Genomic DNA, 57,671 nt, shown 5'->3' with positions numbered 1-57,671 from the left:
ACATTAATCTAAAATAAAAAAGCCAAGTATTTTGCTTGGCTTTTGTTCTTAATATTTAATTAAGCATTAATTTTAGTAACAGTACCTGCACCTACAGTACGTCCACCTTCACGAATTGAGAAACGAGTTCCGTCTTCGATAGCGATTGGGTGAATTAATTCTACTGTCATAGATACGTTGTCACCAGGCATAACCATTTCAGTTCCTTCTGGTAATTCTACAACACCTGTTACGTCAGTTGTACGGAAGTAGAATTGAGGACGATAGTTAGTAAAGAATGGTGTATGACGTCCACCCTCTTCTTTAGAAAGTACATATACTTCCGCTTCGAACTTAGTATGTGGAGTAATAGTTCCTGGAGCTGCTAATACCTGTCCACGCTCAATATCATCACGTGTAACTCCACGTAATAATGCACCAATGTTGTCCCCTGCTTCAGCATAGTCTAACATCTTACGGAACATTTCTACACCAGTTACTGTAGACTTCATAGTATCTTCAGCGATACCTACAATTTCAACTTCGTCACCTACACGAACTTGTCCACGTTCAACACGTCCTGTAGCAACTGTACCACGACCAGTAATAGAGAATACGTCTTCGACTGGCATCATGAATGGCTTGTCAGTGTCACGCTCTGGTTCTGGAATATATGCATCTACTTCTTCCATTAGCTCTAATACTTTAGCTTCATAAGCTTCGTCGCCTTCTAAAGCTTTAAGAGCAGAACCTGCGATTACTGGAATGTCATCTCCTGGATAGTCGTATTCTGATAACATGTCACGAACTTCCATTTCAACTAATTCTAATAATTCTTCATCGTCAACCATGTCTACTTTGTTTAAGAAGACTACGAAGTAAGGAACTCCTACTTGACGCGATAATAAGATGTGCTCACGAGTTTGTGGCATTGGGCCATCAGCTGCAGATACAACCAAGATCGCACCGTCCATTTGAGCAGCACCAGTGATCATGTTCTTAACGTAGTCCGCGTGTCCTGGAGCGTCAATATGTGCATAGTGACGGTTAGCAGTTTCATACTCGATATGAGAAGTGTTGATTGTGATTCCACGTTCTTTTTCTTCTGGAGCGTTATCGATTGAAGCATAGTCCTTAGCTTCACCGAATCCGTTTTTAGCTAATACAGTCGCGATTGCAGCTGATAAAGTTGTTTTTCCGTGGTCAACGTGTCCTAAAGTACCAATGTTAACATGCGGTTTCGTACGTTCGTATTTTTCTTTTGCCATTTGAGTAAATCCCCCTAATTTTAAAGTGTTTATAGATTATGTAATCTATCAAAATTATTATACCAAAGATATTGAAGTGAATTCAACGGATATTTCCCTTAACCTTGGTCTTTCTTCTTAATAAGCCTTTATTGCTTATGATTAATTTTCTGAAGACCCACCGTATTTTTTGATGATTTCTTCAGCGATTGATTTTGGAACATCTTCGTAGTGGTCGAATTGCATTGTAAATGTACCACGACCTTGAGTTGAAGAACGTAAAGTCGTTGCGTAGCCAAACATTTCTGATAAAGGAATGAATGATTTAACAATTTGTGCGTTTCCACGTGTTGAAGTACCTTCAATACGTCCACGGCGAGAGTTCACGTGTCCCATAACATCTCCTAAATATTCTTCAGGAACTGTTACTTCAACAGCCATCATTGGTTCAAGGATTGAAGGTTGTGCTTTCTTAGCAGCAGCCTTAAGTGCCATTGAAGCCGCAACCTTATAAGCTGTTTCAGAAGAGTCAACATCGTGATAAGATCCATCGTAAAGCTTAGCTTTGATATCTACTAATGGGAATCCTGCTAGGACACCATTTTCCATCGCATCTTTCAATCCTGCTTCTACTGCTGGAATGTATTCACGAGGAACAACCCCACCAACAATCGCATTCTCAAACTCAAAGCCAGCGCCTTCTTCATTTGGTTCAAATTCGATCCATACGTGACCATACTGACCTTTACCACCTGATTGACGAACGAATTTACCTTCAGCTTGTGTCGCGGCACGGAAGGTCTCACGGTAAGAAACTTGTGGTGCACCAACCGTAGCTGAAACTTTAAATTCACGTTTTAAGCGGTCAACGATGATATCTAAGTGTAATTCTCCCATTCCGGCAATAATTGTCTGACCAGTCTCATGGTCAGTTGAAGCACGGAAGGTTGGATCTTCTTCAGCTAACTTAGCTAAGGCTAAGCCCATCTTATCTTGGTCAGCTTTTGAATCAGGTTCAATCGCTACCTCAATAACTGGATCAGGGAATTCCATTGATTCAAGAATAACTAAGTTATCTGGGTCACATAAAGTATCTCCAGTTCCTGTATTCTTAAGACCAACAGCTGCAGCAATATCTCCCGAGAATACTTCAGCAATTTCCTCACGAGAGTTAGCGTGCATTTGTAAGATACGACCTACACGCTCACGCGAATCTTTAGTTGCGTTTTGAACATATGAACCAGATGCCAATGTTCCTGAGTAAACGCGGAAGAAAGTTAAACGACCAACGAATGGGTCTGTCATAACTTTGAAGGCTAAAGCTGCAAATGACTCACTGTCATCCGCATGGTGTTCAATTTCCTTTTCACTTCCTGGTTCGAAACCAATAATTGGTGGAACATCTAGTGGACTTGGTAAGTAATCAATAACACCATCTAGTAATAATTGAACCCCTTTGTTTTTGAAGGCTGTACCACAGAAGACTGGGTATAAGTCAACATTAACTGTTGCTTTACGGATAGCTTTTTTCAAAACATCTTCAGGAATTTCTTCCCCTTCAAGATAAGCCATCATAATTTCTTCATCAGTATCAGCTACTGCTTCAACTAAAGTTGTATAATATTCAGCAGCTTTTTCTTGATATTCTTCTGGGATATCTGTTTCTTCTATTTCTGTCCCCAAATCGTTATTATAAATATATGCTTTTTTATGAACAATATCGACGATTCCTTTGAATTCATCTTCAGATCCGATTGGAACTTGCATAGCTACTGCATTTGCGTCTAAGCGCTCATGAAGGGTTCTTAGTGAATATTCAAAGTCAGCTCCCATTTTGTCCATTTTATTAACAAATACAATACGAGGTACTCCATAGGTAGTAGCTTGACGCCAAACTGTTTCAGTTTGAGGTTCTACACCTGATTGAGCATCTAATAAGGCAACCGCTCCATCCAATACACGTAATGAACGTTCAACCTCAACCGTAAAATCCACGTGTCCTGGTGTATCGATGATATTTACACGGTGTTCTTTCCATTGAGCTGTTGTTGCAGCAGAAGTAATGGTAATACCACGTTCTTGCTCTTGCTCCATCCAGTCCATTTGAGCTCCACCATCGTGGGTCTCACCGATCTTATGGATCTTACCGGTATAATACAAGATACGTTCAGTAGTCGTTGTCTTACCAGCATCTATATGGGCCATAATTCCAATGTTACGAGTTTTCTCAAGAGAAAATGCTCTTTTTCCCATGTATATTTACCCCTCTTTCCTTTTTTGAATCATTATCTGTTAACAAAGAATCACTAAGTTAACAATACCATTATAAATCTTACCAGCGATAATGCGCAAAGGCTTTGTTAGCTTCTGCCATTTTATGCATATCTTCACGCTTACGTACAGAAGCACCTGTATTGTTTGCTGCATCCATAATTTCACGTGCTAGACGTTGTTCCATGGTTTTTTCACCACGTAAACGAGAATATGTCACTAACCAACGAATCGCTAAAGTATAACGACGCTCAGGTCTTACTTCAACTGGTACTTGATAGTTAGAACCCCCAACACGACGAGCTTTAACTTCTAATAATGGCATGATGTTTTCAATGGCTTGTTCGAAAACCTCCATTGGATCTTGGCCTGTTTGTTCACGGATTACATCAAATGCACTATATAAAATAGATGATGCTTTACCTCGCTTACCGTCAACCATTAAACGGTTGATTGTGCGAGTTACTACTTTAGAATTATAAATTGGATCTGGTAACACTTCACGTTTAGGAATATTCCCTTTACGAGTCATTTAAACTCCTCCTTTCGAAAAATCGGTGATTGTTATAATTATGATTTAGGTTTCTTAGTACCGTATTTAGAACGGCTTTGCTTACGGTCATTAACACCGGCAGTATCCAGCGCTCCACGAACGATATGGTAACGTACCCCTGGTAAGTCTTTCACACGTCCGCCACGGATTAGTACCACACTGTGCTCTTGCAAGTTATGGCCTTCACCTGGAATATAAGCTGTTACTTCCATAAGGTTAGATAAACGAACACGGGCATACTTACGTAAAGCAGAGTTCGGTTTCTTAGGAGTCATAGTCCCTACACGTGTACATACCCCACGTTTTTGCGGAGACATTGTTTTTGTGTTAGAACGTTTGAAGCTGTTGTAACCTACGTTTAATGCGGGTGAATTTGATTTACTTACTTTTGATTTACGAGGTTTATTAACCAATTGATTAATTGTTGGCATCAAAAGTCCTCCTTCCATTATTTTCTTAGTCCACACATCCAAGTGTGTCATTTATAAATATAAATTTTCCGCAGGCTTGAAATTTTCAAAACTGCGCTTCAGGGTGAATCTATAGCAGTCAGCACGACTGAGTTTCAGGTATCTGTCAATAAAAACACCTTTATTATCTTACCATGTAGTTTTTTCCTCGTCAATTAAATTTCGCATATATTTTAAAAACTTTTCTAGAGTTGTCAAACATATGTTACACAAGGTGCTTCTAAATGGGCATGCTTATGTCTTAGCGTCTAGCCCTCAAATTCTTTACTTTTGTCAAAGAGGAAAGCGGAGCGATCCTTGACAGAAATAAAGCCTAAAATAGGATGCATGCTAGCAACTAATTCTTTAAATCCTAAAAACTTAGAGCAAACCCCGCTAAAGTAACTGCTACATAGTAGGTATAAAACTTGTCGGGTTGCTTACTAGATAGGCGATGCGCACAAGCGAAAGTAAACTGAAGGCGCAGGGCATCACCACTGATAACAACTGCCATGGAAAAACCCGTTATAAAACACATTGAAAAATAGTTTAAGCTAGGCAAAATTATCGAAGGGAAAAGCTGATTGAGTTCTTGACTCATCACTTCAATCTTTTCAAAATCAAACCGATAGTTAAATAAAGTATCGATAAAAACTAGGATAATAAAATAATTAAGACCGGCGTAAAAAACCAATAATTTGTTGGATTTTTCAAAATCAAAGGATGCAATAATCAAAACTAATAGAACACACAAGGCGCTACCCCAAATGCTTTTTAAATTAAATTGCTGCTGCAAACTAGCTCCGGACAATAGCCACCCATTAAGGCATGCATGAGCCCTACCAAGAATAGGCCGAATAGGCCAACAGAACCAAACCTAATAAAACATTGCAGTAGCTCTTGGCCTGAAGTCAGTCTCGTCCCTGTTACTACTCCCACATAGGCAAAAGCTATCGTCAATGTCTTTCGATTCAAATAGAAACACTCCTCTATCTATTTAAGCAATTAAAAAGCGATGCATAACTATGGAATCATGCATCGCTTTCATTCTATTACATGGCCCAAAATGTTTGGTAATCTTTTGCTATAAAGGGATAAATTCATCTCTTTTTTAGTACCTTAAAAGAGCAGAAAACTGTTGTTTAATCCCTTCAACTTTTTCCAAAACGAGAGAAATTTTAACCCCTTGATCCATGGCTTTGATCACCCAATGATTTAAAGCCTCTCCATCTAATAAGTTGTCTGTAAAGTATTGAATCACCCATTCTTCGATACGCCCTTCATGGATCAGCCCTTTAATCTCTTCAAAATCATGAATGACTTTCCCTTGATTACGAGCTTTTTCAATTTGATCAATCTTTTCTTTTGCGAATTCTTGCTGATTTTGACTAAGGGTCTCTTTTAAAAGTTTGGTTTTCGCTTTAGCATCCATGGATTGGAAGGGTTTGTCGATTGTTGAATCATAATAAATAGCGGTGTTTTCATTAACTTTTTTGTAATGGCCTATGTTCTCAACTGTTCCTGCTAATAAAATTGGCCGGTGATAATGTTTAGCTACTTCTTGCATTTTTTTATGCAAGTAATTGAAATATTTTGCGCGATCTAGATCTTTTTCTTCTGGAGTAGCTCGGTGTCCATGATGCATACCAGGCTCTTGACGTCCGCCATAAGAGTGTACATTGACTTGAGAGTCAGCGTCTAAATCATCATAAATCTCTGAAAAGTCTTTCACTTCAATCGCAGGGTCTAGAGTAAGGGCTTCGGCATTAAACTGGTTGGCATCAAAAAAGTCCACCGAATCTTTAGATATATCTGCAATGATTACTTCATGAAGTTCCTCATAATAAGCCAATAAAGGTAAAAGATAAAATTCATTTCCTAGATGAATCGAAGGTTTAAATTCATTACGTAAATAGGCAACTTCAACATCTTTAGGACTGATAAAAAGGGCTAGACCTTCTTTAGTTTGATCCCAAAAATTTTTATCGTTTCGAATTCTTTCAATTTCTTTTAAAATCTTATTTGCTTCATCTTTATCAACTTCTTCCAGCTTAGATTTAACTTGCTGAATTAGATTTTTAAATTAAATCAGGTCTTCTTGCCTATTTAAACCTCCACGATTAGTAGGCATATAAAGGGAAAGGCGCATCAAATCTTTTTGACTTTGTAACTCTCTTAAATTTGCAATAAAACTGTAACTCATCTTGATCCTTCCTTTCTATATTTTGTAAATAAAATCAATACTTAGGTCGTAAGCACTGTATTTTCCAACTTACTATTAAAATATTTGAAATAGACCTACTAATTAAAAGGTTATCACGGAAGCGCTTTATTGTCTAATTAAAGACCTTAAAAAAACCAAAAGTAGATGAAACTACTTTTGGTTATATGATTAGCAACTGTTAAGCTGGGTGTTTACGAGCATCTATATGCCTATATTTTTCTGCTTCCTCATCAAATTTTCTAATGACATATGGACAACTGGGATATATTTTTTTACCTTGCTGTTGCATATCTGCTACTAACTCATCTAAAAGCTTACCAGCAATTCCTTGACCTCTAAGACTATCTGAAGTAAAGGTATGGTTAGCCACCACTAACTTTTCATCATCAGTATCTCGATAAGTTATCTCGGCAATCATCTCGTTTTCTTCATTACGTAAAACAATGGCATGGTCTTCTCTTAAAAATTCCATTACTAGCCCTCCTTAATTGTGTTAATTCTATAATAACCTATTAATCGCAAAAATTAAAAAAATATGATTTGCCATATCAATATTTAAAAATTCGTAGAAATAAATGAAAGACTATTTATAAAAGGTGCTTTCTAGTCGCTTATCTGGAATAATCCATAATAAAGCTATCGCCACATATATTAGATAAGAAATTAGAGGCTGATAAAAAGCGAAAATCAAAGCAAGAATATAAAAAACAATCGAACCTTTCCCTTTGAAATCCTTACCAATCTTTTTAGCTAAATCTGAATCCTTGCCATTCACCCGAATAATTTCTGTTTGTAAAATATTATAAGAAACAGCACACATTAGTAAGATGAATCCATAAAAAAAGGCTGGTAGTTTAACAGAAGGGTTTAAGCCCATCCATTCCGTGAAAGTTGGTATCAAAGACATAAAAAAGAGCCAAAATAAGTTACGCCATAAAATTTTACCATTGACTGTTTTTAAAACGGCTAATAAATGATGATGATTGGCCCAGTATATCCCCACATATGCATAACTTAGTATATAGGCTAATAGAGTCGGATATATTTCTTTCAATCCAGCTAGGTCTAAACTAGCTGGGGGTTGTAATTTTAAAACCATGATAGTAATAACAATTGCTAAAACTCCATCGCTAAACGCTTCTGCTCTACTTGTATTCATAGTATTCTCCTTTATTTAATTTTGAGAGGTTTAGATTTTTAACTATTTCAAAAGAAACACCACAAACAAATCTCTATCCAGTTTGTGGTAATTTCTTAATCAATTCAATTCTTAATTATTTCTTAATGTTGGGAATAAGAGGACATCACGAATGGATTGTGAATCCGTTAATAACATTACTAAACGGTCAATACCAATTCCTAAACCTCCAGTTGGAGGCATTCCGTGCTCTAATGCTTCTAAGAAATCTTCGTCAACTGGATGCGCTTCGTCATTTCCAGCATCTTTTTCTGCCATTTGAGCTTCAAAACGTTCTCTTTGATCAATTGGATCCGTTAACTCTGTAAAGGCATTCGCATATTCTTTACCAACAATAAACAATTCAAAGCGGTCGGTAAAACGTGGATCCTCTTCGTTTTTTCGAGCCAATGGTGAAATTTCAACCGGATGTCCATAAACAAAAGTAGGCTGAACTAATGTATCTTCTACCTTTTCTTCAAAGAAGTTATTAATAATATGTCCTACTGACAAATCGTGGTCTTCAACTGGGACTTGATGTTCTTTAGCTAAAGCTTTAGCTTCTTCTAGAGTCATCTCTTGCCAGAAATCGACACCGGTTTCTTCTTTAATTAAATCAACCATATGGCGACGTGCCCAAGGCGTTTCCAAATCTACCTTTTTACCATCATAATCAATCATAGCAGTCCCTAAGACTTTCTTGGCAACATGGCGAATCAACCCTTCTGTTAAGTCCATAATATCCGTATAAACTGTATAAGCTGTATACACTTCAATCATAGTGAATTCAGGGTTATGGGTAGTATCAATTCCTTCATTACGGAAGACACGACTGATTTCGTATACTTTTTCCATACCGCCTATTACTAAACGCTTCAAATGTAATTCTAAAGCAATCCGTAAGTATAGTTCCATGTCTAATGCATTATGATGTGTAATGAAAGGTCTAGCTGACGCTCCACCTGCTAGATTATGTAAGACAGGAGTTTCAACCTCTAGATAATCTAAATCGTCTAAATAATGTCTCACTTCGCGAATAATCTTTGAACGGTTGACAAAGCGATCAAAACTTTCTTCGTTGGCAATTAGGTCTAAATAACGTTGGCGATATTTCTGTTCAACGTTTGTCAAACCATGGAATTTATCAGGTAGTGGTCTTAAAGCTTTTGTTAAAGGAATAAACTCCTTTGCTTTAACTGAAAGTTCCCCTGTTTTTGTCTTAAACAAGTTGCCGCGAACCCCCACAATATCTCCTAAATCGGCAGCGTTCCACCAAGTAAAGGCAGCTTCACCCACTTGATCCTGGCGAACATAAATCTGCAACTTACCTTTCATGTCTAACAGGTGAGCAAAACCTGCTTTTCCTTTTCCGCGCTTAGAAACGATACGGCCAGCAATAGAAACTTCAATCGCTTCTTTTTCTTGCAAGTCTTCTTTGGATAAGTGATCATACTTTTCAATTAAAGCCTTTGAATAGTCACTGCGTTCAAATCCTGCAGCAAAAGGATTGACTCCTGCTTCAGACATTTCTTGCATCTTTTGTCTTCTGACTACTAACTGGTCATTTAATTCTTCAAATTCTGGATTATCTTTTACATCAGACATTGGCTTTCCTCCCACTATTTCTTTATACTGTCCCTTTCATTTTACATGAAGTCGTTCAGTTTGTCATGGTGATAATAGAGCGATCTTATTGATTAGCTAAGATCGCTTTTAATTCTTCTTCACTAAATTGATAAGTCGCACTACAATATTGGCAAATAACCTCTGCTCCCTTATCCTCGTCAATCATTTGCTGTAACATATTAGAATCCAAAACTGCAAGTGACTTACGAAAGCGCTCTTTACTACATGGACAATAAAATTCAACTGGTTGCTGCGAAATAACTCGGCTATTATTCAATCCAACTAATGAATCCAAAAGATCTGTAATCGCTTCTGATCCGTCGATTAACTCTGACAGCGAACCAAGCGACTTAATCCTTGTTTCCAGTTGATCAATCACTTCGTCAGATGTCCCAGGTAAAACTTGAATCATAAAGCCCCCAGCTGATTGAACTGATTCATCTGGATTGACAAGCACACTCAAGCCAATAGAAGAGGGAGTTTGTTCCGATACTGCCATATAGTAAGTAAAATCTTCGCCCAGTTCACCTGAAATAAGCTCAACTTGGCCAGTAAAAGCTTCTGAATCCGCAAGGTATTTACTGACCTTCAAACTACCAGGAAGCCCAACCGCTCTCGCTACATCCAACTTGCCTTTACTATTTAACTCTAAAGCCACGTTCGGATTTGATACATACCCTCTAATTCGACCTTGGGTATCGCCATCACAAGAGATTAATCCTAAAGGACCATTACCTTTAATCTGAACAAGCAGGCGGTCATCCCCTTTTAGATTGGCTGACAAGAGTGCTGTAGCAACCAAGCTTCGCCCCAATGCAGCTGTAGCCGTATGCCACGTTTGATGTTTTTCTTGTGCTCGCTTAACTAAGTCCGTCGCATCTACTACAAATACGCGTATTTGATCATCAAAAGCTAATGCTTTGATTAACTGCCCTTTCATTTTTTCCCTTCTTTCTATTTCATTCGATGATAAAAGACAGGCGAGGGCCTGTCTTTTAACTTAACTATTTGACTTCGTCCTTTGAATCCAAATCTTCGTTAGAATTTTCTTTAGGGTCATCTTCCAAAGATTTTTGTTTAGACTCTTCAAAGTCAGATGGATCTTCCACAACTTCTGCTGCTTCCGTTTCATCTAATTTAGGCATTTCACCTGTTTCAAAAAGAGCTTTAATTTGGCGAGCATCTAAGGTTTCAACTTCTAAGAGCTTTTCTGCGATCAGATTTAACTGTTCTCGGTGCTCATTAATAATACGATAAGCTTCCATTAAAGCTTCCTTCATAATACGGTGAATTTCCTTATCGATTTCATAAGCCACTTGCTCAGAATAAGAGGTATGGTCTTCTGTACCATAGCGACGTCCTGCAAATGGTTGGCTATCACTCTCATATTGAACGGTTCCAATTGTTTCAGACATCCCGTAACGAGTCACCATACTACGTACTATAGCTGTCGCTTGACGGAAGTCATCACTGGCTCCTGTTGACTGATGGTTAAAGACAATTTCTTCCGCCGCACGACCTCCTAAAAGACCTACAACTTGCTCAAATAATTCTTTATAGGTAACAATGTATTGATCTTCTTTAGGAAGCATAATAGCATAGCCACCTGCACGACCACGTGGAACGATAGTCACCTTATGGACTGTACGGGCTTCACTTAAAACCATACCAATTACAGTATGTCCTGCTTCGTGGTAAGCAACCGTTTTTCTTTGACGCTCCGAAACGACAGCATCTTTTTTAGCAGGTCCTGCAATCACACGATCATGTGCTTCGTCTAAATCAGGCGCTGTAATTTCTTTACGGTCAAAGCGGGCTGCAATTAAAGCTGCTTCGTTTAAAAGATTTTCTAAATCGGCTCCTGAAAAACCGGGTGTTTGTTGAGCAATCACTTTCAAGTCAATATCAGAAGCTAACTTTTTATTACGAGAGTGAACTTTCAACACGGCTTCTCTGCCTTTAACATCTGGATTACCTACTAGTATTTGACGGTCAAAGCGCCCAGGACGTAAAAGAGCCGGGTCCAAGACATCTGAACGGTTAGTCGCAGCCATAACAATGACACCTTCATTTCCTTCAAAGCCGTCCATTTCAACAAGCAGTTGGTTAAGTGTTTGCTCACGTTCATCGTGGCCCCCACCCATACCTGCTCCTCTTTGTCGGCCTACAGCATCGATCTCGTCAATAAAAATAATAGCTGGTGCTTCTTTTTTTGCATTTTCAAATAAATCACGGACACGTGAAGCTCCCACCCCAACAAACATTTCGACGAACTCAGAACCTGAGATTGAGAAGAAAGGCACACCTGCTTCACCAGCAACGGCTTTTGCAAGTAAGGTTTTACCTGTACCTGGAGGTCCTTCTAAAAGCACTCCAGCTGGTATTCTTGCACCTAGAGCTGTAAACTTCTTAGGCTCTTTTAAAAACTCAACAATTTCAACTAGCTCTTGTTTTTCTTCATCGGCACCGGCAACGTCAGAGAATCTAACTTTGACTTTTTGTTTTGAGACATCTTTAGACTTAGACTTACCAAAGTTCATGACACCCTTTCCGCCACCACCACTAGCTTGCATCATGGTATACATCAAGAAAAAGCTAGGAATCAGTAATAGTAGGATAGGTAAAAAATTTAACCAAATACCTGCTGAAGACTCCGGCATTGATTTAAATTTTACATTTTTCTCTTTGGCTAATTCAGTCACTTGGCTAATGGTCGAATCATTTGGTAAGATATCTGTCTCAAACAATTGAGTTTTACTATCACCTTTGATGACTTCAACCGCTTTATCACTCGTTTTGTTTTCAGCTTCTATCGGTTGATACTTACCTTTCACATGATAAACTCCTGCTCCCGGTTGCATCTCAAATTCAGCAATTTTATCGGCTTCAAGTTGTTGAACAAATTCAGATATCGTGATCTTTTTAGTAGAATTTAAAAACGATCCACCATCTGTCATTAAACTAAAGCCGCCTAAAATAGCCAAACCGATTAAAATAAAAACGAGGGTGTTTCGAAAGGGATTTCGAAAGGGATTTCGATTTGGATTAGGTTTTTGCATTCGTTTCTTTCTCCTTAACTTCGATTATTGATTAAAAATATACTTAATCTTTTGATAAAAATAATTAGTCTCACTGACTATTTTAAGAATAGATTTCAGCTTTTAAGACCCCAATATAAGGTAGATTACGATATTTTTGATCATAATCTAGTCCATATCCTACTACAAACTCATTAGGAACTTCAACTCCGACATAGTCTACTTTGACATCTGCTTCTATACGACGCTCTGCCTTATCTAGTAGACTGCATATTTTGATAGAATTGGCTTTACGAAAGTTTAGTAGATCCATGATATACTTTAAAGTTCTTCCAGTATCAATAATATCTTCGACTATTAAGATGTCCTTGCCTTCTACACTGCTATTCAAGTCTTTTATTATTTTGACTTCACCAGAAGACTCTGTAGCTGATCCATAACTTGAAACATCCATAAAGTCAATTTCTACATAGCAATCCATCTGACGGATTAAATCTGCCATAAAAAGAGCGGCTCCACGTAAGATACCTACTACCAGCACTTCTTTCCCTTGGTAATTCGCTGTAATTTCTTTACCTAGTCGTTGGACAGTAGCTCGTAATTCTTCTTCTGTTACAAGTACTTTTAAAACATCTTGTTCTAACATATTGACTCCTTTTCTTTCTCAAAGTGTATTAATGTATTTTAACATAACTCTTTATTTTCTTGCACCTTTTTAGTACATCTTTTGAATCAAAAGGTAATGTGTAATATTTTCTGGTTTTTGTGGTTGGTACTTAGAGGAACTCTGATGACCAATCATCCAAATCACTTCGTTAGTGTCATTAACAATTAACCAAATTTTATCTCTTACGGATGAAGGGATTTTTTCATCAATTAAGATTCTAGAAATTTTCTTGTGATAAGCTCCTTTGCTTGACTTCAACTCAATCAAATCCCCGTCTTGACGATGACGAATATGAAAGGCGGGGGGATTCTCTTCTTCTGATAGGTCAAGTGCCAAGAAATCATCTACTGCCTTACGCATTTGATTATTAACAAAAGAGCGGTTGAAAAGACCAATCCATAACCCATTCCCTAGGCTAAACCACTTATTATTGGTAGATAAGTCCACTCGATAATCAGAAAGAGCTGGTGCTTTTCTTTCTTCCGGCTCGATAAAGATGTAATCATATTCTCGACGCGACACCCATCCTGGAGCTAAATTAAAGCGGTAATTTGGTGTTTCAGTATTTAAAATTTGATCCAGCAAGTGACTGATAGCCTCTTTATCATATTGACCAGCCACTTCTATAAAGCGCTCTTCGAAAAAAATGGTCAAAAAGACTTCTCTAAAATCATCAGACAATTCACGCCATTTTTTAACATCAAAGGCCCAACGCTTGTCTTCAAGTTTAGCTAATAATAATGGTTCTTGACACATATAAGTCTCATAATGTGCTTGGTAGGAAGAGGTCAGCTGTTGTTGCATCGCAAATAAATTATGATAAAATTGCGGATTTTCAAGTTCAATTTTAGGTAAGTACTGCTTGCGAATACGATTTCTTAAATATTCTGTTTCATGATTGCTTTCATCTTCATAGTAAACAATCTGGTGGTTCTCAGCGTATTGATAGAGCTCTGCTTTTCTAAAATTAATTAAAGGACGCATCAAGGCTGTCACAGTAATTTCATTATTACTAGCTTTCATGACTCTTTGATAATTATCACGTATTCCCGTCAATCCTTTTAACGAAGTCCCTCGAATCATTCGCATAAACATAGTTTCAACAGCATCGTCTAGATGATGGGCGGTCATTAAACAGTCCCCTTTACTAGCATCTAAAACATCAGCTAGAAATTGATAACGTGCTTGTCTAGCATTTGCTTCAATATTTGACTTGCTTGGACTCTCCCACTTAGATACAAAGTAAACCAATTGATGACTCTTAGCCGTGTTTACAACTAGGGTCTGTTCTTTATCATGAGTTTCGGGGGATCTTAGTCGATGGTTAAAATGAGCCACTACTAATTGCCGATCCCTATATTCATTTAATTGAACCAACTCTATCATTAAATGGAGGAGAACCATCGAATCAACACCTCCAGAAATAGCTAAAACAATCGTTTTGCATTCTTCCCAACCGGGCCAAGATTCTACTTTATTCTTAAATTGTCGAAAGGTTGCTTCCATAGCTTACCACCTCTGCCTCGTTCAAAATAAAGACTGCAAATAGACTGGCTAAGGTCTATTGCAGTCGGCAATATTTTATCAATTAACTACGGCGTCCACCACGTCCGCCTCGTTTTCCTTCAGTATTACGTTTCAGTGAAATTAAACGATCTTCACTATCTTTCAAGAAATTACTCATTAATTGATCGAAATCATCATTGTTTTTTTGAGCATATTTACCAGAAACATTTTGGTTAGGATAAGAGTTACCCTTGCCTTGCGGAACTTTTGGATATTCTTGATGGAAATTGCGACGAGCAGCTTCTTTTGGTTTACGATACTTGGCAGTAGACCCATCATTATTCTTTTTATCTTGATAAGAGTTGGCTGGTTTATCAACTGCTTGGCGTATTGATAAGCCGATCTTTCCATCATCAGCTACCGAAACCACCTTCACGGTGACTTCATCTCCCAATGATAATACTTCGTTGATGTCATTAACAAACCCATCTGAGATTTCACTTATATGGACTAATCCTGATTGATTATTATCTAAGGCAACAAAGGCTCCAAAATTTTTGATTCCTGTAACCTTACCTGTAACTTTTTGTCCTACTTCTACCGCCATATAATTCTTTTTCCTCCTATTAATACTTTAATTTTTTTACTGTTCACTTGACTCTTCGTTTAGATCGAAGATTATTTCGTTATCTTTTGAAAAAAAGTAATCTTTGCGGGCCAATTTGGCAATATAATCTTTGTCTTTTGATAAAATATACTCTTTTTCTGCCTGCTTGTTTTCCGCTTTAACCTTATTCAATCTCTCTTCCGCTTGAACCAATTGACTGTTGACTTCACTTTGCTTATGAAGCGCTTGAAGAAGCGAGAAAAGCGATAAACAAGTCAAAAAGACCCCTACTGAAAACGCTATATACTTTAATAAAGACTCCTGTTTGCTTTTTGAAGGGCTTATATGACCTGCGCTTTGATCAAAGGGGATGATTTTACGATTGGCTGACTGATTATTTTTTTCATTCAATTTTTTCACCACTCTCTCATTTTTGAGTATAGCAGTAATTTAATAAGAATGCACCCTATAATATTTGGTTTTTAATTAATTTTAGTGAATTCTTCACTAATTAATTCATACATCTTCGCTGCGTCTTCTTTTTTAGTTGACTCTTGTAATTCTTTTACCTTTATTGTCATTACACGGTTACCAAAAGTAATGGTTATTTCATCATCTACTTTGACAGTCGAACTTGATTTAGCAACTTGACTATTAATCTGAACTCTTCCTTGGTCTGCTACTTCTTTAGCTACGGTTCTTCTCTTAATAATTCGCGATATTTTTAAAAATTTATCTAAACGCATACTTTAATACTCCTTTTTACTTTAGTGCATGATTTAAATCTTTTTGACGCTGTTGATAATTTTGCTTAATTTGATAGGCTTGCTCTAATAATTTCTTTAAGAGACTTAAAATTTCATAACTCTCTTTTCCTTGAATGGTCAATTTAACCAGCATTCGATCTTTAGGTTTAGTGACTGTTTCTCTCGCTTGAACATCCTGCAGGGCTTGATAAATATTAGGGCCATAGAAAAATTGTGTGGCTTCTTCGCTGAAAGTCAAAACGACATATTGGTGCTGCCTTTTAATAGTAAGCATGCCCGTTTGACTAGCTAAATACCGGAGTAAAGCGATATCTAATAAGTCAGCTACTTGGTCAGGGTATTCACCGTAGCGATCAATTAATTGATCTTGAACCTCGCGATAAGAATCTAAGGAATCAATTCGTTGGATAGCTTTATAAGCTGCAATTTTTTGGCGTTCATCTTCAATATAACTAGCAGGTAGATAGGCATCAATGGCTAAGTCAATTTCAGTATCACTTTGATTGAATACTGCCTGCTGGTTTTCTTTACCTTGCTTTTTGTCGACCGCTTCTTTCAATAATTGAGAATATAAATCAAACCCGATGGAATCGATAAAGCCAGATTGTTGTGCCCCTAAAAGATTGCCTGCTCCACGAATTGAAAGGTCGCGCATAGCAATTTTAAAACCAGATCCCAATTCGGTGAATTCACGAATGGCATTCAGTCGTTTTTCACTGACTTCACTTAATTGCTTCATAGGATCATACATTAAATAAGCATAAGCGAGTCGATTGGTTCGCCCCACTCTTCCTCTTAATTGGTAAAGAGTGGATAAGCCCATTTTATCTGCATGGTCAATAAATAAAGTGTTGGCATTAGGAATATCGACTCCCGTTTCAATAATAGTAGTCGTCACTAATAAGTCATAGTCTCCTTGAACAAAGTCATATAGAACATTTTCTAATTCAATTTCACTCATTTGACCGTGAGCAACCGCAACACGTGCCTCAGGAACTAATTGAGCGAGTTCTTCTGCACGATGATAGATAGTAGCTACACGATTATAAAGATAAAAGGCCTGTCCTCCGCGAGCAATCTCACGTTCCAAGGCAGATTTAATGGCCCCTTCATTCCGTTCCATTACATAGGTCTGGACAGGATAACGATTACTCGGCGGTGTTTCAATCACAGATAAATCTCTCACTCCAATCATCGACATATGAAGAGTTCGAGGTATTGGAGTAGCTGTTAATGTCAAAACATCCACTTGCGATCTTAATTGCTTCAATCGCTCTTTATGTTTCACACCAAAACGCTGTTCCTCATCGACGACTAATAAGCCTAAATCTAAAAATTCAATATCTTTCGATAAAATCCGGTGAGTTCCCACTACAATTTGACAAGCGCCTACCTTTAAGTCTTTGATTGTCTCTTTTTGATTAGTCTTGGTCACAAAACGACTAAGCATCCTGATATTGAATGGATAATCAGCGAATCGTTCAATCAATGAATTGTAATGTTGTTGAGCTAATATAGTTGTTGGCACCAAGAAGGCTACTTGCTTACCATCCATCACCGCCTTAAAAATGGCTCGCATGGCTACCTCAGTTTTTCCATAACCAACATCCCCAATTAATAAACGATCCATCGGTCTTTCTTTTTCCATATCTTTCTTTATTTCTGAAGCTGATTGTAGCTGGTCAGGCGTTTCTACATAAGGAAAAGCATTTTCGAACTCTTGCTGTTCAGGACTATCTTCACTAAAGGCAAAGCCCTTGTCTTTTTCACGTTTAGCATAGAGTTCAATCAACTCATCCGCAATATCTTCAATTTTACTTGAAACTTTTTGCTTAGTTTTCGTCCATTCTGTACCACCTAAACGATGAATTTTAGGTGTTTTAGCTTCACCAGAGGCAACATATTTTTGAATAAGATGCAATTGGTCAATGGGCACCATCACTTTGGCGTTATTTTGGTATTCAATAACTAGTAAATCACGATGGGAACCAGCAATTTCCATGGTTTCCATTCCAGTATAGCGGCCAATCCCATGATTAATATGGACCACGTAATCGCCAGTTTCCAGTTCATTATAAGATTTTATTCGCTCAGCATTAGAAAGTTTTTGTTGTTTAATCACTTTCTTCTTCATACGATTAAACAATTCTTTTTCAGTCAGTAAAACCCATTTATCATTTGGTAACTCGAAGCCATGGCTTAGGTTTCCAATGAGCAGGTTTACCTGGCCTGGCAGAAAATCATCTTGTTCTTGGATATGTATCGGATCAATTTGATATTCAGCAAATAGTTGCCGCACCTTTTCGGCCCGCTTTTTTGATTCAACAATAATTTGAATATTTTGATTTTGATTCAACCAATGATCTATCTCTGCTTTTATTAATGGCATCTGATGATAAAAGGCATTCATTGTCCGGTAAGAAAAATGATGAATACTAGCTAATGCCTGCTTGCCCATACTCTTTTGAATCAAATCAAAGAAGATGACTGCATGCTTACTTTGATTAATTTGATCGAATGCTGATAACTTTAATGGTTGATTGGGAAATAGATGACCCTTTAAGGTTTCCTGTTCCAACCAAAATTGATCATGCTCAATTAATTGGATTTCTTCTTGATGAATTTTTGAGAACTCATTGACTACTAAACGCCCTGAAACATGCATATAATCCAAAAGGGAATGCCCCTTAGGATCGTAAAAAGATAAAAAAGCTTGGCTCTTATCAAGTGTTTGATTATGGTTTAAACCTTCAAGCTGCTCACCCATAAATCGCTTTAGCTTTTGTTTCATCTCTTCATCTTTGATTTTTTTACTCGCCTTCTTAATTGCTTCATCCAATTGCTCTTTAATACTTTCTTGTTGTTTTTTAGTAAATAGCACATCAGTAGCAGGTTCAATCTTTATCGTTTGAAGGTTTTTCTTTGAAACTTGGCTTTCTGCATCAAAGTAACGGATAGAATCGAGTTCCACATCAAAGAAATCTAAGCGAATAGGAGAGGGAGCGGTTAGAGGATAAAAGTCAATGATACTCCCCCTTACAGAGAACTCCCCGGGGGTCATAACCATTGCTACTTTTTGATAACCTAGTTCAAATAAAATATTTTCTAAGTCTTCTCTTTCAATCTCATAACCAATCGTCAATTCCAATTGGTTGGCTAACCAATCTTCAACTGGCGAAAGTCGCTTACGAATACCAGACACATTGGTTAAAGCAATAACAGGCTCTTTACTCAATAAGGCTTGTAAACATTCTACTCTTTGCGCCCGACCTTCTAGAGAAGCTGTAGAATATTCTAGCGCCAAACTCTCTTCCGCAGGAAAAGAATATATAGCGACATTAGGTAGCAAGCTGGAAAGATCTTCAAACATTTGGATTAAGTGATTCGGATTGCTTTCCAGTATAATCATTTGACTCGGAGCCTCTTGATATAGTTTAGCGATATATATTGCTTTCCCACTACCATCTAGACCCGTCACTAAATGAGGAAGATTAGAATTATTTGCTTTATTTATAGTATTTATACTTTGATCAAAGGCTGCCGTTTGCAACTTATCTAACATCAAATCTCTCCTTATACATCCAACACAAAAACATGAAGCAGGGATATCCTTACTCCATGATTATTTTCTATTATAAAAATTCATTACTTCACTGTAAGGTTTTCCACCAACCCAGTCTGTTAAAGCATTCGCTGCATGATCAATTGCTTGAGTAACAAGTGGTAAGCTGTCCTTATCAAAAGGAGCTAAAACATGATCAATGACCTTCCAACCTGCTTGTGGACGGCCAATCCCAACTCTTATACGCTTAAAGTCATTCGTTCCAAGCATATGAATAATCGATTTCATGCCATTATGCCCACCGGCAGAACCTTTTTCACGAAGGCGAATACGACCTGGTTCGAGATCTAAATCGTCATAGACTACTATTAAATCCTCTACCGCAATACCATAATAAGACATTAAGGGTAAAACAGCTTGTCCCGAATTATTCATATAGGTAAAGGGTTTAACTAATAAAATCTTATCTGATTGATTCCGCCAAATGGTAAAATCTGCATCAAATTTTTGATCAGTAAAGTTTAAGCCTTCTTTATCTACTAAACGATCGATTGCTTCAAAGCCAGCGTTATGTCGCGTATTGGCATAACGTTCACCTGGGTTACCGAGACCAACAATCATTTTCAAGAGCGACACCTCCATAAGATATACAATTAATTATACCATAGCTTGCATCACAAAATAAGAAAGAGCCTTACTCAATAACAAGTAAGCCTCTTTAAAACTTGAAAGTTTAAAATTCGATTTCAACCGCATTAGTTAATATGTCTCGATAAGAAAATGATACACGATCCACATTGTCTTCCTCATCTAAGTCAACAATAAAAATTGACCGATAAGTTTCAGCAAGTGTTCCACGACGCTCTCGTTTCTTCTTACGCCCCATTTGAACAGTTACAACAATCTCTTCTCCAACTCTTCCATCAAGCATTGACTTGATTTCAATCAGGTCTTTTGGCATCTTATCACCTCATACCATATTATATCACAAATTCTTAAATTTTACAATATAACATAAGTAAGAATAACTTGCAATGTATTATCGTCTAACATTATCGTCTAACAATTATTCTATCAATTTCTTTCACTTAAAATGTTAAAAAGCTTAATAAACTCATCCAAATTTAATGTTTCAGCGCGACGGCTAGGTAAAATATCCGCCTTAGCAAAGCAACTTTCTAAGTAAGTTGCTTCTTGATTGGGATAATAAACTTTTAAATTATTCCACAGGGTTTTTCTACGTTGTTTAAAGCAAGCTTGAACAAACTGTTGAAATGACCTACTGTTTTTAAAGTTGTGAGATGGATTTTCTAAGCTCGTTAATTTTAACACAGCAGAATCGACATTGGGTCTGGGCATAAAAACAGTGGGAGGGACAATAAATGCTAATTCCGCTTTCATTTGAAGCTGAATAGCCACTGTTAGTGAATTATAAGCTTTGGTTCCTACTTGCGCAGTCATGCGCTCAGCTACTTCCTTTTGCATCATCATGACTAAAGAATCAAAGGACAACTGGCTAGCTAGTAAATGCATAATGATAGGCGTCGTAATATAATAAGGTAAATTAGCGACCACCACTAAGCGTTTACTTTGGTGTAAGTAAGCATAATCTGATTGACTAAAATCAACTTTTAAAATGTCTCGATGAATAACTTCAACGTTTTCATAGGGAGATAGGGTATCTTGAAGAATATTTACAAAACGTTGATCTATTTCAAATGCCAACACTTTCTTAGCAGATAAGGCCAAAAACTCTGTCAGAGCACCTATTCCTGGACCTATTTCGATAACGGTTGTTTCTGAATCAATCTCTGCTACTTCTACTAACCTTTGTAGAATTTGAGGCTCTACTAAAAAGTTTTGCCCTAAACTTTTCTTCATTTTTATATCATACTGCTTCATAATCGAACTTGTACGACTGGGTGTTGCTATTAGTTTATGATCAATATCTTTATTCACTTTCTTCCCTCCTTTTTAAATAAGCTAGTATCTCTTGACGACTTACTTGGTACTTAGCCAATTGCTTTTGTAACTGCTTAGCGTTAACGTGTCCTAAATTAAAATGATTAGCTACTGTCTGCCTTAAAACATTGGCTTGCTCTGTTCCAGCTAGACCCATAGCCACCAGTTCTGCCATGGGTATCGGTTTTAATTCTTTTTGAGGCGACATCTTTGTTACTTTACTTAAGGCTGCTTGAATATCGGCTGCACTGGCATGTTCAATTCCCAAAGAATCTTTTTTACGATGTGAATTTGCAGCTTCTTGACTTAAAAAAGCTTCTTTAACGCTTGGAATTTGAGTACGAATAATTCTGCGAATGCGCTCGCCAGGATAATCAGGATCAGTAAAGACTATTACGCCAAATTGCTTATTAGCTTCTTCAATTCGGCTGAGGATTTCTTGATCAATGGCCGACCCATTGGTTTCAATCACTTTAATACTTGGGCCAAAAATCTGATTAAGACGTTGGGTATCAGATCGACCTTCTACTACCACCACTTCGGTGGGCACTTCTATTTCTTTCATTAAGCTTCCTCTTCTGGTTGCCAATTAAATAGCTTAAAGGCGTTTTCACTTGTTATCCGGGCAACTTCTTCGACGGAAAGGTTTCTAACTTCAGCCAACTTTTCCGCTACATACTTAACGAAAGCTGGTTCATTTTGCTTTCCTCTCATTGGAACAGGGGCTAAGTAAGGAGCATCTGTTTCGATCAATAGTTTATCTAGTGGTGTAATGGCCGCAGCTTGACGGACATCTTCCGTCTTTTTAAAAGTGACCACCCCACTAAAAGATAAGTGCATACCTAAATCTAAAAAGCGCTTCGCCTCCTCAGGTCCTTCTCCAAAAGAGTGCATAATTCCCCCAGCTGCTGGAAGCCCTTCTTCCTTAAGAATTCGGTAGCAATCTTTGGTTGCTTCGCGATTATGAATAGTAATTGGTAGATTATGTTCCTTGGCAATGGCTATTTGCCTTCTAAAGACTTTAGCTTGAATATCTTTGGGAGAGGTATCCCAATGATAATCCAAACCTATTTCACCTAACATTTTGACACGATCTAATTCTAACCACTTATGTAAATCGTCTTCAAAAGCTTGATCATAATAAATGGTTTCGGTGGGATGACAACCTACCACACTAATCAAATGCTTATGCTCTTGGCTAAGCGTTAGACTGCGCTCGATGGTAGGACGATCAAAACCAACAACTGCTAAAAAACCGACGCCTGCTTCTTTAGCTCTTTGTAAATATTCTTCTTCTTTCCCATGAAATTGGGAGACATTTAGATGAGTGTGTGTATCAAATAATTTCATTTTTTCCTCTCCAATCTTTTGTTATTTTAACATAACTCGTTCTTTTCAAACAGATAGGCTCATTAAACATAAAAAGGACAAGTGCGAATACTTGTCCTTTTTATTCTTTTTACCCAATCAGTGAACCATTTTTGGCTTGATCTGGGGCAAAAACTAAATGTAAATCTTTGCCACTTTCAGCAGATAAAATCATACCTTGACTAATATGACCCATCATCTTTCTCGGTTTAAGATTTGCCACAACCAAGACTTTTCTGCCAATTAACTCTTTGAAATCCGGATAGTATTTTTTAATACCCGATAAGATTTGACGATGACCTTGGTCACCTGCATCCAGTCTAAAGCGTAACAACTTATTGGAGCCTTCTACTTCGTCGACATCAATAACTTCTGCTACTTTAATTTCAGTTTGAATAAAATCATCAAATGCTACTTCTGCCGTTTCAGCATAGCTTAACTGAATTGCTTCCGGGTCCCAGTCAGGATCAGATACTGTTAAATTAGCTGAAGAAATATCCTTTTGACTTTCAAGAGACATGGCTTCTTGTAAATAAGTAATCTCTTCTTCCACTTCCAAACGAGGAAAGATAGGAACACCTTTTTTAATTACCTGCGCATTTTCTGCAAATTGACCAAAAACTAGATCGCTTAAATTAGCGTTTATTTCTTCCTCAACACCCAATTGTTTGAAGATTTCCAATGGAGCCTGTGTCATAAAAGGTCTTAATAAATGACCGATGATGCGTAAGCTTTCTGCCAAATGGAACATTACAATGGCTAAACGATCTGTTAATTGTGAGTCTTTTGCTAAATTCCAAGGTTCAGTTTGATCAATATACTTGTTAGATCTAGAAACAATCGCCATTAAGGCGTCAATCGCTTTATCAAAAGCCATTAATTCCATTTTTTCATGGTATGCTTCTAAATGATCTGTTAAATAATTAGTGAACTCTTTATCCAAATCATTTTGTGACTGCAAAACTTGCTTGTTAGGTACGGCACCTTGGAAGTATTTATTAATCATCGCAACAGTACGGTTGAGCAAGTTTCCTAAGTCATTGGCTAATTCAGTATTGATGCTTTTAACGAAGTCTTCTGGTGTAAATACAGAATCACTCCCCAAACTCATCCCTCTTAAAAGATAGTAACGAGTCGCATCAAGACCATATCGTTCAATCAAAATCTCTGGGTAAATCACATTCCCTTTGGATTTAGACATCTTGCCATCTTTCATGACAATCCAACCATGGGCATAAATACGTTTCGGTAAAGGAAGATCTAAAGCCATTAATAAGGCGGGCCAATAAATCATATGGAAGCGCGAAATATCTTTGCCTAAGACGTGAATATCCGCAGGCCAAAACTTTTTAAAAGCTTCATCATTATCGCTACCATAACCTAAAGAGGTGATATAATTAGATAGTGCATCAATCCATACATAAACAACATGTTTAGGATTTGTCTTCACTGGGATTCCCCAACTGAAGGAGGTCCTTGATACTGCTAAGTCTTCTAAACCAGGTTTGATAAAGTTATTAATCATTTCATTTTTTCGAAATTCAGGTAAAATCACTTGATCATCGGATTCGTAATATTCAATTAACCGATCCGTATATTTGGCTAATTTAAAGAAATAAGATTCTTCTTTTACTAGCTCTACTTCATGGCCGGAAGGAGCAATTCCTCCCACGACATTACCCTTTTCATCTTTAAAGACTTCCGCTAGCTGCGTTTCGGTAAAATACTCCTCATCACTGACTGAATACCAACCTGAATATTCACCCAAATAAATATCGCCTTGTTCTAATAATTGGTCAAAAATCTTTTGAACCGCTTGAACATGATAGTCGTCAGTAGTACGAATAAAATGATCATTGGTTATTTCTAGTTTTTGCCAAAGCTTTTGAATTTCTTCAGCCATTTCATCAACATATGCTTTGGGCTCTAAATTTAATTCCTCAGCTTTTTGTTCAATCTTTTGACCATGTTCATCAGTTCCAGTTACAAAGAAAACATCGTAACCCATTAAACGCTTATAGCGTGACATGGTATCAGCAGCAAGAGTGGAATAAGCATTTCCTATATGCAATTTACCACTGGGATAATAAATCGGTGTTGAAATATAAAAAGTTTTTTGTTCGGTCACGGATGAGTGCCCCTTTCAAATAAATTATCTCTCATATTATATCATAGATTAGAAGCAGTCTTTTGCTTAATTAAATGATTGTATAAAAAAAGAGTCAGTTTCCTGACTCTCATTAATTTTTATAAGACTCTTACCGCAAACGATGGGGTAAATGTTGAAATGTTTGAGTAACCTAAAGGTGTGCCTGGTTGAGAAGCATGAATATAATTTCCTCCACCAGTTGCTAAAGCAACGTGGTAAGTTCCTCCAGGACTACCCCAGAAGTATAAGTCACCTGCTTGTGCTTGGTCTATTGAAATTCTAGTGCCCGCATTTTCTTGAGCACCAGTCCATCCACCAATTTCCATACCATAGGTCTCTTTGAAAACATATTGAACAAATCCTGAACAGTCAAATCCTGCTGGAGATTTACCTCCCCATACATAAGGGATACCAATATATTTTTCAGCATTTCCGATTAATGATCCAGTATTATAAGACAAGTCTGGCGCTTGGACTTCTTCGATTACTTCTGCAGTGGTTGCAATCACTTCAACCGCTGTTGTTTCTAATGGCTCAAGACTCGTTTCAACAACTTGTGTTGTTTCAACTGGCGCAACAGTGGTTTCGATAGCTTGTGTTGTCTCAATTGGCTCTAAACTTGTTTCTACTGCTTGAGTTGTAACAACTGCTTCTTCACTTTCAATTGTCTCTAGTGAAGCAACTACTTCATATGAAACTTCTGCTGTTTGTGTAGTCTCTTGAGATGTTTCAATTGTTTCTAATGGTGCTACTTCTGAAGTTACAACATCTTCACCAGATTCAACAACTGCTTCTTCAACTGCTTGTATGTTCTCAATAATTGCTACTTGAGTTGCCGCTTCAAAGGCCGCTGCTTCTGCTTCTAGAGCTAGACGGTTTTCTTCAGCTAATTCTGCTTGTCTAGTTAATTCTGCGTAAGCTAATTCTGCTGAAGCTGTTTCAACTTCTAAATCACCTTTTAATGCTTCTAAGCTGATCATTTTATCAACTTTTGTTGCTTTAGCTTTTTCAGTCGCTACTTTTTTAGCTTCAACACTTGCCATGTCTTCTTTTTGACTATTTAATAAATCCTTATTAGAAGAAACCAGCTTGATAATTACATCCATTCGTCCAACGAAATCAGAAAGTGATTCTGAAGATGCTAAAATATTTAGGTAGTTGGTAGTTCCACCTTTTTCTTGAATAGCAACCGCTTGTTCAGCAATTAACTCTTGACGCTTGTCAATCATTTCTTGTAGTTCTTCAATTTCTTGGTTTAATAATTCAATTGTTTGGTTATCGTCTGAAATCGAATTTTGAAGTTGCTCAGCCTCTTCTTTAATTGTTTCAATTTGATTGTATGAATTTACTAACTGAGCATATAGCTGAGTTTGTTCAGCATTTAAATTATTTACTTGATAATCAATGTTTGCATTAATACCCTCAATATCTTGAGCATAGATTGGTAAACTACTAACTGATGAAAGTATAATTGATGAAGTTAATAATGTCGTTAATAGCTTCTTAGAAAATTTGATTTTCATTCTTATTAGCTCCTCTTTGAACTTTTATTTAAATATATCTATTGATACTTTTCTCTTAACAAGAATGATATTAACACATTAAACATCAAAAAAGGGCGTTTTCGTTGAATCGTATAAGACTTGTAACCTTATTGAAACATTTGAACAGATAAAAACATCCTTAGAAATTTTCTAAGGATGTTTTGAACCAACCGCTATTTTAAAGTGACCAGTGTATAGTGTTTTTTCCCGCGTCTGACAATAATATAAAGTTCTCCAATGGCATCTTTTTGACTGATTTCATAATCCAAATCAGTTACTTTTGTGCCATTAATTAATATAGCACCGTTGCTAACAAATTCTCTGGCTTGTCTTCTGGACTGAACGATCCCTGTCTCCACTAGCCAGATTACAATATTCATTGCTTCTTTATTCGCTAGTGCATGCGGCATATTTTTAAATCCTGCTTCAATTTGTTGAGTAGTTAGATTACCCACATTACCGGTAAACAGAGCGTGAGTAATTTTTTCGGCTTCTTCTAATGCTTCTTGACCATGCACAAACCGTGTGATTTCCTCAGCTAAACGACGTTGTCCCTTTCTTAAATGCGGTTGTTCAGCCACTTCTTTTTCTAAAGCTTCAATTTCTGATTGCTCGAGGAAAGTGAAATATTTTAAATATTTAACAACATCATCATCTGCTTGATTAAGCCAGAATTGATAAAATTCATAAGGAGTCGTCTTTTCTGGATCTAACCAAACAGTTTCTCCTCCTGCTGATTTGCCAAATTTAGTACCGTCTGACTTAAGCATTAAAGGAATAGTTAAACCATAGGCCTCTGCTTCTGTTCCTTCCATACGACGGATAAAATCTAAACCTGCTGTAATATTTCCCCACTGGTCACCACCACCGACTTGTAATTGAACATTTTGTGTTTGGAAGAGGTAATGAAAATCAACGGATTGAAGAATTTGGTAGGAAAATTCAGTAAATGAAATTCCATTCTCAAGTCGACTGGCTACAACATCCTTAGCCAACATCGTATTAACATTAAAGTGTTTACCATAATCTCTCAGAAATTCTAATAAAGAGAGTTTACTTAACCAATCATAATTATTCATTATTTTGAAAGTATTATCATCCGAATCCCCTTTTAAGAACAGTTTTTCCATTTGTTGTGTCAGCTTCTGAGCATTTTTTTGGACTACTTCCATTGTTTGTAAGCTTCTTTCACTGGTTCGACCTGAAGGATCGCCAATCGATCCTGTTGCCCCTCCAATCAAGACAATCGGTTGGTGACCGGCTAATTGAAACCGCTTTAAAACCATAAAAGGAATTAAATGCCCAATATGCATAGAATCCCCCGTTGGATCTACTCCGCAGTATAAGGCAATCGTTTTTTTAGATAATAGCTTCTCTAAACCCTCTGCATCTGTTTGTTGATTGATAGCGCCTCGCCACTTTAAATCTTCAATTATTGACATCACATTCACTCCCACTCGTTCTTTCGTTTTAGTATAAAGTCTATTCTACTATCTTGCAAGCCTATCTAAGACCAAGCTTTGGGACTCCATGCATTAGCATCTAATTGGTCTCTATTTTGTTCAATTCTCTTCTCTTGCTCTTTCAAAACAGCTAAAGCTACCTTTAAAACAGCACGACTTGGATAATCTTTGCAACTTTCTACCCATTTTTCAATAGGAACTTGGAACATCTTTGCTTTTTGCATATTATCTTTACTACTCCTCATCAAAAAGTTCTAATTCTTTTAGCTCGTCTGCTTGGTCAATTAATTTCTGAATAAATTGGTCATATATATGCTGATCAAGCGGGTCTAAATTTAATTTTAGTCGATCAAGTTCTTCTAACAAAACATTCACCTTATCTTCTAGTAAATAAAGTCGACCTGTTTTTAAATAAGTCACGTAATCAATCATTAAATGATATTTTTCTTCTTCTGTTAAATAATGAAATTGTGAAATAATAAAAGGTGGACGATACTTCATAGCAAAATCGTTTGCCCAAGCATAATAAGGTGACATTAAGTCCGCTAAACTAACTCCCGCTCGTTCACCTGGTTGAAAACTTTCGAGTCTAGAACCTACCGTTAATACAATTCCAAATTCTTTATCTTGTAAAATTTTCACTGTCTGTTTAAAGTTTAATTGATCATTAAACACTTGGTCCATCCAAACCTTTAAGATAGCCGGTGCTTGATACCAATACAGAGGAAATTGAAATAAAATACGCTCATAATCAGCCATTCTTAAAAGCTCTTGTTTGGAATCAAAAAAACCTTTGTCTTGCCACTCAGCCGTTAAATCAACGTAGTCTGTTTGGGTGAGCGCTTGGCCACTAGCTAATAAAAATTGCTGGCTAGAAGAATTTGCTAGCTGATCATGGGCGATAAAGCATAAAACATCCATATCTTTCCTCCTTATTTCTTATATCCAATTATTTTAACAAAAGCACTCCAACTTCCAATAAATAACCTTTTAATAAAAGGCATGAATTGAAGGTGAAGTGCTTTTCTTAATTAAAAATCAAAGGCATATTAGTAATAATTATCGTCATTAACTTCAGATGTCTCGATTACTTGTGTCGATTCAACTGGTTCAGATGTTCCTGGTCGAACAGTTGTACTTGGAGGTGTTGGCTCTGGATTAGTCCATGAGTTTTCTGGTTCCTCGTAATAATAATCGTTAGAAGTCTCAACAGTTTCAGCTATCTTTTGAGTTGTTTCAACTACTTCAACCGTTGTTTCCTCTGATCCTTCGAAAAGTTCCTTATTATCTTCAAGAGCTTGACTTAAACGCTCAGATGGTTCCAAAGAGCTAACTAAGAGTTGATAGTATTGTGGCACATCTTTAGCTATTTTTGCCACTTCTTTAATCACTTTATGGGTATAAGTATCCGCTTTTTTATTCATTGTTTTATACAGAGAAGGAAGTGAATCTTTGACTTCTAATAATCGCTGATCGAATTTGCGCATAGCTTGTGCTATTTTACCAATATTACCATCAACGATATCAATTTTTTCTACATCTTTGAAAAGTTCTAAAAGTTCATCACCTTCAACAACACTTTCTTCCACTTGATCAATCAGAAGATTAATCGCCTTTTGAAAAGCATCTAATTCTACTTCTTGATTTGAATCCGAAGTCTGCTCATCAATTCCAATTTCTTCATAGTAATATTCTTCTTTTACCTTGAGCACTTTTTCTTTAGTGAGCCCTTCGCGGATCATTAAATCTTCATTCACTTCATTTCCACGGATAGCATCTTTGGTTCCTGCAAAGAAGTCATTGACCTCATTTTGTGCTTGGAAACGTTTTTCAATTTCTTTCAACTGATCAAGATATTGATTCTTAACAGTCGTTGATTCATTCAACTTATTAATATTCTTTTTAATTGGGTCTATCATTTCCACTTGGAATGATTCTTTTAAGAAATCTTGGTTTTCATCATAATATAGCTCATCAATTTGAGATTGAATATCGTCCAAAATGTTGGTGAATTCTTGGTTAGGCTTTTGAACAAGATTAGCTTTTGAATTTGAATTTACGTAAGCGTTCAAAGTAATGACTCCTACTAAACCTAAAATAAGAGCAATAGATATTATGCCTTTTAAAGTTTTCCCCACTCGATAGTCCTCCTTATCATGTCAGTTTTGTTAGTTATCATTAACAAGGGTACATTATAGCTTATTTGTTTTGATGTGGCAACGTTATTATAAAAACTGACCCTTTATTGAGTTCGCTCTCAACTTCTATTTTCCCATTATGAGCTTCAACCAAGGATTTGACAACAGCCAAACCGATGCCAGATTCCCCAAACTTTGTGTTTTTTCTTGAAACATCAACTTTATAAAACCTTTCCCATATGGAACGAATCTGATCGGTGTCAATCCCAATACCATGATCGATCACTTTTATTTGAGAACCTGCGTCTACCATTTTAGCTTCTAAAACAATCTCACTATCTTGCGAAAATTGAATGGCATTGGTTACTAAATTAATCAAAACTTGAGTAATACGATCATAGTCTGCCCATAAAGTGAAATCTGGTGCAATTTGACTAACTAATTGATCATTCTTTTCTTTAGCTTTTACTTGTAATTGGGTTTTTATATTTTCAAATAAAACTTCGGTATTGATAGAAACTTTATTTAGGCTGATTTGTTTGTTACGTATTCGTTCATAATCTAAATTTTCATTAACTAAACGTGTCAAGCGCTGCGTTTCAGAGTGGATGAGTTCCAAACTGCGATCCACTTGATTTTCAGGAATCATATCGTAACGTAAACCTTCTAATAATCCACTCATGGTTGTTAGAGGGGTTCGCATTTCGTGAGCCACATCCATCATGAATTGTTTCCTTAATGTCTCTTGTCTTTCAACTTCCGACTCATATTGAACAAGAGAATCTGCCATCTTTTGAAAATCTTTAGATAAATCAGCAAATTCATCCTGACCTTTGGTATTCACCTTAATTTCATAATTTCCAGAGGCAATTTCTTGACTGGCTTTTCGCAGCTGTTTTAACTTATTAGTCTGATAGATTGAAAAGAGAACACTCATCCCTAAGCCTCCAATACCTGCTAATAAATAAGCAAATAATACTTTTTCTTGCATGGCCGTCACTTTTTCTTCTAAATCTTCTAGTGGTGCCCCTAAACTAATAAAACCCGGAGGAAAACCTGCTACTTGATTTTCTTTCAAAGGAATGTAGACCGTTGCCATTTGTAACTGCGTGTCTGGGTCTACGTATCTTTGTGAGTAGCGTAACCCAACATTTCCACCCTTAGCAATCTGTTCCAGATCTTCTTTACTCAACTTCGAACCAAAGCGCTGATCATAAGTAGGATAAATTATTCGTCCATCGGACAAATTCACTTGGATAATTATTTTTTCACTTGACAGTAACTGGGATGCACGAACCAAATCTTCTCTCGAAAAATAATTATCAACTATATTTTCACCATAACGCAAGAGCTGCAATTCACGATCCTCATAGATCTTCTTTTCCATATAATCGGAAATACGGTATGCAGAAACCGTTAGGGCAGTCAATAATACTATTAAGAAAACAATTATTTGCTGCCATAAGAACTTCATAATTAATCACCTAGTTCTTCAAATTTATAACCAACTCCCCAAACTGTTTGAATCAACTGGGAACCATAACGCTCTATTTTTTGTCTTAATTTTTTTATGTGTGCATCTACTGTTCTTTCATCACCAAAAAAGGGATCTTCCCAAATACTCTTGAGTAATTGCTCTCTGGTAAACACTCGCTTAGGATGCTGAGCAAACATTACAAATAAATCAAATTCCTTAGGTGTTAAACTCTCTATTTTTTTATCGTGATAGTAAGCTTCACGTGTAGAAGTATTGATTTTGACAGTTTTTGTTTCAATATCAAACTCATTTTCTTCTTTAAAAGCTGCATCAGCTGAAACTACTTGTGCTCTTCGATGCAGAGCTTTCATCCTCGCTAATAACGTCAAGGGACTGAAGGGTTTGGTTACATAATCATCCGCGCCCATTTCTAAACCAATCACTTGGTCGCTTTCAGAATCTTGAGCAGTTAGCATAATAATAGGCGTCTCTTTAGAAATCTGTCTAATTTTGCGACAAATGGTCATTCCATCCATAGAAGGTAGATTTAAATCCAGAATAACAATGTCCCAAATGTTAGGTTGCGTCCGATAGGCTTCAAATCCTTCTTTTCCATCACCATGAAAGCTTGCTTCAAAATTTTCTTTTTCAAAGAACATCCCCATCATTTCACAAACGGATTCATTATCCTCAATCATTAATATTTTCATTTGGCTTCCCCCTTTTTAAGAACCTACTGTTTTTTCTATTATACACAAATCTTATTATAAGAGACACTAGGTCTTCTCCACTCAGTCCAAGGTAGTATATAACATTTATAGTTTTTGGGCTTATTATTTTATAAAAACAAAAAACCGAGCAAGTATTTGCTCGGCAACTTTTTAAAACAGCTAATCAATTTGAAATATCATTTAACACTTGCTGAATCGTTTCTTGGGACACCTGCATATCTTCCGCCTTCATCTCCATCTCTTGATTAGAAACCGCCTTAGATTTCGGCTTATCCAAGAGAGTAATTTCGCTGGCATTACATTCAATAACATAAATTTCTTCTTTTTCAGCGTTGAGATAGCTGCGACTTTGCATCATTCCTGATAAAGCAATGCGTTGCCCCTTGCATGCATACTTGTGAATCAATTTTGCCAAACCGTTCCAAGCGACGAAAGGAATAAAGTCAGTCACTGATTCACCATTACGATCGCGAAAAGGACGTTTGATTGCAATGACATTATTAGTAACAGCCGCTGAATCGCCAACCTCTTTTAACTGTATGTCTCGACATAATCTACCAACAAAAGTTACTTGATTCATATAATTCCTCCTTAATGGTGTTAATATTAAATACCAAAAAAGAAGTTTAAAAGTGCTAAGCAAATATATTATTTAGATTTTTTCGGCCAATTCAACAATTTTTCTCAACCGATGATTAACTCCCGATTTCGAAATAGGTCCGTTAGGAATTTGCTCTCCCAACTCTCTTAAGCTCATATCTGGATTTTCAATACGAAAACGTGCCATTTCTTCTAATTTTTCCGGTAAAGAGGACAATCCTTTTTTGGCTTCAATTCGTTTAATAGCTGCAATTTGTTTTTGCGAAGCATCAATTACTTTATTAAGATTAGCGTTTTCACAATTAACTAAGCGATTAACTGAATTCCTCATATCCCTAACAATCCGCACATCTTCAAATTTTAAGACTGCTCGATTGGCTCCAATAATTACTAAAAAGTCAGCGATTTTCTCTGCCTCTTTTAAGTAGGTGATATATCCGTTTCTACGAGCAATTGTTTTTGCATTTAAATGAAAATCATTCATCATTTTACAAAGATCTTCATTATGATCCTCATAACTCGAGTATATTTCTAAATGATAAGAGTTTGACTCCGGATTATTCACCGAGCCTCCCGCTAAAAAGGCTCCTCGCAAATAAGAGCGCTTCTTTGGGTCGTTTTGCATTATTTCGGGAGCCACTCTTGAGATGAGGCTTAATTGATCAAAAATTTCTAAATCTTCTAAAATTTCTTGTACATGATAACGACAGCGCACAATATAGACATTGTTCTTTTTTAATTTCATTTTGCGCCGAACAATCAGTTCGCTTTCAGCATCAAAGTAGTCCTTGAGTAAGGTATATAACCTTCTTGCGATTGCAGCATTTTCACTTTGTACATTTAAAATTAGCTTTTGTTGATAAATAGAAACCGCACCATTCATGCGGATCAATGCCGCTAATTCTGCTTTGGCATGCTCTTTGTGAACTTCTAATAATGTACATTCTTTTTTTACTTCTGCTGCAAATGTCATCCTACTCTCTCCTTAACCAACATTTAGTCCATTTATAAAACTGAGTGCTTATTTGAATCAGAACTATTTTTATCAAGCAAACGCACACTATTCAATAAGTGCCCTAATTCTTCAACAACCTTATCCGTATCATGATAAGCGCCGCCTTCTTTCATACTTAAAAACTCACTAGATATAACCCGACATCCTAAACGACGCAAACCATTGAAATCGTGTTTTACTTGAAGCAGATACTCTTTGTTTGGTTGATTGATAATATATTCTTTGGGAACTTCTGTAGTATTAACCAAAACGGTATCGACAAATCGAACTCCCAAATGATTATGTAATACTTCAATATGATCTGCATCCGTAAAGTTTTCTGTTTCTCCTAATTGAGTCATAATATTACAAATATAAACTACCTGAGCATTGGTTTTTGATATCGCTTGTCCAATCTCATCAATCATTAAATTGGGCAAAATAGAAGTATACAAACTGCCTGGACCTAATACAATTAAGTCTGCTTCCATGATTGCTTCCACAACCCTTGAAGAAGCCTTAACGGCAGGTTTTCCTTCAATAGTCATTACATTAACTTCTTGAATGCGTTTACGATGGTGGGCTATTTTCGACTCGCCAACAGCAATCGTTCCGTCTTCAAATAAAGCTTGCAAAATTAATGGTTCAGGAGCTGCTGGTAGGATTTGACCATTAATATTCATAAATTGCGATAAGATATCAATGGCTTCCGACAGTGAGCCTTTCATTTCCTTTAAAGCGGCAATCAAAAGATTTCCAATGGCATGGCCTGCTAAAAAATCATCATCCGTGTTAAAGCGATATTGAAAGAGTTCAAGTAAGACTGGGTCTGCTTCGGAAAGAGCTGACATACAGTTACGGATATCTCCCGGTGGAACAACGTTAATATAATCACGAATAACGCCAGATGACCCTCCGTCGTCGGCAACAGTAACGATTGCTGTAATGTTGGCATCTAATTTCTTTAGCCCTCTTAAAATTACAGGCAAGCCGGTTCCCCCACCGATTACCGCAACTTTATAACGAGCTTGATGCATCTGATTCATTTCTAGCAACCTTCTTTAATACTTGGTTTTGGTTTTTTGCCATATCACGGTGATTAACATTTGTACAATAATTCATGCGAGTAAAATGTTCGCCAATTCTTTCAGCTAGGGCCACTGAACGGTGTTGCCCCCCTGTACAACCAATCGCTATCACAGCCCTACTTTTGCCTTCGCGTTTATAGCCAGGAACACAATAATTTAATAAGTCGATTAGCTTATTATAAAAAATTTGACTTTCCGGTTGACTCATAACATAATCATAAACCGCATTATCCACTCCAGTTAATCCTCTTAAATCTTGAATATAATAAGGGTTAGGTAAAAAACGCACATCCATGACAACATCTGCATCTATTGGAAGACCATACTTAAAACCAAAAGAGACTACATCTATTCTAAAGGTAACTTGCTCCTTTTCAGCAAAATGTTCCATAATATAAGCTCTTAGTTGTCTGGGTTTCATTTCAGAAGTGTCTACAATCATTTGAGCACGCGTTCTTAAATCGCGTAATAACTCTTTTTCTTTAGCAATCGCACTCAATGTTGAGACTTCATTTGCTTGTGATAATGGATGATGTCTACGTGACTCCTTATAACGAGAAACCAATTCTTGGTCATTGGCTTCTAAAAAGAGAATTCTTGAAGTAACATCTTGATTATTATCCATCGTACCGATTATATCCGATAACTCATCAAAAAACTCCCGTGTTCTTAAATCAATTACCATAGCGATTTTAGTGATTTTACCTGATTCTCGCATCAATTGCCAAAAGGTTGGCAAAAGACTTGGCGGCATATTATCGATGCAGTAATATCCAAGGTCTTCAAAACTTTGAACAGCAACGGTTTTGCCTGCACCACTCATCCCAGTGATAATGACTAATTCCAAATTTGACATGGTCTCCCTCTTTTCTTGGTGAATATTTATTACTCTCTATTATATCACAAATTAATTTCTACTCTATCTATGAATCTTTTAGCTAAAAAAGCTGCTGAAATCCACTTTCTTAAAAAGAAAAAGATTTCAGCAGAGATTTAACTTACTTAATCAATTGATTCAAAAAGGCCTCTAAACTCACTATTTTGTCATTTGCAGCCTGTTCACTTTCAGCTTTAGCGCCCATATATAATTTTATTTTTGGCTCTGTGCCACTTGGTCTTAAGGCAATCCATGATCCGTCTTTCAATTTATATTTTAAAACATTGGATTTAGGATATGAAAGACTGGATTGTTTACCATCTGCATAAATCAAATTACTATTTAAATAATCGTAGGCTTCGGCAACAGGAATACCAGCTACCTCCGTCAAGCGATTAGCCCGCGTTTCATTCATTAACGCTTCCATTTCTTGCTTTCCATCAAGTGATGTAAAAGAGATGGATAAAGTTTTTTCTTTATAATAACCATATTCTTCATAAATTGACATTAGCGCTTGTGCGAGGGTTTTGTTTTGTTTTTTATAAAAGGCTGTAATTTCAGCCAACATTACTAAGGCTTGAATAGCATCTTTATCACGTGTAAAGCTCTTCAATAAATAGCCAAAACTTTCCTCAAAGCCCATAATGAAGGTGTGCGCTTTTGATTCTTCGTACTGTTTAATTTTTTCTGCAATAAATTTAAAACCTGTTAAAACATCTACCGTCTCAACCTTATAGGCTTTAGCAATTTCTTCTGCTAGATCTGTTGAAACAATCGATTTTATGATTACACCATTTTCAGGTAATTGATCTTTGGCTTGGTATGCTTTTAACATATAATTCAACATTAAGCAGGCGATTTGGTTTCCTGATAGCAATTGATAATTTCCTTCTTGAGTACGAATCATCGCACCTAAACGATCAGCATCCGGATCTGTTGCTAAAAGAATATCAGCTTCAATATTTCGCCCAATTTGTTCAGCCAAGTCAAATGATTCAGGCGATTCAGGATTAGGGGATTTAAGAGTTGGAAAACCTCCATCTGGTTCTGCTTGCTCTTCAACAACATGGATGTTAGAAAACCCTGCTTGTTCTAAAGCCTGCATCCCTAGATACATTCCCGTACCGTGTAGTGGAGTAAAAACAATTTTTACTTCTTCTGCCATCTCAGCAATTAGATTAGAATCAATCGTTACTTTAGCAATCTCAGCTAGATAAGCTTGATCCACACGATCACCAATAATTTCAACTTTACCTGACCCTAACAATTCCGTCTTATTTCCTACTTCAATGACTAGTGGATCTTCAATGGACCGTACAAACCGAGTTAACTTATCCGCATCTTCTGGTGGCATTTGACCGCCATCTTCACCATAGACCTTATAACCATTATATTCTGCCGGATTGTGACTAGCCGTTACCATGATACCCGCATAAGCATGTAAATAACGCACAGCGAAGGACAAGGTAGGTGTTGGACGTAGGCTTTCATATAAATAAACCTTAATTCCGTGCTTACCTAAGACTAAAGCGGCTTCCATTGAAAACTCGGGGGAATAGTGTCTCGAATCATAGGCAATAACAACACCACGCTCTTTTGCTTCTTGACCTGCTTCATTGATTAACATGGCTAAACCTTCTGTTGCTTGTCTAACTGTATAAATATTCATTCGGTTCGGGCCCGCTCCTATAATACCGCGCATCCCTGCCGTACCAAAGCTTAAAACATTATTAAAAGCATCTTTTGTTTCATCGCCAGCTTGTTCTTCTAGAGATTTCTTGACCGCTTGGTCAAGATTTTCTTTGTTTTTCCATTTTTTATATAATTCACGCCAAGGCATATTCTCGCCACCTTTCTCATTGTTATTTATTATATCATGATTGGGATAAAATAGTAGAAATTTGACTAATCTCCCACGTTTTTAGTTATTTCTTAAAAAGACTTACCTTTAAAAATAGCTAAGTCTGATTAATTATAAAAATTAGTCTGCTAAGGTTTGAATATATTGGTAAGCCATATGGCCTGCATGACTCCCGTCGCCAACAGACGTGGCAATTTGACGTAAATGTGTTTGGCGAACATCTCCTACAGCAAAAATGCCCGGAATCCGCGTTTCCATTTTTTCGTTGGTGATAATCCATCCTTCTTCATCCGTAATATCTAGATGGCTAACCAACGAAGAGTTCGGCACTAAGCCAATGTAGATAAAGACTCCCTCACAAGGATATGTGTAGCGTTCGCCGGTTTTTCTATTTCGTAAGAACACGCCTTCTACGGATTGATCACCTATAACTTCTTCAACAGTCGTATCCCAAATGAAGTCAATTTTATCATTTTTGAAAGCACGCTCTTGTAATATCTGTTGAGCTCTAAGACTGTCTCGACGGTGAACAATGGTTACTTTATCAGCAAACTGAGTGAGGTAAATTCCTTCTTCGACAGCCGAATCTCCCCCTCCTACAACCACTAAGTGGCGGTTACGGAAAAAGAAGCCATCACAAACAGCACAATAAGAAACTCCTTTACCACTTAAAAGATTTTCCCCTGGAATATCTAACTTTCTATGCTGAGATCCAGTAGCAATAATGACAACAGGTGCTACATAGATGTTCTTGCTGGTAATGACATGTTTTACTTGGTCATGTAACTCAATTCCAACCACCGTTTCCATTGAATGCTGCGCGCCAAACTCCATAGCAGATTCAAAAAATTTATGAGCTAATTCTGGACCGGCTATTTTAGAAAAACCTGGATAGTTCTCTACATCAGCCGTATTATTAACTTCTCCTCCTGGTAGACCCTTCTCAAGAATAATTGTTTTTAAATTGGCACGTGAAGCGTATAGGGCTGCCGTCATTCCTCCAGGGCCAGCGCCTACTATCACAACATCGACATTAATCATTGTCTTTTCAATCGTATCTTCCATCTTATCTTCCTTTCTCTGAGGTGATCACTTCATTGTGTTGGGCTAAAGAGGCTTCTTGTTTGCCAGAGCGATTCATTAATTGACTAACCACTTCTTTAACATCCGCTCCTTGATAAAGAACTTGATAGAGGCCATTAGTAATTGGCATATCGACTTGATATTCTTGTGCCAACTCATAAGCTGCCAGGCAAGTAAAAATACCCTCAACCACCATCTGGACTTCTTCTGTCACTTCTTCAACGGTTAAGCCTTTAGCCAACAAATTACCAGCTTGCCAATTACGTGAATGAATGCTGGTACAAGTTACAATGAGGTCTCCAACTCCACTTAAACCAAGAAAAGTTAGCGGGTCTGCCCCTAAGCGTATACCCAAACGCGATATTTCAGCCAAGCCCCGTGTAATTAAACCGGCCTTAGCATTGTCCCCGTAGTTTAAACCATTAAGAATTCCTGCGCCTAAAGCAATAATGTTTTTCAAGGCAGCGCCTAATTCAACCCCTATCACATCCGTGTTAGTGTATACACGGAAATAATTATTCATAAAGAGCTCTTGAACAGTTTCAGCAGCTTCTAGCGATTCACTGGCCGCGGTAACGGATGTAAGATCTTCGCGTGCGACCTCTTCCGCATGGCTAGGACCGGATAAGACGACTAAAGCTCTGTAAAGATCTGTGGTCAGCTCTTCTTGAAGCACTTGAGAAATACGCAAGTGACTTTTTTGTTCAAGTCCTTTAGACACATGAATAATTAAAGGAGGTCGCTCCATTTTGACTAAAAGTTTATTTACTTCTTTAGAAACCTTACGAATTGCTTGGGTGGGTACTGCAAAAAGCAAGACTTCTGCTTTCTTTAAGGCTTGTGCTAAATCAAGCGTTGCTTTAACAGTCTCATTCAGCTCAAATTCTTTAAGAAAATGCGAGTTGGTATGTTGTTGATTAATCTCATCAACCACCTGAGGATCAATGCTCCAAATAGTAACACTATGTTGATTGTCTGATAAGACTTTTGCTAGAGCAGACCCCCACGAACCTGATCCTAGAATTGTAATGTTCATTTTTTTCTCCTTATCTTGCAATATCTGATTCCTTATAGAAGGGAAGTGTCAAGTGGACTCTTCGATAAATCATAATTGAAATAGCACTTACAACGATAATTAACGAAAAAACTTGTGAGACTCTAAAAGGTCCCCAATAAAGACTATCTGTTCGTAAACCTTCAATCCAAGCTCTACCTATACCGTACCAAACTGCATAAAAGCTTGCGACTTCTCCTTCTTTTAAGAAACGCTTCCTTCTTATCGTCATAATTAAAACAAGACCGATAAAGTTCCATAAAGACTCAAATAAGAAGGTGGGTTGACGATATTGCCCTTGGACTTCCATTTGATCAATGATAAAAGTAGGTAATCTTAAATTTTCTAAATAGGAGCGACTCACAATCCCTCCGTAAGCCTCCTGGTTAATAAAATTACCCCACCGCCCAACAATTTGTGCCAACATCAAGGCAGGTGCTGCCATGTCCATTTCTAATGCTGCATTTAAATTATCTTTACGAATAAAATATATTAAGGTTAGAAAGCCCGCAATAATTCCGCCATAGATTGCAATACCACCGTTCCAAATAGCAAAAACACTCAACAAATTATCTTGATAGGACTGCCAAGAAAAGGCTACATAATAAATTCTAGCCCCTATAAAACCGATGATAATTGCCCAAAAAAGGCGATCAAAGGCCTTATCTGGATCGGCCCCTTTACGTTTAACTTCCCTTATATATAAGAAATAGGCCAATAACATTCCGAAACCAATGATTAGCCCATACCAATAGACAGGCCAACTTCCAATATGAAAGGCGATGCGATCTATCTTCATAAAAATTGAGCCGAAAGAATTAATCATTAGTCACCTCACGATTAGACATGATCAAAGCATCTAATTTAGCATTAAAGGCATCTGTAGCATCAAAGCCCATACTGTTGGCTCTGAAATTCATAGCGGCTGCTTCAATAATAGCTGCTAAGTTCCGTCCTGTTTTTACCGGTATTCTCGTTCTTGGGATTTGAACATCAAAAATCCGGTCGTATTGTTGACCAGACCCTAAACGATCATATTCAATTTGTCCATCATCTAATACCATCTCGATAATTAATTCTAACTTTTTAGAACGTACAATGGCCGAGACTCCATAAAGACTCATTACATCAACAATTCCCAAGCCACGAATTTCTAATAAGTTTTGTAGAATTTCCGGCGCTTCACCAATTAGGGTTAGCTCATCCACCATAAAAAATTCTACTCGGTCATCGGCTACTAGACGGTGACCCCTTTGAATCAACTCTAAAGCGGTTTCTGATTTGCCGACTCCAGAGGTGCCTGTTAACAAGACTCCCATCCCAAATACTTCAAGAAAGACTCCATGCTTTGAAAAACGCTCTGCTAATTGTCCTTCTAAATAATTGGTTAGATTTGCCAAGACCCGGCTAGTACGAGAACGAGCTGAAAGTAGTGGCACCTGACGTTCTTTAGCTATTAAAATAAGTTCTGAAGGTATAGATATTTTTCGAGCGACTACAATAGCAGGCGTATCTTCACGACAGATAGAGCGGAATTTCTCAATACGTTCTTGGCTAGTCAAGGTATCTAAATAAGCTGTTTCTGTTCGACCGATTAATTGAATCCGATCACTCGGATAGAATTCTTTGAAGTCTGCCAGAATAAGTCCTGGTCTTGAAACTTCACTGGAAACAATTTTCTTATCGACATGTTCATGACCATAGACAATCTCCACATCTAAAGTTTCAGTTAATTTTTGGACTGTCACATATTTTCCCACGGTCCGATCCTCCATTCATTTTTCTCTAAAATGGTATCATAGAAAGAGCCTTCTGACTAGCAAATGGCGCTATCATTAAAAATGAGCCCTCACCTAATAAGATGAGGGCTCGTTTTATTTTTCTAAAAGTCACTCCAGTTATCGTCATCTTGAGGAGTAATATCTTTAATCACCTGATGAGAATTAGTTTCTGAATATTTCTTTCCTTTACGACGTAAAGAGGGTTTGCCAACTTGATAATCATAGGGTATAATAACCGCCATTAAAATGTATGGGAAAAAACCCACTCCTGCTGAAAACATAGCAATCAGAAAAATTAAACGGACTAAAGTCGAATCAATATTAAAGTATTCTGCTATACCACCACAAACACCAAAAATGCGGCGATCGGATGATGAGCGTGTTAATCGTTGCATTATTTACCTTCCTTTCCTGTCTCAGAATCTCCATCTTTTAGGTACAAATCTCCAAAGGTAATACTTGCATCAATCTGAACTTCTTTCTGATCCAGATGACCGGGACGATTGTATATAAATGATTTACCACCATCAAAAATTTCTTGTCGGTCTAAGCCAGACATTCGATGCTTAATTTGTCCTTCAGAGAGATTACCTCTTGCGGTGAAAGCCTGTTCTTTTAGTAAGCTGACTTTAAGGTCGCCATGAACAGCTGAAAGTGAGATGTTAGCTGGTTCGATATCTTTTTTAGTAATGTAACAATCTCCATTAACTGTACTGGCCTTAATATTACCAACTGGTCCAACAATTCGGAAGTCTCCATTAATATTTTTAAGACTAGTTGTTTGGATGGTTGAGTTTTTAATTTTTACATCACCATTGACTAGATTCAAACCTAATATATCAGTTGAGATGTTTTTAAGTTTAACATCTCCTAATTTTGTGTCAATATTCACTTCATCTGCCTTGGTATCAGCAAGACGGATGTCTCCTCGCTTACTAGAAATGATTAGATTGTTTACTTCCATTTGTTTGACTCTTATATCTCCATTAAGGGTATTTAAAACAACTGAATGATATAGCTTATGAGGCAAGCTGATCTTGGCATCCATAGCTAAATTCATAGCATCCACATGAAAAACCAATTTATTTTCAATGGTGGTTATAGTTACTTTTTCTTTGAACAAGTCAACCGTTAGCTTATCTTGTCCACCCATCAGCTTAATAGCAGCCTCTACTAAAATGTCGTCGCCTTCATGGAATTCTACTTGTAAATCACCATTTAATACATTAAAATCCATCGCTGTTAAAGTTGCTCCATCAAAGGAAAAAGTATGGTCTAATACTTGACTCTTAATCCAAGGCACATTGAAAGATACATTAACATCCTTAGTGGTGAAATTATTGAGTGAGGATTTTATCAGATCCTTCACTTGCTTGCCAAGGCGTTTACCTTCTCTGCTTGCTTCTTCTTTAAATTGGTGCGCTTGCTCAGTAAGAACTTGGGTGGAATTAGAAATAAACCGTTTAAATTCAGGGTCAGCTTGTTGATTTTCTTTACATTCTTCATATAGATCCTCTTGCTGATCATAAAGTCCTTCGACTTGCTGTTCTAAATGTTTAATTTCACTGTCAATCGCTCTTTCTTGTAAGGTAAAATCTTTGACCTGATCTTTCATCTCAGTGGTCAGTTCTTCAATTTCAGCCAGAATTTCTAGTTCTCTTAACCGCTGTTGGATAATAATCTTTTCTTCATTAAATTGATGAAGTCGCTCATTAACCTCTTCAATTTCTTGCTGAATGGCCTGCCCTTTTGTTTCAAAAGCTTCAGCCTTTGCTTGATAAGAAGCATGTTCTTCTTGATCACTGGTCTGTTCTTTAAAAGAAGGTCTGTCTTTTGTTTCTTTACGGTTTTCCAGTGAATCATTGACCTCTTTAACGACTTGATTGCTTGCTTGAGCTACTTCTTTCACTACACTTGTCCCTGCATTCACTGCTTGATCTACCATTGAACGAACCAGGCGGTTGAGGTCATCTTTTACCAATGTCTTGCTCTCAATTTTAGTGTCTTTTGTCTTAGCGCTATCCTCAGTAGGTTCTGATGAATCGTTTGCCATACCACCTGCTTCAAGTAATCTTAAGGCTTCATCCATAGATATAATTTTTTGTCTAACTAATTCGATAATTCTTTCTTTCTCGTTCATAATAATCCTCCTAATTTATACTGACCCTCTTCATCTTCTATTATGCTAGTTAATTACTCTTTAATCATAGGTCCCTAGGCTGATATTTGTTTTTAAAGAAATCGTTATCTGATTCCTGTTATTAGGATAGCGGTTATTATTAAAAAAGCATAGGCCGGACGTCTTAATTTCCCAGCCTATGCTCTCTATTATCGAAAACCCTTATCTTTATCGCGCTTCAAAATATCTTTTAAAAATTTGCCAGTATGACTCTTTCGTTTTCTAGCGATTTCTTCCGGAGTACCAACAGCCACTACTTGACCTCCGTGACTACCACCTTCGGGCCCCATATCAATAATATAGTCTGCCGTTTTAATTACATCAAGATTGTGTTCAATAATAACTACCGTGTTGCCAGCCTCTACTAATCGATTAATAACATTCATTAATTTAACAATATCATGAACATGTAATCCAGTAGTCGGTTCATCCAAAATATAAAGCGTTTTGCCATTGGAAACACGATGAAGTTCAGCGGCTAATTTCATTCGCTGTGCTTCTCCACCCGATAAAGTGGTTGCCGATTGTCCTAACTGGATATAGCCTAAACCTACGTCTTGCAGCGTTTTCATTTTGCGCGCTATCTTTGGATGCGCATCAAAAAATTCCACTGCTTCATCGACTGTCATATTTAAGACATCGCTTATCGATTGTCCTTTGAATTTAATTTCGAGTGTCTCTGAATTGTAACGGGCGCCATGACAGACATCGCACGGAACATAAACATCTGGGAGAAAATGCATTTCAATTTTCTTAATACCTGCTCCACCACAAGATTCACAACGTCCTCCCTTGACATTAAATGAAAATCTTCCTTTATTGTAACCGCGAATTTTAGCATCATTAGTATTCGCAAATAATGCACGAATGTCATCAAAAACAGAAGTATAGGTTGCCGGGTTAGACCTTGGAGTTCGACCAATTGGACTTTGATCAATTTCAATCACTTTTTCTAGCTCTTCAAATCCACTGATATCTTTGAATTTACCCGGTCTTTCCTGAGTAGAGGTTAACCGCTTAGCTAAGGCAACTTTTAAGATGCGATTCACTAAGGACGATTTGCCAGAACCGGAAACGCCAGTCACACAAGTTAAGCGACCAATTGGAAAAGAAACATCGATATTTTTTAAATTGTTTTCACGAGCACCCTTGACCTCAATCCAACCTAAGTCTTCCTGTCTACGTTTTTTAGGCACAACAATCCCTTTTTCGCCCCTTAGGTATTTACCAGTAAGAGAGTCAGGGTTCCCCATTACCTCTTGAGGGGTTCCAGCAGCTACAATTTTTCCTCCTTGATCGCCCGCACCAGGCCCAATATCGATTAGGTAGTCAGCTGCTAACATGGTCTCTTCATCGTGCTCAACAACAATTAGGGTGTTCCCTAAATCACGCATCTCCATTAATGAATGAATTAAGCGATCATTGTCTCGTTGATGCAAGCCAATTGAAGGTTCATCCAGTATATAAAGCACGCCGCTTAGTCGCGAGCCAATTTGGGTAGCTAAACGAATCCTTTGAGCTTCTCCTCCTGACAACGAGCCTGCAATTCGATCGAGTGTCAAATACTCCAATCCCACATTATCTAGAAAAGTCAAACGATCATTGATTTCTTTCATAATCGGTTGAGCAATCATCAAGTCATGCTCATCAAATTGTATATTTTCAAAATGTGTTTTTGCCATATCAATAGACAATGCTGTCACTTGAGCAATATTTTTATCAGCCACTCTTACACTTAAAGCTTTTTCGTTCAAGCGTTGACCTCTACAAGTTGGACACTCTAACTCTTGCATATAATTACGCAAAACATCTCGCATATAATCTGAACTTGTTTGATTATAGCGTCTTTCAACATTATTAAAGATCCCTTCAAATGTCTGATCAACCGTTCGCTTCTTACCACCGTGCATGGGTTCAAAGGTAAATTTAAAGTGAAAGTTAGGTTGCCCATATTTGAGCGCTTCTTGTTGGTCCTTGGTTAATTCTTCATAAGGAAGGTCCATTGGGATACCGTAAGCTTTAGCAAATTGTTCTAGCATAGAAGCATAGTAGCCCGAACCTTCTTTGCCCCAAGGTAAAAAGGCTCCCTCACGCAAAGTTAAGGTTGGATCAGGAATAATTAAATCTTCATCAGGAGTTAAACGAGCACCCAAACCATCACAAGCCGGACAAGAACCGAAGGGTGCATTAAAAGAAAAAAGTCTTGGTTCTAACTCTTCAATAGAAAAATCACAGTATGGACAAGTATAATGCTCATTAAAATAAAGTTCCTCTCCATCAATTACATCTACAACTAAATAACCTTTAGAAGCATTCACTGCTGTTTCAACGGAGTCATAAAGTCGAGATCGAATCCCTTCTTTAATCACAATTCGATCGACCACAATTTCAATAGTATGACTGACTTTTTTTGAAAGTTCGGGAACTTCGGTTAAATCAAATATTTCTCCATCTACTCTTACACGAACATAACCTTCTTTAGCTACTTGCTCCAACACTCTTTTATGCTGCCCTTTTTGATTCCTTACAAGTGGTGAAAGAATTTGAATTTTACTGCGATCTGGTAATTCCAATAAGCGATCCACCATCTGTTCAACAGATTGTCTAACAATGGGTAAGTTGTGACGAGGACAGTAGGGAGTCCCTACTCTGGCATAAAGCAAACGTAAAAAATCATTAATTTCAGTAGCTGTTCCTACGGTTGAGCGCGGGTTCTTACTGGTTGTCTTTTGATCAATTGAAATGGCGGGACTCAGACCCTCAATCGAATCGACTTCCGGTTTATCCATTTGCCCTAAAAATTGACGTGCATAGGCTGACAAACTTTCTACATACCTTCTTTGGCCTTCTGCATATAGGGTATCAAAGGCAAGTGATGACTTGCCAGACCCCGATAATCCAGTCACTACAACTAATTGATCACGAGGTATTTCTATGTCTATATTTTTTAAATTGTGGGTTCTTGCACCCTTGATGGTAATTTTATCTTTAGTCAAAATAATCCCTCTCTTCTCTGTCCGTAAAAAAACTCTTCACCTCATTATAACACAGGTCACTTTCTAAACCAGAAAATTTGTTCGTATGTTTTCCCGAACGTTTAACTGGAATTTCGTTTATTCATCTAACTTTTTATACTCCTTAAGATAGGGGTGTGCTAAAATTAACTTATGTTAATAAGAAAGGGTGTTGAAATTGCAATTAGTTTATAAAGGCAAAACAAAAGACGTCTACTCCTTGGAAAATGGAAACTACCTCTTAAAATTTAAAGACGATGTCACTGGAGAAAACGGTGTCTTTGACCCTGGGGCGAACTCTGTTGGTCTATCTATCGAAGGCGTTGGTCGTGCTGGTTTAGAAATGTCTCAATTTTTCTTTGATAAAATCCATCAAGCTGGAATCTCAACACACTTTGTTAATGCAAACATGGATGAACAAACAATGGAGGTTAAGCCTGCTAAAGTGTTTGGTAAAGGTTTAGAAGTGATTTGCCGCCAAAAAGCAGTGGGTTCTTTCTTCCGTCGCTACGGTGATTATATTGAAGAAGGCAGTGATCTTCCTCAATACGTGGAGTTCACAATTAAAGATGATGATCGTCAAGATCCACCAATCACTAAAGACGGATTAGTTGTTCTTGATATTTTATCCGCTGAACAAGTAGACCGCACCGTTGAGCTCACTCGTCAAATTACAACCATTGTATCTGATGAATTAAAAGCTCATGGTCTTGATCTTTATGATATTAAGTTTGAATTTGGTACTTTACAAAACAACGATGAAGTTGTCCTAATTGATGAAATCTCTGGTGGTAATATGCGTGTCTATAAAGACGGCCAATATATTGAACCATTGAAATTACACCAATTACTATTTAAAGCTTAATTCCTATTTTAAATCTAAGCCAAATAATAAAATCAAAGCGTCTCTCGATTAAATAATCGAGAGGCGCTTGTTTTATTCCTATTTTCCTAGGACTATGGTCTGATTTTTTAAAAAACTACTTTATCTGCCGTAGTAATTGTTTTATAATTTAAATACTCCATCAGATACAGTAAAAAGAGTGAGGTGATTCATTGATAAATAGTGATATTTTTAGAGGGTATAACGACCTTTTCATCCTAGCTATTTTAGATAAGAGTGATTCCTATGGTTATGAAATTGGCAAAACAATTTCTCATTTATCCAATGAAAAATACATCATGAAAGAAACAACTCTTTACTCCATTTTTAACCGCTTAAAAAAAGATGGTTTAATCGAAGACTATCCCGGCCAGAAAACAAATGGTCGTCCAAGAACCTACTATCGATTAACGCAAAAAGGGAAAGAAGTCTTACAAGATAAAGTCAAAGAATGGACAATCGTTAAAGCAATCGTGGAAAATATTATTAAAGGAGCTTAATTATGGACGTAATAAAAACCTATCTTGATTCTATGTTTAACAAGATTGAAGTCAATGATGAAATGCTTCAACTGAAGGCAGAAATCTTGGCAAATATGGAAGACAAATACCAAGACTTAATTGATTCAGGTCTGAGTGAGCATGAAGCCGTTGGTAAAGTGATTACTGAATTTGGCAGTATTGAGGAACTGATTGATGCTTATCAATTCAAAACACAAGATAAAAACAAACTGCCACACTATCCCTTACTCACAGAAGAAGAAATCAATGCTTTTATTACCAATAGCACCAAGTCAAATTTATTAACAGCCCTCGGCACCTTTTTAATGATTGCCTCTTCATCAGTCTTCATGACTTTAGAAAGTGTCTTAGGTGAAAACAGCACCTTAGCCGATAGCTTCGGAATTAGTATCATCATAGTGTCAATTGTAATTGCTGTTGGTTTCTATGTAACAGCTAGCCAATTTAATGGCAAACCAAAAAAAGTAGCTAAGGGAGAATATCGTTTATCTAAGAACTTAGAAAGGCAACTAAAAAACGACTTGAAACAACAAGAGAAAGTTAGCTCTTATGGATTCATTGCTGGTATCGCCTTAATTCTTCTACCCATTATACCTATCGTTATAGTTGACAGTCTAAATGTAGCAACTAGTCTAGCAGATTTGACTATTTCCGGACTCTTGATCTGTGTTGCTAGCGCAGTCTTCCTTTTCATCTATTTAGGAGGAAATCAATCAACTTATAAAAAGTTATTGGAATCTGGCCTTTCATCACAGGTTAGCCCTCAAGAAATCAACAGTCGAGAGCGTCTTAAAAAAACAGATAAAATATTTGATGATATATACTGGCCATTGGTCACTGTTATTTATTTTCTCTGGTCGTTTATCAGTAGCGCTTGGGCAATTTCTTGGGTGACCTTTATAATTGCTAGCGTAATAGAGGACCTTTTAAAACATTTGTTAGGATTAAAAACCGATTAAATAAAATCACTTCGATTACTAAATAGCTATATGAAAAAATCTTTACCTTTGAGAGATTTTGGCTTTAATAAAGTATAGCTCCACCTATCTTTGACTGAGAGCAAGATCCCTCCAGCATTCTTTCTAATTGAACAATTAGTGAAGCCCTTTGAAAATGTAACTTCTACATTTTCAAAGGGCTTTATCATTACATCTTAGATAATTTTCCACCAATTTCAAACTCATACTTATGACCTTGAGTCATTGAGTGGTAGAAGCCTTTACCTTCATATATTTGAAACACTTGGGCACCCACTTGATCTGCTTGATCAGGGTAAACTATTTCGACATAAGGGTTGTTACCTAAAATTTCTGTTAATTTTTCTTTACCTAACTCTCGTACTTTCCCTTCAATCCGAATCACCTGAATCAAATAATCTTCTTCCTTCATAGCTGTCATTGCAACAGCTTTATTGTCTTGGAGTTGTTGATAAAGATTTGTTTTAGGATTGGTCATGAAAAAGATTCCTTTATCGTTTGCTAGACCAACATGAACATGTCGAGCATGCGGTTTATTTTCATTGTCAACCGTTGCTAGCACAGCGACTTTCATATCATTTTGAAATATATCCATAATTTTTTCGATGTTCATCTTTTTTCTCCTTAAAAAACAATTGAAATTAATATTCTCTGTTAAAAATATGATTTAGAGTTTGAGCCATATACACTTCAACTAAAGGACCTACCCAAAAAATTAACCCAATTATTGTTAGAAGCCCTAACAACCCTACAGTAACAATCGCTCCAACTCCATCCATCATAACGAAGCCTAGAAGACCTATCAAAATAAAAAAGACAATAAAGATTAAAAGAATAACTATTAGGCTTTTTGCGATTCGGCCAAAATTATTTTTAGCTACCGTTAAACTTTTAGTAAAGGTTGCCCAGAAATTATACTTGCCTTCCACATCATATGCTATTAGATATGAAATAGGTACTAAAAACACGCTTAAGGCCAATGCCAACAGCATAAATATCAAAACAAAAACTAAGCTAGCCGTATTGCCATATTGGCTTAGTTGAAAAAATATCAAGCCAGAAACAAATAATAGTAAGAACCCGGCGATCCAACCCAAGACATTGGCAAAAAATGACTTGATCGGAAGTGTAATGATTTTTACAGGAGAGGTATGAAAGAAAGCTGAATCTGCTATTCGCATTTCAGGAAAATTTAGCTTTTGAAAATAGGATCTTCTTTGCATAATGCGTAGGAATACCGATAATATCATAGTGATTAAGGCTATTAAGCCTCCTACACCTGTATATTGTGCTTTAAAAAAATCTTGACTAAATTGAACTAATTGATCGGGTGTCATCGTTTCATTAACACTGGTAATAAATGTATTCAATTGATCATTAACCGGAGAGAACATATTGAGAATTCTATTGATTACGGAGGATCCTACAGTTGCAATAAGAATAGTCCCCATAAAATAGCCATAATGTCTTTTTAATCTTTGAATCGAATCAGATAACATCTAACCACTCCTATCATTTTTGATATTCTTTATTTTATCAATTATCGCTGCTAGCTTCAACATAGGGCTGGTGAACTTCTCCCATGGAAAGGAAAAACCTTCTTAAAGAAAAAGAAGGTTTAAATAATTATTTATTTAAATTTTTTATGATTCGGTAGGATTAATTGATATAAATCGACGATTTCTTTTGCCATATCGTTAACAGTCATTGCGTTCATCAGGTGGTCTTGGGCATGAATCATTAATAAAGATAATTCCGAGCTATTCCCTTGAGCTTCGCCTACCAATAACTTTGTCTGCAATTGATGAGCAGTTAAGATTGACTCCTGGGCTAATGCGAACTTCTGCTGAGCCAAATCAAAATTGCCTTCTTTAGCAAAGCGGATAGCCTCCATTGATTGACTGCGCGCATCGCCACCATTGGCAATCATTAGCATGGCAATTTCTTGTACTTCTTCTACTTTCATTTTAGTCTAAAAGCGATTCGGCTTGCAACAAGACTTTTCTACCGTTTGCTAAGCCGTAATCATTTTTATCAATACTTTCAACAATGATTTGCTTTGGAGCATAGCGTTTAGACAAACCTTCTGATAAATAAGAAACTTGTGGTCCTAATAATAAGACATCGATATTTTCATTGTTTACATAATCTTCCATTTCATGGATCGAAGATGAAATAATCTCATAATCTAGTTCTTCAGTCTTTACAATATTATTCATCTTATTAACCAACATGGTTGTAGACATTCCAGTACCACACACCAACATAATTGTTTTTTTACTCATTAGTCACCCTCCATATAATAAATCACAAATAATTACTCTTATAGAATCTATATTAGCTGATTATTTAAGCGTTTTCAACGGCTTTATGCTTTTTTTTGATAAACAGTGCCATTATTTACTAACGGTGTCTTTTAATCGCACATTAAAACTGATAAAGCTGATTCGTTGTGATCGGCCTCATTAAAAAACTAAAATCTTTGCTCACACCAATAGTCTAACAAATTACAGCAATTTTTTACACCTTTATTCCTCATTTTTCTCAGTTTCTTTAGGCCTTAACCTAGCAATAGGTTCCATCACTTCGTTAAACATTCTTTGGTCATATTCAGACTCAAAATGGTCGGTTATTTTATTTGATAAGTATGATATAAACCCTTTAATAACCTCTTGATGCTTATGAGAAGAATTAAGGCCAATGAAATATAAGGCTTCATAAAGATCACGAATTAAATAGGCGTCTTGATTAATATACTGAACCAATTGACCAAAATTTTGGAATAGAATCTTCTGAAAAGGGCAGTAGTCATAACAAACGCCTACTTCTAGTGTTTGTGACGAAGGTAATTCTATTTCTTCTAAATAGACTGCATACCTGGCCGGAGCTTGCCCTAATTCACCTAATAAAATGGACTGGTAACGAAAAACATGACTAATGGTGTTGGGGTCATTTATAGAAGGTGAGGCACTCCGCAAAGCGATATCTGTTAACTTCGAAAGAGCAAAATCAGGATTGTACATAGAAGAAGGTTCGTGTTGAAAAATAAAAGACCGATTCAATTTCTCTTCAAACTTTTCCCAATCTTTTTGTTTCTTCAAAGAATAAGCCTCAGCTAAAACAGCTCCTTTACCTACAAAATCACCATTTCTAACCTTCAAAACAATCACACATTTACATTCTTTTGCTAAATCAAATAAACGATCAATATCGACAAAATCTAGATAACCTTGTTTCAAAGACTCCACACTTTGACTGGCTGCCCCTTTAATAGAAGGCAATTGGTCCACAAATGTTGCTGCTTCAAAAAAGGCTTTATTTTCCGAGATAATTTTTGAAGCTCTTTCAAATAGTCCTTTAATGACCTGATTGTGTTGAACAGATTGTGAGATATCAAAAACAAAACGAATAAAGTATAAAACACTTGTAATCCCATACATTAAAGCCACTGTCCCCGACATCACTAAATATTCGCCTTGAGATTCGCGCATGAAAAATAAGGAAACCAGGCAATAAACAAAACCACCTAAATAAATACCCAAAGTTTGAGTAGACGATTTACGAAAAAGAAAATTTTCAATTGTTCGCGGCCCAAAACTAGAAGCATAATAGGACATCACACTCAGCATGGTAGCAAAAGTAAAAGTTGCCACAGCAAAAAGGGAGCCTGCTAAAGAACTTAATATCATTTGCGCAAAGTTTTGACTGGTTAGTAACACACTCGGTAGCGCATCTAGGTCTCCCCAATAGCGCACATCCATTAACATAACAAGTACCGCTAAAAAGAAAGCAAGTATAACATTATAAACAAATACCCACCAAGATTTTTGATCTTCAAAATATAGTTTTAAGCTTTCTATCATATGCACCTTTCCTCATTTCACTCTATCTTCCATTAAGAATAGAACATTCTTACCCATTCCACAAGTAGACATTCACAAAATAAATTCTTACCTCTCTTTATGATGATTAATCAAGACCTAGTTCTTGAATTTTTATCACAATCTTTCGGACTTTTCTTATTACTTTTTTCACGAACTTAAGTGTATTTGGTATAAAAATGCCTGTACGCTAGGTTTTATGAACTTGGGTGGGAAGGCAAGAACTGGATTAAATTTTTGTGAAAAGTATTGAACATTTATAGCGGAATGTCTACAATGGAGCGTAGAGATTTCCTAGGAAATAACTTTAAATTAATTGATTGGAGGAGTCATTTTGAAAAAAGAAATTGTATTTCCAAAATTAAGTTCAAAAGTATTGTCAGGGGTCATTATTGAATGGACCACAGAGGTTGGCCAAAGCATTCAAAAAGGTGAAGTATTATATTCAGTCGAAACCGATAAAGCTGTTCATGAGATTGAGTCGCCTTTTTCTGGAAAGCTAATAGCTATCCATCAAGAGCTAGGTGACAAAGTGACTGCTGGTGATTTAATTGCGACCATTGAAGAAAGTGAGGAAGCTTAAATGAAAATCACTGCCTCTTCATCAACCCAAGTAAAACCACGTATCCGCTTTGACAATGAATCCGTCGATCAAGTTAATAACTTACTTTCTAGCCTACAACTTAATACCGTTTGTGCCGAAGCTACCTGTCCTAACCTAGGTGAGTGCTACAAAAATGGTACAGCCACCTTCATGATCCTTGGTAGCCATTGCTCAAGAGCTTGTCGTTTTTGTGATATTCTGACAGGCAATATGGAAGAAGTGAATGACAAGGAGCCTGAAAACTTAGCCGATGCTTGTAAAACACTGGGGCTTCGCCATGTGGTAGTGACCAGTGTGGCACGTGATGATTTAGAAGATGGTGGAGCTGAACAATTTGCTCGCACAATTCGTGCTGTTAAAGAAAAATGCCCAGACACAACGATCGAGGTGCTTATACCAGATTTCCTAGGTAACAAAGAAAGTCTTGACCTTGTTATTGAAGCAAATCCTGAAATTATTAATCATAATATCGAAACGGTAGAGCGTTTATCTCCAAGAATTCGTCACCGCGCTACCTATGAACGTTCTCTTGACGTTTTAAAATATATTAAAAAACAAGCACCCCATATCTATACAAAGACAGGGATAATGCTAGGCTTAGGTGAAACTGAAGAAGAGGTTGCTCAAGCTATGGATGATAGTTTAGCGGTAGGCGTAGATTTCTTTACAATTGGACAATACCTTCAGCCTTCCCCTAAGCATTACAAACTAGAAGAATATATTTCGCTTGAACAATTTGGTAGATACAATAAAATGGGGATGAAAAAGGGCTTCAAGTTCGTAGCCTCTGGACCTCAAGTAAGAAGCTCCTACAAGGCTCATGAATCCTTGGATGCCGTCGGTGTTGACCATAACTTTGATGCTGAAAATAGCTTAGTGGCTCAATTAGCCAAAGAAGAAGCATAAAGACCCATGTTATATTTACCGACTGATTCACTTGATCCTAACTATTACTTTGCCTTAGAAGAATACTTAATGACCCAAAAAGCTTTAAAAGAAGACCTTTTCATGATCTGGCAAACCGATTTTACAGTCATGCTGGGTAATTACCAGAATGCATATGTTGAACTGAACTTACCAGAACTAGAAAAAGATCAAGTCGCTATTACACGACGTAATACAGGGGGCGGTACTATCTTCACCGACCGAGGTGGCTGGCAATTTAGTTTTATCACACCTCGTCCTCAAGGCGACAAGCGGCATGAAGCAATTAATTTTGAACGCTTCATGCAATCCATCATTCAGGCATTGCAAAGTTTAGGAATCCCTGCTGAAATGAATAGCCGCAATGATTTAATGATTCATGGTAAAAAGATTTCCGGCAATGCACAATGTTTTAAAGGAAATTCCATTCTGCATCATGGATCACTTTTATTTGAGACTGACTTGACAGCCATGGCAAACTATCTCAATCCAGCTAAACATAAATTAATTTCCAAGGGGATCAAATCTGTGAAAGACCGAACCACTAATATTAAGAATTACTGCCCAGACGATTGGGATGCTAAGACCTTTAAAGACGCTTTAGTCAAAGAAATTATAGGCGAGCAGCCAAGTTACTTCCACCTAAGTGAAGAAGATGAAAAAGCCGTACAAAAAATCAAACAGGAAAAGTTTGAATCTTGGGACTGGGTCTTCGGTCGCAACCCCCAATTTTCCTTAGTCAATGAAGCCGTATTAGCTGGCGGTTTGCTCAAAATGCACTGCCAAGTTGAAAAAGGTGTGATTCAATCTTTAGTTTTTGAAGGCGACTTCTTTAGTGCTCATGATTTGAATGAAGTGGAAGAGTCACTAAAAGGCATTAGCTTCAATAAAGAAGCCGTACAAAATCATTTTGAAAAATACTATCCGCAAGATCTCATTCACAATATAAGCAACCCAAAAATTATTGACACCCTTTTCAAAAATTTATAAACTAGCTATACAAAATATAAACATCTGATCCTTGAACCTGATGTTTATATTTTTTAGCTGTTGGCACTTATAGAAAGAAGGTTTATGATGTCAGACATTTATCAAGCTATGCGTCGCCACGATCGTTCCATGCCCAGAGATTTCGCCGAGCACGTTATCGATCACTCCCAATATGGTGTTCTTAGCCTTCCTGATCAACCTTATCCCTATGCCATCCCCCTTTCAATCGTTCGTGACAATCAAACTTTATACTTTCACAGCGCTAAAGCTGGTAAAAAGGTTGAATTGATTGAAGATAGCATGCAAGTCTGTGTTACTTTTGTCGGTAAAGTTCAAGTTCCTAATTTATATAGTGAAAGTGAAATCGCAAGGATAGTTGCTGATCCAAAATCATGGGGAACTCTAGCCCGCACTGTTTTCACCACTGAATTTGAGTCGGCCATTATCTATGGCAAAATTCGCAAAGTTACTAACGAAAAAGAATTGCTCAAGGCCTTACGTCTGATCGCCAAAAAATATGTCCCTAAACATTATTCACTAGTTGATAAAGCCATTGACACAGCTTTCGATTATGTTCAAGTCTATGCTATCGAAATAGAGCACCTTTCGAGCAAAAGAAAGAAATATGATGATCAAGGGCAAGAAATGAAACATGCCCGAGGATGGAAAGTTTAAAAAGAGGCTGTGACTGACGTCCGCCTCTTTTTTATTTTCAAAAATCGCTTTAAATAACTAACTATTTTCGAGTAACTCATTGTCATAGATCGTGTAATCACAACGGTAAATAAAGAGATACTTGCCATCTATTATGAGTCCTGTCGACTTAGGTACATCCGTTTTAAAATAGGAGACCTTATTCCCTGAATAAACGGCTAAAGGTGTTCCGTTTTGGCTTCGCACCATAATCGTCTTCTTTTTACCAAAAAAGGTTTGGCCTAAATTGTCCTGTAAGCGCGAAATGAATGGAAGGTTCGATCTCGTATCATAAAGTTCAACGCGATTATCTACCTCCATCGTCAAGTCATTTAACCCCTTCTCAGCAGCAATCAAAGATGATCCTACATGAGTCATCGTGTGCCCACCAATTTGAATATCTAAAACCTGTGAGTCAGCTTTGGTTGAGCCTTCAGCTGTTTGTGAATCGAACTCTTCATCTCGTTCAATTGAAACTGATTTTCCCGTCATAGAATCAATGATCTGGGCTTGCTCATCATAAGTTTGGACGGTCATAGTCAAACCAATAAAATCTTGTTTAAAGCCAGAAACAAATTCACTTATAGCCTGACAGCCAGTCAAAGCTAAAACCATTATTAATAGGATAGATAATTTAAAAGTGTGTTTGTTTTTCATTTTAGTCTCCTTTTCTTAATAGTATATCTATTCTACCAGAATCAATTACTAAGCGACTTGTACTAGAGGCTGATTTTCACTTATTTACAATCGTGATTCGTTTTTAATGAATCCTTCAATTTGCTTATAATCTTCCGTTAAGAGAAATCCTTCTTCAACCATTTGTTGGTAAACTTTTTGTAGTCCATTGTAATAACCATTAACATTCATGAATATACAGGGATTCGTGTTTTGACCCACCCGACTCCAAGAGACGGCTTCCACTACTTCATCCGATATCCCTGTTCCATTAGGAAGCACCACAATAAACCACTATTTTAATAGTCTACCTCCTCTTTTTCAATTTACTATTATAACTAATTTTTTGTCAATAAATAGTTATTCTTAGCCCATTAAACAAAATTATTCTCAAAAGAAAATTTTTTGCAACAGTCTTAATTGTTTTTTATTGGTTCTATAATTTATAGGGTTGATGGCCGAAGGCCTCAACTCTATTTTTTACTTT

57 protein-coding genes are annotated in these 57,671 nt (G+C 37.0%); 7 read left to right on the top strand and 50 right to left on the bottom strand.

Annotation, left to right across the window (positions count from 1 at the left end):
• Positions 1-59: 59 nt before the first annotated feature.
• From tuf to uvrA, 43 genes are all read right to left on the bottom strand, one after another.
• Positions 60-1,247 (bottom strand): elongation factor Tu, encoded by a 1,188-nt coding sequence (tuf, locus tag ACQV2T_RS00285; RefSeq protein ID WP_428873231.1) that lies wholly within the window; start codon positions 1,245-1,247, stop codon positions 60-62.
• A 141-nt stretch (positions 1,248-1,388) separates the two neighbouring features.
• Entirely contained in the window at positions 1,389-3,479 is a 2,091-nt protein-coding gene (fusA, locus tag ACQV2T_RS00280) for an elongation factor G (RefSeq protein ID WP_428873229.1), read from the bottom strand.
• A gap of 79 nt (positions 3,480-3,558) precedes the next feature.
• Positions 3,559-4,029, bottom strand: a complete 471-nt coding sequence (gene rpsG, locus ACQV2T_RS00275; RefSeq protein WP_090289529.1) for a 30S ribosomal protein S7 — start codon at positions 4,027-4,029, stop codon at positions 3,559-3,561.
• A 38-nt stretch (positions 4,030-4,067) separates the two neighbouring features.
• The gene (gene rpsL, locus ACQV2T_RS00270) at positions 4,068-4,481 is read right to left on the bottom strand and encodes a 30S ribosomal protein S12 (protein ID WP_258436774.1); all 414 of its coding nucleotides are present in this window, start codon (positions 4,479-4,481) and stop codon (positions 4,068-4,070) included.
• Between the two features lie 391 nt (positions 4,482-4,872).
• Positions 4,873-5,253, bottom strand: a complete 381-nt coding sequence (locus ACQV2T_RS00265) for a hypothetical protein (protein ID WP_428893091.1) — start codon at positions 5,251-5,253, stop codon at positions 4,873-4,875.
• 20 nt (positions 5,254-5,273) lie between these two features.
• The gene (locus tag ACQV2T_RS00260; protein ID WP_428891932.1) at positions 5,274-5,474 is read right to left on the bottom strand and encodes a hypothetical protein; all 201 of its coding nucleotides are present in this window, start codon (positions 5,472-5,474) and stop codon (positions 5,274-5,276) included.
• Between the two features lie 136 nt (positions 5,475-5,610).
• On the bottom strand, positions 5,611-6,351 hold the full coding sequence (locus ACQV2T_RS00255) for a hypothetical protein (protein ID WP_428893090.1): 741 nt from the start codon (positions 6,349-6,351) through the stop codon (positions 5,611-5,613).
• A 550-nt stretch (positions 6,352-6,901) separates the two neighbouring features.
• Positions 6,902-7,195, bottom strand: coding sequence for a GNAT family N-acetyltransferase (locus tag ACQV2T_RS00250; protein ID WP_428873224.1), 294 nt, complete (start codon positions 7,193-7,195; stop codon positions 6,902-6,904).
• 111 nt (positions 7,196-7,306) lie between these two features.
• Positions 7,307-7,882 carry a TMEM175 family protein gene (locus ACQV2T_RS00245; RefSeq protein ID WP_428873222.1) on the bottom strand — a complete coding sequence of 192 codons (576 nt, stop codon included), beginning with the start codon at positions 7,880-7,882 and terminating at the stop codon, positions 7,307-7,309.
• Positions 7,883-7,993: 111 nt separating this feature from the next.
• Positions 7,994-9,505 (bottom strand): lysine--tRNA ligase, encoded by a 1,512-nt coding sequence (lysS, locus tag ACQV2T_RS00240; protein WP_428873220.1) that lies wholly within the window; start codon positions 9,503-9,505, stop codon positions 7,994-7,996.
• Positions 9,506-9,590: 85 nt separating this feature from the next.
• Positions 9,591-10,466, bottom strand: coding sequence for an Hsp33 family molecular chaperone HslO (hslO, locus tag ACQV2T_RS00235; protein ID WP_428873219.1), 876 nt, complete (start codon positions 10,464-10,466; stop codon positions 9,591-9,593).
• A gap of 64 nt (positions 10,467-10,530) precedes the next feature.
• The gene (gene ftsH, locus ACQV2T_RS00230; RefSeq protein WP_428893089.1) at positions 10,531-12,585 is read right to left on the bottom strand and encodes an ATP-dependent zinc metalloprotease FtsH; all 2,055 of its coding nucleotides are present in this window, start codon (positions 12,583-12,585) and stop codon (positions 10,531-10,533) included.
• A gap of 82 nt (positions 12,586-12,667) precedes the next feature.
• Complete coding sequence (gene hpt / locus ACQV2T_RS00225; protein WP_428873216.1) at positions 12,668-13,210, bottom strand: hypoxanthine phosphoribosyltransferase; 543 nt, start codon at positions 13,208-13,210, stop codon at positions 12,668-12,670.
• A gap of 69 nt (positions 13,211-13,279) precedes the next feature.
• The gene (gene tilS, locus ACQV2T_RS00220; RefSeq protein ID WP_428873214.1) at positions 13,280-14,737 is read right to left on the bottom strand and encodes a tRNA lysidine(34) synthetase TilS; all 1,458 of its coding nucleotides are present in this window, start codon (positions 14,735-14,737) and stop codon (positions 13,280-13,282) included.
• 82 nt (positions 14,738-14,819) lie between these two features.
• Positions 14,820-15,344, bottom strand: a complete 525-nt coding sequence (locus tag ACQV2T_RS00215; RefSeq protein WP_428873213.1) for a S1 domain-containing RNA-binding protein — start codon at positions 15,342-15,344, stop codon at positions 14,820-14,822.
• Between the two features lie 36 nt (positions 15,345-15,380).
• Complete coding sequence (locus tag ACQV2T_RS00210) at positions 15,381-15,764, bottom strand: FtsB family cell division protein (RefSeq protein ID WP_428873212.1); 384 nt, start codon at positions 15,762-15,764, stop codon at positions 15,381-15,383.
• Positions 15,765-15,826: 62 nt separating this feature from the next.
• Positions 15,827-16,090 (bottom strand): RNA-binding S4 domain-containing protein, encoded by a 264-nt coding sequence (locus ACQV2T_RS00205; protein WP_428873211.1) that lies wholly within the window; start codon positions 16,088-16,090, stop codon positions 15,827-15,829.
• Between the two features lie 16 nt (positions 16,091-16,106).
• Entirely contained in the window at positions 16,107-19,673 is a 3,567-nt protein-coding gene (mfd, locus tag ACQV2T_RS00200; RefSeq protein ID WP_428893088.1) for a transcription-repair coupling factor, read from the bottom strand.
• Positions 19,674-19,733: 60 nt separating this feature from the next.
• Positions 19,734-20,300, bottom strand: a complete 567-nt coding sequence (gene pth, locus ACQV2T_RS00195) for an aminoacyl-tRNA hydrolase (protein ID WP_428873208.1) — start codon at positions 20,298-20,300, stop codon at positions 19,734-19,736.
• A gap of 106 nt (positions 20,301-20,406) precedes the next feature.
• Entirely contained in the window at positions 20,407-20,634 is a 228-nt protein-coding gene (locus ACQV2T_RS00190; RefSeq protein ID WP_428873206.1) for a Veg family protein, read from the bottom strand.
• Between the two features lie 113 nt (positions 20,635-20,747).
• Positions 20,748-21,575, bottom strand: coding sequence for a 16S rRNA (adenine(1518)-N(6)/adenine(1519)-N(6))-dimethyltransferase RsmA (gene rsmA / locus ACQV2T_RS00185; protein ID WP_428873343.1), 828 nt, complete (start codon positions 21,573-21,575; stop codon positions 20,748-20,750).
• Positions 21,576-21,624: 49 nt separating this feature from the next.
• On the bottom strand, positions 21,625-22,200 hold the full coding sequence (gene rnmV, locus ACQV2T_RS00180) for a ribonuclease M5 (RefSeq protein WP_428873205.1): 576 nt from the start codon (positions 22,198-22,200) through the stop codon (positions 21,625-21,627).
• Positions 22,200-22,985, bottom strand: coding sequence for a TatD family hydrolase (locus ACQV2T_RS00175; RefSeq protein ID WP_428873203.1), 786 nt, complete (start codon positions 22,983-22,985; stop codon positions 22,200-22,202). Before ACQV2T_RS00175 ends, rnmV begins: the two co-directional genes overlap by 1 nt.
• 109 nt (positions 22,986-23,094) lie before the next feature.
• Positions 23,095-25,131 carry a methionine--tRNA ligase gene (gene metG, locus ACQV2T_RS00170; protein ID WP_428875184.1) on the bottom strand — a complete coding sequence of 679 codons (2,037 nt, stop codon included), beginning with the start codon at positions 25,129-25,131 and terminating at the stop codon, positions 23,095-23,097.
• Between the two features lie 119 nt (positions 25,132-25,250).
• Positions 25,251-26,675 (bottom strand): NlpC/P60 family protein, encoded by a 1,425-nt coding sequence (locus tag ACQV2T_RS00165; protein WP_428891959.1) that lies wholly within the window; start codon positions 26,673-26,675, stop codon positions 25,251-25,253.
• A gap of 194 nt (positions 26,676-26,869) precedes the next feature.
• Positions 26,870-28,138 carry a tyrosine--tRNA ligase gene (gene tyrS / locus ACQV2T_RS00160; RefSeq protein WP_428893087.1) on the bottom strand — a complete coding sequence of 423 codons (1,269 nt, stop codon included), beginning with the start codon at positions 28,136-28,138 and terminating at the stop codon, positions 26,870-26,872.
• Positions 28,139-28,203: 65 nt separating this feature from the next.
• Complete coding sequence (locus ACQV2T_RS00155; RefSeq protein WP_428875182.1) at positions 28,204-28,383, bottom strand: hypothetical protein; 180 nt, start codon at positions 28,381-28,383, stop codon at positions 28,204-28,206.
• Positions 28,384-28,393: 10 nt separating this feature from the next.
• Positions 28,394-29,080 (bottom strand): NAD(P)H-dependent oxidoreductase, encoded by a 687-nt coding sequence (locus tag ACQV2T_RS00150; RefSeq protein WP_428873197.1) that lies wholly within the window; start codon positions 29,078-29,080, stop codon positions 28,394-28,396.
• Positions 29,081-29,208: 128 nt separating this feature from the next.
• Positions 29,209-30,297: a hypothetical protein gene (locus ACQV2T_RS00145; protein WP_428875181.1), complete on the bottom strand. Its 1,089-nt coding sequence runs from the start codon at positions 30,295-30,297 to the stop codon at positions 29,209-29,211.
• A gap of 61 nt (positions 30,298-30,358) precedes the next feature.
• A complete protein-coding gene (locus tag ACQV2T_RS00140; RefSeq protein ID WP_428893086.1) occupies positions 30,359-31,771 on the bottom strand; it encodes an ATP-binding protein in 1,413 nt (470 codons plus the stop codon).
• Between the two features lie 2 nt (positions 31,772-31,773).
• A complete protein-coding gene (locus ACQV2T_RS00135) occupies positions 31,774-32,484 on the bottom strand; it encodes a response regulator transcription factor (RefSeq protein WP_428893085.1) in 711 nt (236 codons plus the stop codon).
• Between the two features lie 184 nt (positions 32,485-32,668).
• A complete protein-coding gene (locus ACQV2T_RS00130; protein ID WP_428873191.1) occupies positions 32,669-33,085 on the bottom strand; it encodes a single-stranded DNA-binding protein in 417 nt (138 codons plus the stop codon).
• Positions 33,086-33,157: 72 nt separating this feature from the next.
• A complete protein-coding gene (gene whiA, locus ACQV2T_RS00125; RefSeq protein ID WP_428873190.1) occupies positions 33,158-34,078 on the bottom strand; it encodes a DNA-binding protein WhiA in 921 nt (306 codons plus the stop codon).
• Between the two features lie 32 nt (positions 34,079-34,110).
• Positions 34,111-35,145: a gluconeogenesis factor YvcK family protein gene (locus ACQV2T_RS00120; protein WP_428884957.1), complete on the bottom strand. Its 1,035-nt coding sequence runs from the start codon at positions 35,143-35,145 to the stop codon at positions 34,111-34,113.
• On the bottom strand, positions 35,117-36,043 hold the full coding sequence (gene rapZ / locus ACQV2T_RS00115) for an RNase adapter RapZ (RefSeq protein ID WP_428873188.1): 927 nt from the start codon (positions 36,041-36,043) through the stop codon (positions 35,117-35,119). Before rapZ ends, ACQV2T_RS00120 begins: the two co-directional genes overlap by 29 nt.
• 142 nt (positions 36,044-36,185) lie before the next feature.
• Positions 36,186-37,904, bottom strand: a complete 1,719-nt coding sequence (locus ACQV2T_RS00110) for a phospho-sugar mutase (RefSeq protein WP_428875180.1) — start codon at positions 37,902-37,904, stop codon at positions 36,186-36,188.
• A gap of 141 nt (positions 37,905-38,045) precedes the next feature.
• Positions 38,046-38,990 carry a thioredoxin-disulfide reductase gene (gene trxB / locus ACQV2T_RS00105; RefSeq protein ID WP_428875179.1) on the bottom strand — a complete coding sequence of 315 codons (945 nt, stop codon included), beginning with the start codon at positions 38,988-38,990 and terminating at the stop codon, positions 38,046-38,048.
• Position 38,991: 1 nt separating this feature from the next.
• On the bottom strand, positions 38,992-40,044 hold the full coding sequence (locus ACQV2T_RS00100; RefSeq protein WP_428875178.1) for an NAD(P)H-dependent glycerol-3-phosphate dehydrogenase: 1,053 nt from the start codon (positions 40,042-40,044) through the stop codon (positions 38,992-38,994).
• A 10-nt stretch (positions 40,045-40,054) separates the two neighbouring features.
• Positions 40,055-40,861, bottom strand: coding sequence for a prolipoprotein diacylglyceryl transferase (lgt, locus tag ACQV2T_RS00095; RefSeq protein WP_428873184.1), 807 nt, complete (start codon positions 40,859-40,861; stop codon positions 40,055-40,057).
• Positions 40,862-40,880: 19 nt separating this feature from the next.
• Positions 40,881-41,822 (bottom strand): HPr(Ser) kinase/phosphatase, encoded by a 942-nt coding sequence (gene hprK / locus ACQV2T_RS00090; protein WP_428873183.1) that lies wholly within the window; start codon positions 41,820-41,822, stop codon positions 40,881-40,883.
• Between the two features lie 122 nt (positions 41,823-41,944).
• A complete protein-coding gene (locus ACQV2T_RS00085; RefSeq protein ID WP_428873182.1) occupies positions 41,945-42,238 on the bottom strand; it encodes a PspC domain-containing protein in 294 nt (97 codons plus the stop codon).
• Complete coding sequence (locus ACQV2T_RS00080; RefSeq protein ID WP_428873181.1) at positions 42,238-43,983, bottom strand: DUF4097 family beta strand repeat-containing protein; 1,746 nt, start codon at positions 43,981-43,983, stop codon at positions 42,238-42,240. The genes ACQV2T_RS00085 and ACQV2T_RS00080 overlap by 1 nt, the downstream gene beginning before the upstream one ends.
• Before the next feature lie 188 nt (positions 43,984-44,171).
• Positions 44,172-47,018, bottom strand: coding sequence for an excinuclease ABC subunit UvrA (gene uvrA, locus ACQV2T_RS00075; RefSeq protein ID WP_428876284.1), 2,847 nt, complete (start codon positions 47,016-47,018; stop codon positions 44,172-44,174).
• A 196-nt stretch (positions 47,019-47,214) separates the two neighbouring features.
• On the opposite strand from uvrA, the gene ACQV2T_RS00070 reads away from it, so the two are divergent.
• The 3 genes from ACQV2T_RS00070 to ACQV2T_RS00060 all read left to right on the top strand — a co-directional run bounded on the left by ACQV2T_RS00070 (position 47,215) and on the right by ACQV2T_RS00060 (position 49,399).
• A complete protein-coding gene (locus ACQV2T_RS00070; RefSeq protein ID WP_428873179.1) occupies positions 47,215-47,901 on the top strand; it encodes a phosphoribosylaminoimidazolesuccinocarboxamide synthase in 687 nt (228 codons plus the stop codon).
• Positions 47,902-48,092: 191 nt separating this feature from the next.
• Positions 48,093-48,419 (top strand): PadR family transcriptional regulator, encoded by a 327-nt coding sequence (locus ACQV2T_RS00065; RefSeq protein ID WP_428873178.1) that lies wholly within the window; start codon positions 48,093-48,095, stop codon positions 48,417-48,419.
• Between the two features lie 2 nt (positions 48,420-48,421).
• Positions 48,422-49,399 (top strand): permease prefix domain 1-containing protein, encoded by a 978-nt coding sequence (locus ACQV2T_RS00060; RefSeq protein ID WP_428893084.1) that lies wholly within the window; start codon positions 48,422-48,424, stop codon positions 49,397-49,399.
• Positions 49,400-49,586: 187 nt separating this feature from the next.
• Here the strand turns inward: ACQV2T_RS00060 and ACQV2T_RS00055 are convergent, their stop codons facing one another.
• The 5 genes from ACQV2T_RS00055 to ACQV2T_RS00035 all read right to left on the bottom strand — a co-directional run bounded on the left by ACQV2T_RS00055 (position 49,587) and on the right by ACQV2T_RS00035 (position 53,280).
• On the bottom strand, positions 49,587-50,030 hold the full coding sequence (locus ACQV2T_RS00055; RefSeq protein WP_428875172.1) for a pyridoxamine 5'-phosphate oxidase family protein: 444 nt from the start codon (positions 50,028-50,030) through the stop codon (positions 49,587-49,589).
• A 28-nt stretch (positions 50,031-50,058) separates the two neighbouring features.
• Positions 50,059-50,916 carry a hypothetical protein gene (locus tag ACQV2T_RS00050; protein ID WP_428875171.1) on the bottom strand — a complete coding sequence of 286 codons (858 nt, stop codon included), beginning with the start codon at positions 50,914-50,916 and terminating at the stop codon, positions 50,059-50,061.
• 131 nt (positions 50,917-51,047) lie between these two features.
• The gene (locus tag ACQV2T_RS00045; RefSeq protein ID WP_428875170.1) at positions 51,048-51,383 is read right to left on the bottom strand and encodes a PTS lactose/cellobiose transporter subunit IIA; all 336 of its coding nucleotides are present in this window, start codon (positions 51,381-51,383) and stop codon (positions 51,048-51,050) included.
• A 1-nt stretch (position 51,384) separates the two neighbouring features.
• Complete coding sequence (locus ACQV2T_RS00040; protein WP_428873173.1) at positions 51,385-51,702, bottom strand: PTS sugar transporter subunit IIB; 318 nt, start codon at positions 51,700-51,702, stop codon at positions 51,385-51,387.
• Positions 51,703-51,945: 243 nt separating this feature from the next.
• Positions 51,946-53,280, bottom strand: coding sequence for a DUF2254 domain-containing protein (locus ACQV2T_RS00035; protein ID WP_428893083.1), 1,335 nt, complete (start codon positions 53,278-53,280; stop codon positions 51,946-51,948).
• Between the two features lie 352 nt (positions 53,281-53,632).
• Between ACQV2T_RS00035 and ACQV2T_RS00030 the strand changes: the two genes are divergently transcribed.
• The 4 genes from ACQV2T_RS00030 to ACQV2T_RS00015 all read left to right on the top strand — a co-directional run bounded on the left by ACQV2T_RS00030 (position 53,633) and on the right by ACQV2T_RS00015 (position 56,491).
• Positions 53,633-53,881: a biotin/lipoyl-containing protein gene (locus ACQV2T_RS00030; RefSeq protein WP_428873171.1), complete on the top strand. Its 249-nt coding sequence runs from the start codon at positions 53,633-53,635 to the stop codon at positions 53,879-53,881.
• Positions 53,882-54,808, top strand: a complete 927-nt coding sequence (gene lipA, locus ACQV2T_RS00025; protein ID WP_428875168.1) for a lipoyl synthase — start codon at positions 53,882-53,884, stop codon at positions 54,806-54,808. It begins immediately after the preceding gene.
• Between the two features lie 6 nt (positions 54,809-54,814).
• Positions 54,815-55,816, top strand: coding sequence for a lipoate--protein ligase (locus ACQV2T_RS00020; RefSeq protein WP_428893082.1), 1,002 nt, complete (start codon positions 54,815-54,817; stop codon positions 55,814-55,816).
• Between the two features lie 87 nt (positions 55,817-55,903).
• The gene (locus ACQV2T_RS00015; RefSeq protein ID WP_428893081.1) at positions 55,904-56,491 is read left to right on the top strand and encodes a pyridoxamine 5'-phosphate oxidase family protein; all 588 of its coding nucleotides are present in this window, start codon (positions 55,904-55,906) and stop codon (positions 56,489-56,491) included.
• Positions 56,492-56,548: 57 nt separating this feature from the next.
• On the opposite strand, the gene ACQV2T_RS00010 is transcribed toward ACQV2T_RS00015, so the two are convergent.
• On the bottom strand, positions 56,549-57,166 hold the full coding sequence (locus tag ACQV2T_RS00010) for a DUF5052 family protein (RefSeq protein ID WP_428875165.1): 618 nt from the start codon (positions 57,164-57,166) through the stop codon (positions 56,549-56,551).
• 84 nt (positions 57,167-57,250) lie between these two features.
• Positions 57,251-57,469, bottom strand: coding sequence for an LOG family protein (locus ACQV2T_RS00005; protein WP_428875164.1), 219 nt, complete (start codon positions 57,467-57,469; stop codon positions 57,251-57,253).
• Between the last annotated feature and the right edge of the window lie 202 nt (positions 57,470-57,671).

The sequence above is a fragment of the Facklamia sp. P13069 genome (genome assembly GCF_050409405.1).
In the GTDB taxonomy this organism is placed as follows: domain Bacteria; phylum Bacillota; class Bacilli; order Lactobacillales; family Aerococcaceae; genus Facklamia.
This window is presented reverse-complemented; position numbering and strand designations above follow the sequence as displayed.

Excerpts from the sequence above, each read along its gene's own strand:
- tyrS (WP_428893087.1), bottom strand. The coding sequence starts at position 28,138 with ATGTCAATAATTGAAGATTTAAAGTGGCGAGGCGCTATCAATCAACAA.
- ACQV2T_RS00015 (WP_428893081.1), top strand. The coding sequence starts at position 55,904 with ATGTCAGACATTTATCAAGCTATGCGTCGCCACGATCGTTCCATGCCC.
- lipA (WP_428875168.1), top strand. The coding sequence starts at position 53,882 with ATGAAAATCACTGCCTCTTCATCAACCCAAGTAAAACCACGTATCCGC.
- lgt (WP_428873184.1), bottom strand. The coding sequence starts at position 40,861 with ATGAAGATAGATCGCATCGCCTTTCATATTGGAAGTTGGCCTGTCTAT.
- whiA (WP_428873190.1), bottom strand. The coding sequence starts at position 34,078 with ATGACATTTGCAGCAGAAGTAAAAAAAGAATGTACATTATTAGAAGTT.
- ACQV2T_RS00155 (WP_428875182.1), bottom strand. The coding sequence starts at position 28,383 with ATGCAAAAAGCAAAGATGTTCCAAGTTCCTATTGAAAAATGGGTAGAA.
- ACQV2T_RS00175 (WP_428873203.1), bottom strand. The coding sequence starts at position 22,985 with ATGAAATTATTTGATACACACACTCATCTAAATGTCTCCCAATTTCAT.
- ACQV2T_RS00055 (WP_428875172.1), bottom strand. The coding sequence starts at position 50,030 with ATGAACATCGAAAAAATTATGGATATATTTCAAAATGATATGAAAGTC.
- trxB (WP_428875179.1), bottom strand. The coding sequence starts at position 38,990 with ATGGAAGATACGATTGAAAAGACAATGATTAATGTCGATGTTGTGATA.
- fusA (WP_428873229.1), bottom strand. The coding sequence starts at position 3,479 with ATGGGAAAAAGAGCATTTTCTCTTGAGAAAACTCGTAACATTGGAATT.
- ACQV2T_RS00040 (WP_428873173.1), bottom strand. The coding sequence starts at position 51,702 with ATGAGTAAAAAAACAATTATGTTGGTGTGTGGTACTGGAATGTCTACA.
- ACQV2T_RS00120 (WP_428884957.1), bottom strand. The coding sequence starts at position 35,145 with ATGAATCAGATGCATCAAGCTCGTTATAAAGTTGCGGTAATCGGTGGG.
- tuf (WP_428873231.1), bottom strand. The coding sequence starts at position 1,247 with ATGGCAAAAGAAAAATACGAACGTACGAAACCGCATGTTAACATTGGT.
- ACQV2T_RS00130 (WP_428873191.1), bottom strand. The coding sequence starts at position 33,085 with ATGAATCAAGTAACTTTTGTTGGTAGATTATGTCGAGACATACAGTTA.
- ACQV2T_RS00080 (WP_428873181.1), bottom strand. The coding sequence starts at position 43,983 with ATGAACGAGAAAGAAAGAATTATCGAATTAGTTAGACAAAAAATTATA.
- ACQV2T_RS00010 (WP_428875165.1), bottom strand. The coding sequence starts at position 57,166 with ATGAAAAACAAACACACTTTTAAATTATCTATCCTATTAATAATGGTT.
- ftsH (WP_428893089.1), bottom strand. The coding sequence starts at position 12,585 with ATGCAAAAACCTAATCCAAATCGAAATCCCTTTCGAAATCCCTTTCGA.
- ACQV2T_RS00150 (WP_428873197.1), bottom strand. The coding sequence starts at position 29,080 with ATGGATGTTTTATGCTTTATCGCCCATGATCAGCTAGCAAATTCTTCT.
- ACQV2T_RS00100 (WP_428875178.1), bottom strand. The coding sequence starts at position 40,044 with ATGAACATTACAATTCTAGGATCAGGTTCGTGGGGGTCTGCTCTAGCA.
- rsmA (WP_428873343.1), bottom strand. The coding sequence starts at position 21,575 with ATGAAGCAGTATGATATAAAAATGAAGAAAAGTTTAGGGCAAAACTTT.
- ACQV2T_RS00165 (WP_428891959.1), bottom strand. The coding sequence starts at position 26,675 with ATGAAAATCAAATTTTCTAAGAAGCTATTAACGACATTATTAACTTCA.
- ACQV2T_RS00205 (WP_428873211.1), bottom strand. The coding sequence starts at position 16,090 with ATGCGTTTAGATAAATTTTTAAAAATATCGCGAATTATTAAGAGAAGA.
- hpt (WP_428873216.1), bottom strand. The coding sequence starts at position 13,210 with ATGTTAGAACAAGATGTTTTAAAAGTACTTGTAACAGAAGAAGAATTA.
- ACQV2T_RS00045 (WP_428875170.1), bottom strand. The coding sequence starts at position 51,383 with ATGAAAGTAGAAGAAGTACAAGAAATTGCCATGCTAATGATTGCCAAT.
- mfd (WP_428893088.1), bottom strand. The coding sequence starts at position 19,673 with ATGTTAGATAAGTTGCAAACGGCAGCCTTTGATCAAAGTATAAATACT.
- rnmV (WP_428873205.1), bottom strand. The coding sequence starts at position 22,200 with ATGAAAGAAATAGAAGTGCCCACCGAAGTGGTGGTAGTAGAAGGTCGA.
- ACQV2T_RS00140 (WP_428893086.1), bottom strand. The coding sequence starts at position 31,771 with ATGAAGTTCTTATGGCAGCAAATAATTGTTTTCTTAATAGTATTATTG.
- ACQV2T_RS00250 (WP_428873224.1), bottom strand. The coding sequence starts at position 7,195 with ATGGAATTTTTAAGAGAAGACCATGCCATTGTTTTACGTAATGAAGAA.
- rapZ (WP_428873188.1), bottom strand. The coding sequence starts at position 36,043 with ATGTCAAATTTGGAATTAGTCATTATCACTGGGATGAGTGGTGCAGGC.
- ACQV2T_RS00020 (WP_428893082.1), top strand. The coding sequence starts at position 54,815 with ATGTTATATTTACCGACTGATTCACTTGATCCTAACTATTACTTTGCC.
- ACQV2T_RS00050 (WP_428875171.1), bottom strand. The coding sequence starts at position 50,916 with ATGTTATCTGATTCGATTCAAAGATTAAAAAGACATTATGGCTATTTT.
- ACQV2T_RS00110 (WP_428875180.1), bottom strand. The coding sequence starts at position 37,904 with ATGCCTTGGCGTGAATTATATAAAAAATGGAAAAACAAAGAAAATCTT.
- lysS (WP_428873220.1), bottom strand. The coding sequence starts at position 9,505 with ATGTCTGATGTAAAAGATAATCCAGAATTTGAAGAATTAAATGACCAG.
- ACQV2T_RS00085 (WP_428873182.1), bottom strand. The coding sequence starts at position 42,238 with ATGCAACGATTAACACGCTCATCATCCGATCGCCGCATTTTTGGTGTT.
- hslO (WP_428873219.1), bottom strand. The coding sequence starts at position 10,466 with ATGAAAGGGCAGTTAATCAAAGCATTAGCTTTTGATGATCAAATACGC.
- ACQV2T_RS00245 (WP_428873222.1), bottom strand. The coding sequence starts at position 7,882 with ATGAATACAAGTAGAGCAGAAGCGTTTAGCGATGGAGTTTTAGCAATT.
- ACQV2T_RS00035 (WP_428893083.1), bottom strand. The coding sequence starts at position 53,280 with ATGATAGAAAGCTTAAAACTATATTTTGAAGATCAAAAATCTTGGTGG.
- ACQV2T_RS00190 (WP_428873206.1), bottom strand. The coding sequence starts at position 20,634 with ATGCCAAAAGACCTGATTGAAATCAAGTCAATGCTTGATGGAAGAGTT.
- ACQV2T_RS00060 (WP_428893084.1), top strand. The coding sequence starts at position 48,422 with ATGGACGTAATAAAAACCTATCTTGATTCTATGTTTAACAAGATTGAA.
- rpsG (WP_090289529.1), bottom strand. The coding sequence starts at position 4,029 with ATGACTCGTAAAGGGAATATTCCTAAACGTGAAGTGTTACCAGATCCA.
- tilS (WP_428873214.1), bottom strand. The coding sequence starts at position 14,737 with ATGGAAGCAACCTTTCGACAATTTAAGAATAAAGTAGAATCTTGGCCC.
- ACQV2T_RS00215 (WP_428873213.1), bottom strand. The coding sequence starts at position 15,344 with ATGGCGGTAGAAGTAGGACAAAAAGTTACAGGTAAGGTTACAGGAATC.
- rpsL (WP_258436774.1), bottom strand. The coding sequence starts at position 4,481 with ATGCCAACAATTAATCAATTGGTTAATAAACCTCGTAAATCAAAAGTA.
- ACQV2T_RS00135 (WP_428893085.1), bottom strand. The coding sequence starts at position 32,484 with ATGAAAATATTAATGATTGAGGATAATGAATCCGTTTGTGAAATGATG.